This is a genomic window from Lysinibacillus sp. NPDC047702 (genome assembly GCF_050272555.1).
GTDB lineage: Bacteria > Bacillota > Bacilli > Bacillales_A > Planococcaceae > Lysinibacillus.
On sequence record NZ_JBNNMG010000048.1, the window covers coordinates 1 to 43,097 of the forward strand.

Below are 43,097 nucleotides of genomic sequence, written 5' to 3' on the forward strand. Positions count from 1 at the left end.
TTAACCTCACAAAAAATTTAAGGGTTACGCCCCTTAAATTATTTGTGAGGCGAGCAAGCGATAGCGCGCTTAGATTTAAAGCAAAATCTCAATTTTCCCTGTCCATTTTCTTGACATAGTATCATTTGTAATTGCTACAACGTTTGTCAACCAGCCTGTGGTTAGTGATTTTAAAGGTATAATTTATATTTCCACTTATATTATTATTTTAAATTTAGCTGGTTTCGCAACAATAAAATTTTTATTTAAAGTCTATGATTTAGCTATTTTAAAATTAAGTAAGAACTGAGGATTATTATTTTTTGACTCTAGGTGACATCGAAAATATAGATACTGTTTCACCAGGCGGTTACTCAAATGAATTCGGTATTCTGTGCAGCATCCCAAAAGTAAGAGTTAAAAGTCTATCTTTTGGGTATTTTTTTTGCAAGGTATAGGGAGTGTAAGAGAGTATTTAGAAAAGAGTCCGCAAAATAGGAGATTATATGTTTATTAAGTTTAATCAATACGAACTACTAGAATTGTTTGAAAAAGAGCCTGTGTTCGTTGGTGACGAAGAGGCTGGTATATTAATTTACAGTAAAAGTGATGACTTAGGATTTAAGTTAGTGTTGACCATTTCTATTTATGAGAAGCAATGCAATTTAAGCTTAAGTTATCAAAAATTTGATGCTTCAATTTTTGAAATAAAATTAATAGATGTTGATGAAATAGTCGGTGAAGACCAAATACTAACAATTATTGGTCGAAATATAAAAAATAGAGTCGAAGTTATATTTAATACACATTTTAAAATAAAAATATAGAGATTTGACTGAACGGAGGAAAATAACATAAAAATAATATCTATATCCTTATATTGGTAATTGTGTAATTCGAGGAATAGTATAATTAAGATTTTTAAAATTACTACCAGCACTCACATTAACGCTAGCTTTAGCATAGCATCAACATTTCCTCAAAAAAACATAGAAGAAATAACCTCCATTTCAACAAATGTACAGCTTAATGACTTCGAACTGTTCCAAAAAATTCCGGCAGTTGTTGATCTGATGCAGTAGTTTACTTCTCAAATGCAAGTTACACCATTAGCAGCTGCTAAGCAATAGTTAGAAAAGGTAGTTTTAGAATCACTAGTAAGGCATGTTTATCTGTTACTATTTCGTTTGTTAGGCTGCCAAATGGGGTAATTGATTTGATTAACGTAAAATCTCGTATTATTGGTGGCGGTTCTTGGGGCTAGACTCAAAGTTCACATACAACAAAATATGAGATGAAGGTAGGTCACTTGCGATATATGTAAGTGGGACTTTAAGCGATACTATCGTTGTGAATATGTATTTGACTATCCTAAAAATGTTGAAATATAAATAGTCACATTACTGATATAACCTAGTTTTGTTCTTGGATTTTATATAAATAATGTAAATTTCTTTTGCACACTATTTACATTCTCTTCAATTTTAGACTCATTAACACCTAGTTCTGCAAGGATCTTTTTTAGCCCCTGAGGACCTTCACCTTGATAACCAGATGAGAATCCACCCTTTACAATAATTCGTCCACTTACTCCATTAAAGGCTGTTTCATAACCATATATTTCATTTATATACCGATGATCAATAGATTTAATTTTTCCTATTAATTCAATTGTTTTTCTAACAGCAGTTATAGCGTCTTTTGTATGGACATCTTCAATCGTGATATTCATAGTATTATTCCTTTCAGACAAATCTAGTTTAATCTTGTTAAAGGCATATTCATAAGCATTTTTAATCTCTTCGATGTTATACTTTTTATTGAATAATGCAGTGCTTTTTTCTACAGTAACCAACGACTATCTACCTCTTCTTAAGATAAAATTTCCTTTTCATGGATATAAATGTATCACATTATTTTATAATAAAAAATAGACGTTTAGCTTATATTTTTAATCCATATTAAAGACTATATTCTTAACTCATTATAATCCAAAGGATACAGAAGAGTATAAATAAATTAATCGGATGCAATATGGAAACAATTTTTAATAAAAATTCATCAGAGAAGGTATTTACGAAGCACTAAAATGCTTACAAAAATTATTTTATTAGCATAGTCATGTCATTATTTTTTCGTATTTTATTCATACTGGAATCCAAAATTTAAGGAGATGAAAAAACTGCATCACTAATTAAATGATTCAGTTTTCAATGAATGAAAATGAATTGTTAAAGAACCTACGTGATTATTTAGTGAAAAACTATTAACCTAGACATAGAGGTGCATTAAATTGACTGAAATCCCAATAAGGTGTACAGGAATTGCTACAGTTCTATTAAAAAAAATTAATAATGAATATAATGTGTTACTTTTAAAAAGAGCTTCGGAGGCTCTGCGTGATGTATGGTGCTACATTGGTGGTGGAATTGAAAAAGACGAAAGTGCATGGGAAGCCGCCCTAAGAGAAATAAAAGAGGAAACGGGAATTACAAAAGTTAGATTATATACTTCTAATAAATTTGACCAAATCTATTCACCAAAAAAAGATTATATTTATATTGCACCTGTATTTGTTGGCTTTGTAGAAGAGCAACAAGAGGTTACATTAAATGATGAGCATAGCGACTACCAATGGTTATCATTTAATAGGGCGATAGAGACTGTTACTTTACCTGGAAATGATGAAGTGCTTAGGTCTATTGAAAAACATTTTATCATGAGAAAACCACCAAAATATTTACGAATTGAGGATTAGTAGCTGAAACGTAAATCTTTAAGTATAAAGAATATGTTTGATATTTATTAGTAAACTTCTAAAGTTTTGGTAGTGTTAAATTAAACAAAGACCACACCGTATTGGGGGGTCTTGATTATTGTTTATATAACGAAAAGGGAACCAACAATGCTGTGACCTCCTATAAATTTTATTGGATAGGAGGTCATTGCTTTACCTTGATTAAAAAGTATTTAGCTTTAATTTAAAATCTTGTGTATTGATACTGATCGTACCCCCGATAGGTAAAGTCATAATAGGTTGAGTATGACCAAAATCCAAATCGTATATTACAGGAATATGTTTTAATTGTGGGTGCTTATCTAAAATAAAATGAAGTTGTTCTTCTGTCATGTTGGACACTTTTTGAAAACGCCCAATTAATAAACCTTTTATATCTACGCTAGCTTGCAATAAAGAGGTTAAATCTCTTGCGAACAATTCAGGTATTATTAATTCATCATCTTCCACATATAAAATGCAATCCCTTAAATGAGGTATGTACTTTGTTCCTTGAAGTAAATTAAGTGTACATAGATTTCCGCCATATAGCGTTCCTGTAGCACTCCCTTTTGAATAAATTTTCCATTTCGTTTCTTCATAAACACGATTTTCTTGATCTAAAAACCATAAATCATCGCTCCATTTTGCTGATGGCTGCAATAAATATGACTCTTCGTTCATCAAACAATTTTTAAAGAAGGTCGTTTGATAATCTTGTAACCCTGTCATTTGAAAACTTGAAAAATGTGGACCTGAATAAGTGATAAAATTACATTTTGCTGTAATGGCATTTGCAAGTGCAGTAATATCACTAAAACCACATAGTATTTTCGGATTTGCTTTTAGTAATTCATAATCTATATATGGCAGTAATTCATTACTATTAAAACCACCAATTACCGTCAAAATTCCTTTTACATTTTTATCTGAAAAAGCATCATGCAGATCCTCAATGCGTTGTTCAATTGAGGAAGAACTTTGTAGATCACAAATTTCAACGTGCTTTCCAAAGGTCACTTTTAATCCTAATTGTTCAAGACGTTTCTTTGCTAACTGGATACCCTCTTCAGATAATATTTTTATGCTGCGACTAGGTGCAATAACTCGAATTTCATCACCTTGTTTTAATTTCATTGGTATTCTCATCGTTACATTCCTCCAAATTTTTTATGATTTTTCTAATTGTAGCAGGAATATATGCTCTATCAATCGTTTCAGTAGCAAAACGCTGGACCTCATGATTTCCAACGCAAACACTATGAATGGCATGTTCAAATAAACATTGATCATTACTGTCATTTCCAAACGCAATAAATTGATCAATCTTTAATTTATGAAGCCCCTTCACTTTATTTACACCAAACGGGCTAATGTCAATTGCATGTTCATTTTTATAAGTTACAACTGAAACAGGTAATTTTAATACCTCCTGTAACACCTCTTGTGTTGGGTGAAAAAGGATCAACTTGCAAATTTGTTGCAATTCAGCAATATCGAGATTCTTTGCTCTTGTTTTATCGATATTTATGTAAACCGGGTGCTCAGGATCACCTGTAAACGCATAATCCCAATCACTATCTGCTAAATAAGATAATTGATTTGAGTGAATAGTAGTGATTAGGTGTTGTAAAATATCACTTTTAAAATATTCCACTTGAATTTTCCCGCGTTCAAATGTAAACGCTCCATTTCCACCAACCATGGACATTAGTCGGAATTGCTCAGGTAAGACTGGTAGTAGATCACGAATGGGTCTTGCAGAGGCAAAGACAATTTCATGCTTCGCTTTTAATAACTCATCGAAGACTTCACAAATAGTCTCATCAATTGTTTTTCCATCGAAACAAATAGTTCCATCAATATCAAATACAAATTTCATATTATCAGCTCCTGGTTCGAGTATAATGTATAGTAAAAATATTTAGAAGGACAGATGTCCTGGAGGTAACAATGCATTTCGAAACATTTTCCAAAATTTATGGTTATACCTTTCAAGGAGAGATAAAAAAGAATATAGAAATTCGTAGGTATGAATCAAATGACTATATTTTAAAAGTAGGAGAAGCTATCACTGGTCTCTATTTTTTATTAGAGGGGAGATATTATGTTTCTAGCCCTGAAATCACAGGGAAGGAATTATTATTAAGATACTGTCAGAAGCCTGCCATTATGGGGGATGTTGAAATCTTTCAAAACTGCTCGGTACAGTCAAATTGTATAGCTGCAGAGACGTGCCATTTGCTATTTGTTCCATATGCTCTCTATGAACAACATTTAAAACATGACAGTTCATTTACTCAAATGCTATTACAAGAACTGGCATATAAACTTCGAACATGCACGATTTCCTCAAGAGTGAACGCTCTTTCCTCTGTCTCCATACGTTTAGCTGCGTATTTATGTACAATTGAATCGACTTCACTCTTTAAAGAATATATTATGACAAATACTTTGGATGAGGTGGCTTCACTTATAGGTACAACAAAAAGACATTTAAATCGGGTTTTAAGGCAGTGGTCTGATGAAGGAATTATTCAACGGATTGATGAAATGATTCAAATTATCGATTGGAGTAAAATTGAGGAGATTTCAGAAAATGTTCGATTCGAATAAGGAGTAGAATAATTTCTACTCATGTTGTTGAAAAACTAAATGGTCAAGGGACTCTTTGTGAACACTACTAAGTCAAATGAAGGTGATTTCCGTTCCAGGCTACTCGCTTTCCAGTGGGCGAGCGACGAGCCGCTTCCTGCGCTGAGGAACGAAGGCTAAGTGCGTCACGTCCTGTGACAACGCCTTCGTGACCAACATCGTGTTGGCCTCAGTTTCTCGTCTGTCTCGCTATCCCACGGGAGTCGAGTAGCCTTGCACTCCAATCAGCAATAGTGTAAAACTTTAAATATTTTCTTCCCTCAAAAGAAAAGTAAAGTAAAAGCATGTTACTCACCATCATTAAGTGGATAGAATATTGGTACAAATTCTACAGCTGTTAACCTACATTATGCGAAAAACTACTTTGTAACTTTACATAAAGTACTCCTCTGTTTTCGCATAGAAAATTGTTATCAAAGCTCCATTTTTGCACTATATAATGATGGCTAAGACTTCAAATTTATCACTATATATTTGTGTGAATGGCCAGAAGAAAATACTATGAGCAAAGGTTGATTGGAGTGTAGACTGAGTGACTCCTCGGGGATTCAGCGTCACAGATGAGACCCTGGAGCGAGCAACGCGAGTGAAGCGGCTCATCGGACGCCCCCAGGAAGCTTTGCTCTGTGCGAAAGCGAAGCGACAGCAACAAAGCACTCAGTCGGAACGGAGATCAACCCCTCGTTTTGAAAAAAGGCTATACTTTTTAAGTTGTCACCTTGATGTCATTGACATAATAGTATTTCAACAACATGACAAACCAGGAACTCATAGGGAGTCCTGGTTTGTTTTATTTTCCTTGATGAAGCTAAAGATAAATCTTGGATTAATCGTTTAGCATTGCTTTTAAAGTTCGTTTTTGCCAGCCTAGCTTGAAGTATGCATACTGTAACACAAAATGCACGCAGAAGGTAACAGGGTAGGCTAACCAAACACCATTTAGCTCGAATGAAGTATGGTGTGATAAAACAAACGCTAATGGCACCTCAACTGCCCAAATGGCAATGACTAAGAAAATAGTTGGCCATAAGACTACTCCTGTAGCCCTCATCGTAGCTGAAACTGTTTGTGTATGTCCAAAAATTAAGTAGCTCCAAAATGTGATATATAAATAGTCCTTAGCAATTAGCACTGTATTATGTGAATCTATAAATAAAGATAGGATAGGCTCCGCAAATAAATACATGATTAAAATAATGGCTCCACCTAAAATATAGTTAATACGGACACCTAAGAGTCGGATTTTTTTGATCATTTCTGTAGAGTTTGCCCCTAGAGCCTGTGCAACAAATACAGAAGTTGCAATCGCTATACTCATAGCTGGTACTTGTGCATAGCTCGCTACTTGATTGACTACACCATAGGCAGCAGTAGCATCTGAGCCATAGACATTAACGAAGCCAATAACGGCAATTTCCGCAACAGAGATTGCCACCATGCTAATACTTGATGGAATTGCTAGTTTTAATAAGGAAGCTAAAATATCTTTCTTTAATTTGAAGTGCTTTAAAATCGATTTGTCTAAACGCAGCAAATGCTTTGTTTTATGCAGGTACCCTAGTAATAATAGCATCGTTACAAGATTGGATAAAACAGAAGCATAGGCAGCACCGTTTAAGCCAAACTTAGGCAGTCCTAACCAACCAAATACTAACGGAGGAAGAAATGCAATATTTAAAACTACACTGATTACTAAAAATAAAAAGGGTGTTTTTGAATCGCCAACACCACGCATAAAGGTTGTATACACAAAATACCAAAACATAATTGGAAGTGTGAAAAATAATATTTGGGCATAGCTAATACTCTGCTCTAATATATTGGCGGGTGTTTGCATAAAACGTAAAATCCACTCAATGAAAAAGCCTCCGAAAATGGCAACAATAATTGATAATATTGATGTGAAGGCGAGGGTTACCCCGACAACCTCCTTCATTTTCTCATGATTGCCAGCTCCGTAAGTTTGCCCTACTAAAATGGAACTTCCTGAGCCAATGCCAATCGCAAATGCCATTAAAAAGAAGAAAAATGGAAAAAATGCAGAAATGGCTGCAAGTGCATCGACACCTAAATTGCGTCCAACAATAAACATTCCAAATACCTGTCCTAGTGATTGCAAGACATTTGCTAGCATAACAGGAATTAAAAAGTTGAAGAAAGATTTTTGAAGTTTTTTATCATCTTGTAGTAGTTGTTCATTCATTATGTTATCTCCTTAAGTCATGACATTAATAGCCCATATCCTTTAAAATACGTGATAATGTGCGTAAACGTTCTCCAATAAGCTCACCATTATCACCCAATGCTTGTTGAAAGAGCTGAATATCCTCATTAATTTGTTCGTTCTCTGTGCAAATTACCACTGTCATGGCATCACCCTGTAAGCCAACACGTTTTAGTACTGGGTTGTTTTCATCATATAAATTTTCATAGCGGTAAGCATCCTTAAAATAAAGCTGAGCTTCGCATACTAAAATAGCGAGATCAAGTACACGATGAAGAGGAAGTTCCTCTGATTGACGAGACCATTTACCACCTGTATGACGCCATACCTTGGCAGAAATATCAACCTTCCCTCGGTCATTCCATTGAGCTAAGCCAAGTGAAAGACCCTGTGCATCAGTATGATAGGCAGTACGTCCATCAATATTGGCATAGTTTTCTGCAACAATTACAGGTTTATGTTTTAAATGTGTAGGTATTTTCATATATTAAAACTCCTTATTCATTTATATTTAGTAATTTAGTAAATTACTGCGTTAGTAAATATAGCATTGGATAAATGAGAAGTCAATCATTTATAGGTCTAAATTTATCTAATATCAGTTTAAAGTAAAGAGAATGGAAAGAAGTAAAAATTTCGAATTTCTTGGAGCGGTTTCAGTAAAAAGGGGAAGGTATCACAGTAATGAAGATGCAAATAAAAAGACAACTACAAATTGTCAGTAATTGTCCTGTGATGCTATTATAAAGAGTTTAAAAAAGTCTGATACGGTGTACTCAAGGTTGTTTAAAAGATCAAAATCACTAATAGAAATAGTTCATACAAATCCTATACAGCAATGCTGCTCGACAATGTTTATGGCGAGCAGTTTCTTTTGGTAAGCTGTATTTGAAATATCGTTTCCTCATAGGGAGTACTGGTCAATCGTATGTTACCTTGATGTAATGCCACAATTTCTTCGACAATCGACAGCCCAATCCCAAGTCCTTCACCTTGTCTTCCTTGATCGCTACGATAAAATCGTTCAAAGACTCGCTGCTGTTCTTCGAGTGCAATTCCTTGTCCTTTATCTTTTATGGTAACCCATACCTCATTTTGATGTTCTACAAGTGCTACACCAAGATAGTGACCCTCTTTGCCGTAGCGAATGGCATTGTCAATTAAGTTGCGAATAGCCCGCTCAATCAATGCGGCATCCATCTGCATCACAATATCAGCATCCGCAATATCAATATCCACATGGTAATCTTGACCATCTAACAATAATAAATAATCGGCTATAATCTTCCGTAATATTTCAGATAAATTATGTGGTGCCAGTTGCAATGTCAATGCATTAGTGTTTTGTTTGGTGACATCTAGTAATTGGTCGAGTAAGCGGTCCATATAGCGAGATCGCTGCAAAATTATTTTAGCACTGGCTTGGAGCTCTCGTTCATCCTTATATATTCCGCTGCGAATCGTTTCAGCATAACCTAGAATCATCGTCAATGGTGTCCGTAAATCATGAGAGAGATTAGACAATAATTGCTTTCGTCTATTTTCGAATTGTTCAATTTCAACAACCTGACTTTGAATACGTTGGACCATCGAATTATAATGCTGTGTAAGTTGCCCTATTTCATCCTTTGTCTCATCCTCTAGTACAATACTATTACTTTGAAGATTGACTTGGGAGAGAGCATTATTTAGCTTACTAATACGTCGATTCATCCAAGAAAAAAAACAAATGGCTAGTAAATAGGGCACCATAAAAGCTGCGAGTATAGGAAGGAGTAATGTAACAAGTACCTTTGATGTGCGTATAAAGAAATAAATTTGCCCCTGTTTCATTGCCTCGCTAGGCAGGCTCATTAATAGATAGTAGCTTTGCTGGTCTAGCGTGATGCTATAAATAAAACTGATATTTTCATCTTTAGCCCAAAGATTGCTTGGCATATTTAGAAAACGGTCTGCTATTTTCGAGAAATCATAATCCTCTAAATCACCAGAAGTATCATAAATCTTTGTACCATCAGCTTGAATCCATGCAAAGTGAATCGCTGTATGTTCCGTATGAACGGAATCCAAAATTGGTTTTATTTCCTGCTCTCTTCCTGTCCCTTTTTGGCGAATTGTTGCGACAATATCTTCAGCTAGTGTATTTAATTTGTTTAAATTATAGCCCTTATCCAAAATACTTCCTACTGCCAAGCTCATTGCAATAAAAATAATAATGCTGCCAAAGATACTGATAATCATAAGAAGCCAAAGTTTTGTCCGATTTTTCAAAATTCATCACCTGAAAACTGATAACCAATACCACGAATGCTACGAATCGAATGGTGACCAGTCATTTGTTCAAGTATTTTACGAAGACGACTGATAAAAACGCTTAAATTGTTATCATCATAATGTTCATGCTGCCAAATATGTTGATAGATTTCCCTTTTCGTTAGTACACGATCAACATTTCGCATTAATAAGTGCAATAGCTGACATTCTACAGTTGTTAACCTTTGTTTTTGTCCATCATAATGTAGCATCGACTTGTCCATTTCAAGCACTAACTTGTTTAAACGTATACGATCAGAGTGATGTTTGATGGAATGTCGTCTTAATTGGGCCTGAACGCGTGCAACAAGCTCAATCGGACTAAATGGCTTTGTCACATAATCGTCTGCGCCTAATCCAAGTACCGTAATTTTTTCCTCAACCTCTCTTCTAGCACTTAGCACAATAACAAGCGGCTGTAAATGGTTTTCTTTTAAATAGTGTAGTACCTCAAATCCATCACCATTGGCCATCATCAAATCCAGAATAATCATGTCAAAAGGCTTTTGCTGCAATTGTCCAATGGCTTCTTGTCCTGATGCAGCCTCCATCACATTTAGATGTGCATTTTCTAAATGTAGTCGGATTAATTGGCGAATACTGCTCTCATCATCAACAATTAGAATTTGATTCATCGTTGATCATTCCCCCTCTCAAATCGTATTAAAACTACTTACTATTATAGAAGAAAAAAATCGAGTCTAATAGGAACTTTATAATCCATTAAGATTTCATTAAGAAAACCCCTTTTATAGATTGTTAGAATTAAAGGAAAGGAGGAGTAATGGAATGAAGAATAAGTTATTTATGGCAGGTATGGTCACAACGATTGCTACGATGGGGGCAGTGTCAGTAGTTGAGGCAGATTCCTTAAAGTTTTCAGATGTGAAGGAAGGGAATAGTCATTATGGGGCGATTATGGAGCTTTCACAGCGTGGGATTATTCACGGTTATCCTGATGGAACATTTAAGCCAAATGAGGTAGTCACACAAAGCCAAGCAGCAAAAATGGTGGCAGGGGTAATTGGTTTAAAGGGTAGTGAACAAGAAATAGTAGCTACTTTAAAGCAAAAGGGGATTTTGGAGAAGTCGTTCAAGATGAATACACCTGTGACGCGCTATCAAATGGCAACGATGATTACGAAGGCTTTACAGTTACCTACTTCTGATACAATCACAAACACATTTACTGATGTAGCGACAGAATATCAACAAGCAGTAGAAACATTATTTGTAAACCATATTACAACTGGTACAACAGCAACTACATTTAGTGGAGAAAAATTTGTGACGAGGGGGCAGTTGGCATCATTTATTGTTCGGGCAGAGCAACGGAATATGGTTGAAATTATGGAGGCAAAATTAACGATTGAAGCCATTCAACAAGGGAAATTAACTGCAGCAGGACGAGAATGGACAGTGGCGAAGAACGTACAAACATTGCTAAACGAGCAAAATACGCAAGCCTTAGCAGGGGCACGTATACAGGTAGTGATAATAGATAATCAAATTGTTGATGTTTTAGCTATTGCATTAAATGCATCAGGTGCTAAGGGAAAAAATGTTGTATTTGATGGTGCGAACAGTACGTTTGCAGGGAATTTATTTGTTAATGCAGATTTTGTGGAACTGAAAAATATAACAGTTACTCAAAATATCGTCGTTACACCAAAAGCATCAACAAACTTGGCAATGAGCAAGCTAAGGGCTGAAAATTTCACCATTATATATGATCAACAGTCACCTGTGACGGCTTCCTTAACAAAGGTTAAACTTGCCAATACAGTAGATACAGTGTTCGAAATATCCAGTGTAGGCTCTTCTGCAACGAACTTGTATGTGTTGCCAAATAACCCACAAGATGATGTAACAACTAAATTAGCACAACTAGCAGGCTTAGATATGTGGGCGTACGATAATCAGTTTACCCCTGCAGCTTCAATAACAAGACAGGAGCTTGCAACCATATTCGCATGGGCACCTAAAGATGATGCAGGTTTATCATTCTTTGTAGATGCGCCTGTAGGTGGTTGGACTGCTGGTTTTGTTGAAGTAGCAAAAAAGGAAGAATTAGTAATAGTAGGTGGTGAGTTACCAACACCTCCAACTCAAATAACGAAAGAGCAATTAGCTGAAATTGTGGTTATAGTAGCCCCACGTCAAAATGAAAGTTTTACGGGTTTTAAGAAGAATCAAAAGCAAATTTCTTTTACAGGCGATTTTTTGGCAGGACAATTAGTGTTTGTTAACCCAAGAGAACATGGCATATTATCGCGTTCCGATGTACGTTTAAGTGGAAATATGAATGATATCATGAATCGATTGATCGCACCAACAAGAGAGATAGTAGAGTATGGTAACAGCAGTTCGCAAGCACCGACACATATAGAGGCACTGAATACAAGTATTCGTCTAGCAAAAGAGAAATTGCAATGGATTGAGCAACTTAAACAAAATGGAGTACTTATACTTTCAGCAGATGGTCAAGATGTTCCAAATATTCCAAAAGAAAAGCAATGGCTTCCGGAAATGATTGTAGTAGCGTTACAGGCACAAGTGATGGAAGCTGAGCAGCTAGCCAATAGTCAATCGCTGATAGTTGAACCAATGATCACTAAACTTAATGGTTTAACAGGAAACATCAAACCGCGAAATGGCTTGAAGGAAATCGTAGGAGCACAACAAAAATTAGCAAATCAGCAACTTGTTATAGCAAATGAAGGGCAAATATTCGCTAAAATAGCTGAAATTCTAGAAGAAACGCAAGTAGAATTACAGCAAGAGCAAATTCGACTTGAGGGCAATCAAGTAACGGTCACATTACATGAGGCGATTGAATGTTTAAACCCAAGCACAATGACAATGGTTCAGTTTATTCCAGCAATTACAGCACAGCTAACAATTGTCCGAGACATAACGATTACAGACATGCAATGGACGAATGATGGTCTACTACTGACAACTACTGCAGATAGTGCCCAGCTCACTATTGGTACAGAACTAACATTGATATTACAAGGTGGGCAAACCCTTAGTGGTACTGTAGCGACAGCCGATGATGGAAGTGGCATCATAATTCGTTTTGAAAATATTCCTCCAAACGTTGTTATTACAGCAATTGAAGCAGAGGGCTATCGCTTTACTATTTTACCTACGACATAAGCAAAGAGGATACTGAATAACCTTTAAATTTTTTATCCAAATTTAGAAATATCAATTTGTCTATTTCTAACATAAAATCCCACAGAAAAGCGAATCGATTTGCTTATCTGTGGGATTTTGTGCTGATAGATAAAAGAATAGGAAGCCAATGTATTTTTTGAATGAATGATAATTCCACACAAAATTTTTAAATTGGGGTATACCATACTCTAAAAACTAGGACTATGCTTACGCCAAAAGATGCCATAAGCCAAGGTATGTTCATAAAGTTAGTTAATGATAGTAAGATGAAGATACATAACATACCGCCAACACAACTAATGAAAGAATTTATAAAAGTAAATTTTGAGGAAGTATAATGGCCTCCTCTCATTTTAGAGATATATGTCCATAAATGGAGGCTTTTACATGCTTTTTTAAACAAACTAAAATATCTTCCCATCTTTTTCACCCTCGTAAAATTGTATCTTGATTCAGCTCCCCGCGGATGTCACTGATTTTGAAGAGGAGCTTTTTGAGTGAGCTCGAAAGAATTCGGACGCAATGGGTGTAATTGAAATATCATTTTAATTTTACAGATGATGAAGAAGTACATACAAATTCACGATGTATAATCTAACCTTTTATGCCTAAATGAGGTAGTATAAAGTAAAAGTATTGTAAAATGGGTGTATAATCAAATTAATGAAGGAGAAGTACAATGAAACGAAAAAAACTTATAGGTTTAGTAATATCACTAGTAGTAGTAGTTTTCTTAATAGGTGTTGCCTTAAAGGATGAAATCTTCAAAGAAGAACTAAAACCCTCAATGGTCGAATTAGCGAATGGCTCAAAACAAATTGCGTATGATACAAAACTAATGAATTTTGATAAAACGACAACAACATTTGAAAAATACAAAGGTAAAGTTTTAATTGTTAATTTTTGGGCATCCTGGTGCGGTCCTTGTCAAGATGAAGTACCAGACTTAAAAGCGTTTTATAGCCAAAAATCCGATAATGTGGAGCTATTAGCCGTTAATGCAACTGCTAATGATAGTTATAACAATGCACTGAAATTTTTAGAGAATTACAAACTGAATTTTCCTATCTTTCTTGATGGAGATGGCGCACTTCAAAAATCATTTGAAGTCATGAATTACCCGACAACTTTTATCTTTAATGCAGAAGGCGTTTTAAAATATACAATTAAAGGTCAAATCAATCAACAGAAACTGAATAAATTTATTTCAGAAATTTAACTTATAGCTCAGATCGCTAGAAACATACATATAGTTTACACAAACATAAAAATACAAGGTATTACATAAATGTGGAACCTGGAATTTTTTTTGTTTTTTGATAATTATTTATTGAAAAAATTATAAAAACGAAACTTTATTTACATATTCTCGTAGAATAAGGAAGCGTATTCGAAGGGGGGAGTTTATATAAAATGTAAAAGTGTAATTATTATGGTGATAACACTTGTAGTAGAGGTATTTATTACATATTATATTGCCTCATTTTTCTCTGTTCGATTAATTGAGGTTATGTTTTTTACAGGACTCTTATTTACTGGTGGAATTTACTACTTTTCAAGCAGTGGGGGAGCCATGTCTCGGTTCTTTAACGCTCAGGTAAGCGGGCAAACGGGTTTTATTCAGCAAAGTGAGCGGTTTACTGTGAAAGTAGGTCCAGTGTTCTGGGCTTCATTTATATTCCTTTTAGTGGGTTTAGTCCTTTTTATCTTATTAATTACTGGGGTTATACCACCTCAGGAAATGTAAAAAACTACTTCACAATAAAAGAAGCATGGAGGATGAAATGATTAACAAGAAATATTTAAATGGAGTCATTTGGCTTTTGCTGATTCTTTTATTAGGAACGTCCTTGTTGATAAATGTAACTCATTATTTTAATACAAAAGAAATTGATATGGCTAGCACACGATGCTATGAAAAGGGTGGCAGCGTCATATTGAAAATTTATAATAATTTAACAAGTGAATATTATTTTACTTGTAAAGACAAATAGACGGATCACGGAAATCATATGAATAACTAAATGATGAGCTTATATCTTGTTTAGAATTTGTTTAGAACGATTTGATATACTAATTATGTAATCATAAACAAACACACAACACACAAAAAGGCCTGGCTTCGCATTTGAAGCTAGGTTTTTTTGTGTGTTGCAGTGGATTTCTCTTTCTAAGCTCTTGGTGATATTTGTAAATACGGAGGAGCATCAAATGAGGCAAAAGGAAATGATAAAGAATGTAAAAAATCTTGTTTACTGTTATTTTAATTTGCATTGGCACCATACTATTATTAAATAGTGTTGAGATGGGTACAGACGATGTAAATGAATATATAAATACAGTTATGAGTGGATCAATGGATACAGAGAGATTCCTTGTTATAACAATTAGATACATTTTTTCCTATCTCATTGTGGAAGGAATTTTATTATTGATTGGTTTACCATTTTTTGTATATTTCTTTATGAATTATTTGTAAATGAAATTGACTTGAATAAATTGTAAAAGGTGCTAGTCGATAGATCATAATGACTAAAGACAGCACCTCTCCATTCGTTGTTAATGAAAATATTTCTCTACACGCTGAAGAATTTCGTCTGCAGAAAGACCATTTGCATCAATGACTGGTCCTGCAAGTATTGGATCACTAATTCCCATAACATCCTTGTCTTGGCCTGTGATTACGCAAGCATCACATCTTTTAGCGTCCTCTTCATTCCGCAGTTGAATAACTTCATATCCTTTTGCCTTTAAAGCTTGCTCCACGTTTGATAATGATTGTTCAACACCAATAATTCTAGACATTATTCTTCCACCTCCTATATGTAATGTGCCATATAGGATTGCTAATTATTCACTGATTTCAATGAAAAATCTTAAAACTTCATGAATAAAGGCTCTAGTTTTATCCATGTAGACAAAACTAAAGCCTTTTTTTATTTAACAGTTGGAAATGTTGATGTGATTAATAAAGGAAGCTAGCGCCAACGATAATTAGAAGAATGAATAGCACTACAATTAGAACGAATGTAGAGCCATAACCAGAGCCAGTATTGCCCCCACAGCAGGCATTGTTCCAACTACCTACATTTCCTGAATATCCCATAATAAATTCCTCCTTTCTATCATCTATAATATGCCCTGTTGTAGAAAGGAGGCGTGTTATTTATCCAATTAAAAATTCTGAAAGCAGGTATTTTAAGGTATCATTAATAAATTTTTATCCGATGAAGAAGGGGTATACACTACTTTTATGATGAAATGCAACATTTGCTTAGTGAAGTGCCTTATAAAATTAATAAACAACTACCTACATGATTAAATATTTAATAATTGTTTTTTCGTCGCTTCAAATTCATCCTTTGTTAATATACCTGCATCCATTAGTTTTTTCAGCTTTAGAATTTCATCAGCGACACTTTGTGAGGTGATAGAGGGAGACGTACTCTCATGTCGTTTCATTTCAATTAACTTAATTAATTCTTTGGCCTTTTTCAGCTCTCTTTTAAAGAAGGTTATAGAGTTTTCATCTTTGATAGCTGCCGTTGTACCGCCTTTTGTTTCATTCGATCCAGAATAGGCAAATTGGATATATCCCGTAGATAAACCAGGTTCTTTAAATTGAATAGCAGTGATAGATTTAATGGGAATGGATTTTTCCCCCTTAGAGCCGCCTTTATTGATAAAATTTGAGAACCCCTTAGGCTGAATTTTTACTGTATAATCATCTACTTTTACAATAAACTTACCATTTGATTTAAATTCAAAAGCTTGAGTCATTTTTCCCCTCCCTAAAGAAAAAGCATCATTAAGATCAATTTTAAAACCCTTTCATTATTTATGAATATGCTTAAATTTTGCGGAAATTTCTGAGTAAATGGATTTTTATTACGATCAATAACTTGATGTAATTGTCACACAGTGTATAGCTTTAAGTTTGTTTCATTTTTTCAATTAACCTTATTCCACTAAACTCATCTATTCCATTAAGTCTATTCTTTTACATATTCGATGATGCTGCATTGGCTACTGGAATGCTGCATCGTTAGTCAAATAAGAAATCTTTAAAACTGTAACAAAAGGGGATAGTCGAACCTATTGCCAGCGTTTTTCTGGAATTACATATTTTTAATCTCTTGTTTATAATCAATTTTAATGATATTATATGAATATATTACATGAATATTCGTGTGATATATTCACAAAAGGAGGTGTTCATCTATGGCAAGGGGGAAAAAGGTTTTTTCAGAAGAAGATAAAATTCAAATTAAAAGTAAATTGAAAGATGAGTGTATGGCATTTTGGATTTCTGTGGGTTATAAAGAAACGAGTATCGGTGCATTATGTAAAAAAACAGAAATATCTACGGGTACTTTTTATAATTTTTATTCAAGTAAGGAAGAGCTTTTTTTTGAAGTTTTGAATGACGTTCAAGATGCTATTTATGGGAATTTTATGGAGCAAATAAAACAATGTCCTGAAAAATTTGGTTTTGAAACAGCGATAATCCAGCTTTACGATGAATATGAAAGTAAACCATTTCTTTATGATGTAAAAACGGCAGATTTCACATCATTTTACAGTAAACTATCAGAGGAAATGAAGGAAAAACTAATGTTTGATAGTTCTGATCTTTTTCGTGCGGCTATTAAACATGCGAATCTTACATTAAAGGTATCTGAAAAGTTAGCTTTTTCGACCTTCACCGTACTTCTTTCTAGTATTGCAAGTAAAGAAGGAATTTCAAAAAACTGCGATCATTTAGCCGCATTTCAATTTATGACTAAGCAGTTGGTAGAAAGTATCTTTGAGTAGATACGCTATTTCAAATATAAAATAAGAGGATATGAACGATGACTTTATTTAGGAGTATTATAGACTTTCTTAAAGAAACAGCATCTTTCTTTATCGTGATAAATATCATTGCAGCAATCGTGCTACTAATCTCAGGGGTAATTTTAATATCCCAAAAGAATAGAGAACAGAAGACGAAAAAGGTTGTCGGATTGATTTGTTTATCAATTTCAATGTTAGTTTTTTTGGGTGCTCTATCTAATGCTTTTTTTTCTTACATCGTATTTTAAAATTTGGAGGAAAGAGGGGTAAAATGATGTTAGACAAAATGTATACTATTATGGATGTTGCTTGTAAATGGGGGAATAAAAATCTGGGAATCTCTATTCAATTCCCTAAACCAACCAAAAAATCCATGGTGTCCAGTGCCTTTTCAAGTGGTATTATTGGTTGCGTCATTCTGATATATGGACTTGTTTTCTACAACACATGGATTCTGTTAGTCGGTGGACTTGGAATAATTAGCAGTGTTTTTATATATCGACAAAGTGTAAAAACGGTTAATTAAGAAACCTTATCTTTTAGTTTTTAGACTATAGAAATATAGTCTCATAGTGTTGAAAATCAAAATGGTCAAGGATACCTTTGTGAATATTTAGTCAAAATGAAGATGATTTCCGTTCCAGGCTACTCGCTTTCCAGTGGGCGAGCGACGAGCCGCTTCCTGCGCTGACGCTCCGTGTAGGGTCTCGTCTGTCTCGCTATCCCACGGGAGTCGAGTAGCCTTGCACTCCAATCAACAATAGTGTAGAACTTTAAATATTTTCTTCCCTTAAAAGTAAAGTAAAAGCATGTTACTCACCATCATTAAATGAATGGAATAGTGGTACAATTCTAATCTATAGCTGTCAACCACATTTTATGCATAAAACTACTTTGTGACTTTACATAAAGCCACTCACTTATTGCTGACACTGGTTTCGTAGAGAAAAATGTTACCAAAGCTCCAGTTTTTCGCAATATAGTGATGGCTAAGACTTCAATTTATCACTATACATTAGTGTGAAATGCCAATAGAAAATACGATGAGCAACGGTTGATTGGAGTGTAGACTGAGTGACTCCTCGGGGATTCAGCGTCACAGATGAGACCCTGGAGCGAGCAATGCGAGTGAAGCGGCTCATCGGACGCCCCCAGGAAAGCACTCAGTCGGAACGGAGATCAACCTCTCGTTTTGAAAAAGTGTTAAAAACTTTTTAATTGTCACCTTAATTTCATTAACATAATAGTTTATCAACACTATGAGACTATAGAAATATAGTCTATTTTTATATAGCTATAAATATTTCGATTTAAAAGTATCTCTGAGCATGATAGGATAATAGTGCAAAGGAGGTGCAATTGGCCTAAGGAAATTGTGCTATAAATAGAAAGTGCAAGGACTTTTTGACATTTATGTAAATGAATAAAAAGAAAATTATTCTTATTGTTAGTTTATTTGTACTATTTTTAACAGGCTCACGTATTTTATGGTTGGATTTATTAAATAACACAAACCAACCCTATGCAGTAAAAGGACAAATCGACTTGCGAGAATGGAATTTTAACGACAATCATTCCATTACATTAGATGGGGAATGGGAGTTCTTTCCTTATACGTGGTTAATTAACGAAAAACAGTCAATTGATGCGGCACGAAATAATTTATCATACATATATGTTCCAAAGGGGTGGGATTCTTCTTTACAGGAGGGGGAAGTAACACCATATGGTTACGGTTCTTATCGCTTAAAAGTTCTGATTAATCCATCTGATAATAGTACCTACAGTATTAGAGTACCAAGTGTTCGGAGCTCTTCTGAATTATATGTGAATGGTAGACAACTGTCGAAATTAGGTGTAATTGGGGAAAATGCTGATACGACCATAGCCAAAAACATACCATATTCAGCTTCTTTTGAAGTAAATGGTCATAGTGAAATAGAAATTATTATGCAAGTTGCAAATTATAAGGATTCTCGTAATGGAGGGATTATTCGCTCCATTAAATTGGGCAAAGAAGAAGTAATTGATCGAGAGACCCAATTGTCTGTAACGATGCAGCAAATGGTGGCTTTAGTTTTCTTAATACATGCTATTTATTCTATTATTTTATACTTTGTAGGAAACAGAGATAAAAGATTACTTTACTTTTCACTCTTAACATTTAGCACTATGTTGTACTATCTATTAGGCAGTGATGATAAATTAGTGTCCTATTGGTTTCCCATTAATTATGACTGGGGATTTAAATTAGTTCATCTTTCAATGGTTGGCATTGGCTTTTCGTTGCTTCAATGTATTAAACAATGGCTGCCGCATTATTTAAAAAAGCCTATATATTAGTTCAATATTCTGTGCGGAATAGCCTCATTGCTGGCAATAATGTTGAGTACTAGCTATTTGATTACAATTCAGCTTTTTTATATTTTGCTTTTTGCGATTCCAATGATTATCACAATCCTTACAATGATACGTAAATCTATTAAAGAGATTAGAAGTAGCATCTTTTTACTGCTTGCAATTCTTGCATTTGTTAATAATATAGCTTGGGATTTCTCGATGCTTATCACTGGCATTAAAGTTATCTTTTATCCATTTGACCTTATTATCACGATGGCTTGTTTGGCCATACTATGGTTTAAAGATTATGCTAGAGTGTATGCAGATACTAAGGCACTCGCTGTAAAGCTTCAAGAAACCGATCGATTGAAGGATGAGTTTCTTGCTAATACGTCTCATGAACTACGAAATCCTCTACATGGAATTTTAAACATGTCGAAGGCTGTTTTAGAAAGAGAAGAAACGGTTCTAAGTGATAAAAGTGTCAAAGATTTAGAGACCGTTCTTTCCGTTGGACGGCGAATGTCTCTTATGTTAAATGATCTACTAGATGTAATGAGTTTAAAAGAAAATACAACAAAGCTACAGCTACGGTCATTTTCCATTCATACAATTGTTTCTGGCATATTAGATATGCTCTATTTTATGAGGGAAGGAAAGCAAGTAGAGTTAATAAATCAAATCCCAGAAGATTTTCCAAAAGTAATGGCTGATGAAAATAGAGTCATTCAAATTGTTTTTAATCTACTGCATAATGCAGTGAAATATACAAATGAAGGTCATGTTACAATAGCGGGTCATGTGAAAAATAATATGGTGGAAATTGTGATTTCAGATACTGGTATAGGCATCGATAATGAAACAATTCAGCGTATATTTGAGCCTTATGAGCAAGGAACTCTTAGTAAGGCCATCATTGAAGGTGGATTTGGACTAGGACTTAGTATAAGTAAACGTTTAGTTGAGCTACATGGAGGCACATTACAAGCTCGGTCTGTATTAGGGAAAGGTTCGAAATTTACGTTTACTTTACCTATCTCCATCTTATCTGAACAACATGATACAGAAGATAGGAATTCACCATTGCGAACGAATGAGAGCTTAGATGTTATGACGTCTTCCAATCATTTTGATCGTTCTTCAACAATCCAATCCATCATGCAAACAAATCGACCAAAGGTGCTGGTTGTGGATGATGATCCAATTAATTTAAGAGTAATCGAAACAATTTTGACTATAGAAAAATATGATTTAATAACAGTCACAAGTGGCAGTAAAGCGTTGGAGGCATTGGCATCTCAGAAATTTGATTTAATTATTTCAGATGTAATGATGCCTAATATGTCTGGCTATGAATTAGTACGGACTATTCGTAAACAGCTATCAATTACAGATCTACCAGTGTTACTTCTTACAGCTAGAGGTCAAGCACAAGATATTGAGAATGGCTTTTTATCTGGTGCAAATGATTATGTAATGAAACCAGTCGATCCTTTAGAATTAAGATCAAGGGTAAAAGCACTCACAGATGTTAAACAATCTGTTCAAGAGCGCCTTCGAATGGAAGCGGCTTGGCTGCAAGCACAAATACATCCACATTTTTTATTTAATACTTTAAATGCAATCATGACCTTACATGAAATTGATACGGAGCGTACGAATAAGCTACTTGAGGCACTTAGTGATTTTTTACGGGAATCCTTTAAATTTCAAAATATAGATGAACTTGTCCCATTAGAGGATGAGTTAAAGCTTGTTCAATCCTATCTCTATATTCAGCAGGAACGATTTGGAAGTCGAATTAGTGCAACTTGGGAGCTAGAGGTTTCATCTGATGTAATGATTCCATCTTTAACCATCCAGCCATTAATTGAAAATGCCATAGAACATGGCATTCTGAAACATGTAAATGGAGGAAATATTCATATTCAAATTTTGGATTATGATACTTATATTGAGATAACAGTATCTGATAATGGTATTGGAATGAATGAAGAAACAAAAAATCAATTGCTAGTCAAAAGGCTGAAAAAATCGACGGGTGTAGGTCTTCTGAATACGAATTTACGATTAAAGCAGCATTACGGAGAAGGGCTTCAAATCAACAGTCAGCCAAATCAGGGAACATCCATATCGTTTAAAGTTCTTAAAAAGCAAGTTGATGGATAACAGAGCTGGAATGGTGGATAGAATTATAAAAGTGATGGATAGAACCAGAAAAACGATGGATACAGCCATGAAAGTAGTGGATATTACCTGTCTGTTAATTTGATTCAATTATTTTCATTCAGAGCATTTCTTTCAAGGGTCTCTTTTGTTTCAGCATTGACAGTTTTTTCTTTCGCCTCAGCTTGTTCACTAGCTGGGGCCTCATCATGAGAAGAACATGCTGATAGAAGAAGTGCTGCCATTGCTCCTATACACAGTAATTTCTTCATTAATATTACCTCCGTTTGTTCAGTGGTTACGTTTTAGAGTGCACCAATATTACTTAGAATATAATAGAGTGCACCAATATTACTTAGAATATAACGGAGTTTCAATAATATTTGTTTTAAAGCAGGTAATAGCTATAGCCTAAGATAATGAACTTACAAATGAATATATGGCTAGAATTCAAAGAAATGTGTTTCGTGTTTATAGGAAAGTATAAAATACCAGGCTTTAGCACCTGGTATTTTTTATTATTTACTTATAACAATCGATAATTTGTAGTTGGCATGTTTATTTAAATTGACTAAAAATTGGTCTAAAACTTCGTTTGATGGAAATCTGCATTCTAGAAGATAGCAGCCATCCCCACTAATTTTATAATTATTAACAATATACTGTTGTTGTGTTTCTAGAAATGCCAGAAAGGGTTCATGGTACGGACTTTTAGTGTAAATATTCATAAATGCATGGACAGGGCATCCTAATTTTACTTGATTCACATGGATTGTATATCCTTCAATAACACCACTATCTTCTAATTTTGCAACCCTTGAAGATGCAGCTTGTCCAGTTAAATGGACCTTCTCTCCTAATTCTTTCATTGTCATACGGCTATTCTTAGAAAGCTCATCGACGATACGCAAATCTGTACTATCTAACATGAAATAACTCCTTTCATTATTCAAGTCAAATCATGAAAAGACTTGATTTTATCTATGTAATTGTTATTTGGACATAGTATAAACTAATTGTAATTTAAAGAAAAGGAGTTAAGAATATGAACATTCAACAAATTCGCAATGCTACGGTTATCATCGAATATGCGGAGAAAAAATTTTTAATCGATCCACTTTTGGCAAACGAGGGGACTTTTCCACCATACCCAAATTCCCTAAGACAGGACCAAAATAACCCATTAGTTTCTCTACCAGCATCCATAGACCAGCTTATAAATGTGGATGCAGTGATTGTTACACATTTACATGTTGATCATTTCGATGAGGTTGCAAAAGAAGTATTACCAAAGGCTATCAAAATGTTTGTCCAAAATGAAGAAGACGCTAAAGAGATTAAAAGTGCTGGATTTACCAATGTAGAGATTTTACAGGAAGATACAGTTTTTGAAGGTGTTCAGTTAATGAAAACTGCAGGTCAGCACGGGCGAGGAAAAGTTTTAGAAATGACTGGTCAAGTATGCGGTGTTATTTTTCACCATTCAAGTGAAAAGAAATTATACGTTGCAGGAGATACTGTGTGGTATAACGGAGTTCAAAAAGTGCTAGAAAAAAATCTACCAGATATTATTATTGTGAATGGAGGAGACAATCAATTTTTACAGGGAGGTTCTCTTATAATGGGGAAGGATGATATTTACGAAGTTTATCGTGCTGCGCCAAATGCTAAGATTGTTGTAAGTCATATGGAAGCTATAAATCATTGGACATTGTCTAGAGAAGAATTACGAAGCTTTTTAAATGAAAAGGAAATCAATGATCGTGTGCTTGTTCCTGAAGATGGTGAGCATTATATGTTCTAAAGAAATTAAATGCTAACCCTTTTCAATCATATATTCTATTTTTTCATAAATAATTATATTCATAAATTTCTATATATAATACTGATGCAAAATCCTGTAAGATTGAAACAGGGGGCGTCAAAATGAAACATGCAATTTATACAAGTGATAAAGGTAGATTAGTCATTTTAAAGCATTACGAGCAATATTTAAAGTCTTTTGATTTTGCAATAGAACGTATCATGGTGGAAACAACCTTTGGAAAAACCCATGTATTAATGGCAGGACCAGAAAACGGTAAGCCCTTGTTTATTTTTCAAGGTGGTAATTGCATAAATCCTATGACTTTATCTTGGTTTAAACCATTCGTAAAAAAATATAGAATATATGCGCCTGATACAATTGGACACCCTGGTTATAGTACACAAACTAGAATTTCTGCAAAAGATCAAAGCTTTGCACAATGGATAGCCCAATTAATGGATTATTTCCATATTCAGAAATGTGCTGTTTTAGGTCCATCCTATGGAGCTGGTATTATTTTAAGGTTAGCTGCCTATATGCCAGAGAGGATTGACTGTGCTGTTCTTGTTTCACCAGCAGGATTTAAGTTAGGCTCCAAAATCGCAATGCTGCAAAAGATTTTTATGCCATTGCTGCAATTTAAAAAAACGTTGTCCATCAAGTATCTTAAACAAATAACAGATTGTATGTCTACTGGTAATATGATAGAGAGTGATCAGCAGATTATTGGAGATATTTTTCGCTTTGTAAAATTAGAGCAGGGGATGCCTAAATTAACAACTAGAGACGAATTAGCACATTTCTCTGCACCCACTTTAATCATTGCTGGTCAACAAGACATATTTTTCCCTGAAAATAAGGTGAAAAAAACTGCTGAACAAATCATTCCGAATTTAACAGCTTTCCATTCATTTAATATGGGGCACTTTCCATCCGACAATCAATTACAAACAATTAACCATACTATACAGAATTTTTTAAATAAATATTATTAAAGGGTACTTCATAGAGTATCCTTTTTTGGCTGTTCCATAATTGTATTTAGGATTTAAAGTACTCCTACCATAAAATACCGAAAGTAGAGGAATGTTCTTGAATGTTTAGAACAAGTATGTATTTTGAGCAATCTTCTAGGGGGGATCATATTGCAAAAGCTCTTTAATGAGATGATAAAGCAAGACATAGAACCATTTCTTTCTAAATATGGATTTTCGAAGAAGGGTTTGAATTTCTATAAGACAACAGGTAGCCTCATTTATATGTTTAATTTTCAAAAATCATCAGGCAATTCAGCGGATAATGTCATGTTTTATGTGAACTGTGGAATTTATGCCGCAAAGTTGGCACAGATTCAATCGAGAGAGATTTTGACTGCACCCAAAGAGGCAGAATGTCACTTCAGAGCAAGAATGGGGGAAATTGCCGAGTCTTTTCCAGATCGATTTTCAATCACTCCTGCTACAGATATGGAAGATATAAGAAAAACGCTGCAAAATGGATTAGAAAAGGTTGTTCAGTTCTATAAAACTATGACTAATGCCAGATCCCTTGTTGATTATTACATATCAGGTCCATTTTTACATCTTAGCGAAGAAAGCTTACATTTACTGTTACAATCCAATGATGTAGGGGGAGCTAAACATTTTTTTAAGGCTTTACAGGAAAAGTACGGAACAGAAAAACGATGGTCCATTTTCGAAATCAAATATAGTGCAATCTTTAATAAATATGGCGTGGAATTTGATAACCTTTAAGAAATGTAAAGGAAACTATACTGTGGCGAAAAAACTTGATATTATTTGCTTCTCCATTTTTATAATGTGAAGTTAGCAGGAGGAATTACGATGTTGCTAAAAGATACTGATCAATTGGAAGATTTAAAGGATTTTCTTATCAACTGGTACGGGAGGTATGATAGCTCCTACGGCATACCAGTAGACGAGATTCCAGTATATCTGCCAAAGGCTTTGCATGAATTATATGCCTTTGCGGGACACTGGAAAGATGGCTTGGACAATCATTGCGAAAACGCTCCGGAAATATTTCAACAGCAAGATTGTCTTTATTCGGTAGAGAGACTAAAGAAGGATCCAAATAACCACAAGCTTACATTTCTTGAGGAAAATCAAGCTAATTGGACATGCCAAGTGGCAGTAGGTAACGATGATTCTGCTGTCTATTGCAACGAGCATATACTTTGGGATGACAATGCAGAGGGATATCTTCTAGTAAATGACTCTCTGTATCATTTTCTGAAAAGTTTTTGTTTACAGGAGGTCGTTTTTGGCTGTAAACATCTTTATTTGATTGAAGGAAGAATAGCTAATCTACAGATATTATTTGATAAGCCGATAGTAAATGTATGGCTAAATGGGTACTATATTGGTTGTAAAGAAGAGGGACCTACGCATTCATTTTACCAATGTGAGGACATACTAATCATGGAGCGTTATGGTGACATATGGTTGGGATCAAACTGTGAATTGCTTGATGATTTAAATAATCTAATATCATCAATCAAACTGAGAAAGATTAAACCTAATTAAGAATCGACCATAAAAGTTGTAATTCCTTAGGTTATATGTATAATCCGTGTACAATTTCCTGCCAGAACAGCACAAGCCGTAAGTCACAACAAACCACGCGTAGTGATTGTTGCAAACTTAAGGCTTTGCCTGTTTCACAATATAAAAGATAAAATATAGAGAGACCTATTGAATAATCTCATTAGATGTATTTCCATATCAATCAAACTAAAACAATATCTCTATCACTAAGTTAAACTAAGCAAGTAAGAGTGGATAAACGATTGTCTGCTTTTGTATCAATGCCGTTCAGCCAATCATCCATTAAAGCTAGATGTTTAGCTAACACAGCATCTGAGTATAAACTCCACAATTCTTTTGTAAATCTTAATTGTGTTTCTTGTATTTCAAATTCAACCTGCTTTACATTATGCTTACCGTTGTGCTCCTCCATTGTGACAGAGCTAGAGTAAATATAAATATCAATATTTTCCTCACAGTTAATCGTACTTTGAGTAAACAGTTTTTCTGTTTGTTTTTCAGAGCTAGAGGAAGAGGCGGATTTTGCTAATGCTTTTAAGCTTTCTACGATTTTTCCTTTGTCAGCCGCCGAAATGCCATTATATAAATTGGCAATTTGGTCAATTGCTTCATTCCAATCGGAAGTCGTACGTTTAAAGGATTTTACGCTGCTATTTAATAAATGGATAAGAGGATTTTGTAATATTTTTGAAACATATTTTTCATAGGCAGGTACATTATTTTTATCGTTTGGTAATGCTGGATTGAAATTAGAAACAATTCTAGAAATGTCAAGGATAGTTGTTAATCCAGTTGTTGGAGCTACTTTAGCAGCTTCTTTTACAGCAGTACTATAGCGTCCAAAGCTTTGAAGTGCCTGCTGAACCTGATTGTCAGCAATTCTAGCCTCTGACAGCTGATTCCCAACAAAGATACCTTGACTGACAACTGTTTGATCTGATGTTGCAAGTTTAATAGCAACAGGCTCTAAATTTTGATGTAGAGAAATATCATTTAGTGCTAACCAGCTTTCCATTTTTAAGTCAAGATTTGTCATAGAAAAAACCACCTCTAGTTAAGTTTGTATTGGTTTGTAAGCCAATAGTAGAAATATATTTCAAGTTTATAGCAATTAAAACCATAAATTTCAAAAATTTTGTGAACAAGTTATGGTGCTGAAAGGTAAGAATATTATTTTTTCAGCCATTTCTACATGTTGGATAATTAATAAAGAAGGAGGATTATCCATTTTGCAAATTAAAAGAATATATAAAGAAGACTATCCTAATGGTAAGAAAATTATTTATCAATATCATTCAGATAAATTCTACGATGTTTCCTATCAGGTGCAAGAAAACGGTTGGACAATGGATTTTACATTAAAGCATTTTGATAGCCCATTCCATAAATATTTGGAAGGAGAAATTTTTGCAGATTATATAGAAGAAATTGAATGCTATATTGCAGAAATATACGGGAAAGAGGTGGGAATTGTAAGCTGTAGTCATGAGAAGTGGAATAATGTTCTAAGAATCAATGATATTCATGTAAATCCACAATATCAACATAAAGGAATTGGTAGTCAATTCATGGCATTGGTAAAAACAAGAGCTGAAGAACTAGGTGCCAGGGCAATCGTGTTGGAAACGCAAACCTCCAATTATCCTGCTATCCAATTTTATAGACGCCATGGATTTCAGCTTACTGGCTGTGATCTATTAAGCTACTCCAATACAGATATGGAAAATAAAGAAGTCAGAATTGAAATGGGTCTGGTACTAGAGGCTTGAAAAACGGTTGAAAATGGGGCAAATTGTATTGAATCCTTAAGAAGAAACGTTTCCTGATGGATTAACTAGGCATTCATACGATTATAAAATAGAAAGAGATCAAAGGAAAGGAACAAGACCTTTAGCAATATGAACAATCAGTAAGGGATGCGGATGGCCCCTACTGACTGAGAAGTTTGGCAGTTTTGATTACAGACATTTTTTTATGTCCATTATTGTTTGTAAATGCATGCCTTCATGAAAAATTGTTCGAATTAGTACTTGTTCAATTGTATTTATGCCCATATCGATAGCTGGAAACTCTATCTCTAATTTATCTCCATACTTTGCATTTATTTTACCTGGTTGAGATTTTAAAAGCTCTTTTAAATCTTCAAACGATGGTGTCTCCTCTGTAAAATTGGCAGGTGAGGTGCCAAAGCCAAACCAGGCATGAAAAGGTATAAGATCCTTGCTTTTTTCGTTTGTTATTGCCTCAAGTCATAAATATTGATCCAGATAAAGATGACCCATATTCCAACGAATATTATTATGAAATCTTTCTGGTATGACTTCTGCATGTTCCTTTGTGACAAATTCTAGGACTTGTAAAACTTCATTTCGATAACGCTCTATCTGTTGAAATAGAACTTGATGATGATGATTCATATGTTTTCTCCTTTTCTTTATTATAATTTGCTAAAAAGATTAAAATCCCTTCAATATAAATGATAAAATCTATAAAAAATGAGAGAGAACACCATAAAAGTGTGTTCTCCCTCATATAAATTCTCTATCTGCTTTGAGTCTGAAGTGCCAATTTAACACCTAAACCTATATAAACGAAACCTACTGCCTTTTCAATCCAACGTGAACCGTTATTGGTGGTTTTGGTAAAGATTTTATCACCTATGAAGCTTGTAACAATAGCTAATAAAATAGTATACAAGGCGCTCATTACAACAAACGTAATCCCTAAAATTAGAAGCTGCACAGTTACAGACTGTCCATTGTGCTGCACAAATTGAGGTAAAAAGGCTAAGAAAAATAGTGCCGTTTTAGGGTTTAATATTTCTGCTAAAAAACCTTGGCGGAACGAAGTACTTGCTGGACTTTGTTCAACTGTTGGCTGTTCTATTTTTTGCGGTTTTGTTAGGAGCATTTGAATACCTAAATAAACAAGATAAGCTACACCAATATATTTCACTACTTCAAAAGCAGTAGCAGATTTCATTAAAATAGCTGAAAGACCTAAAACAGCGGCTAATGTATGAACTAAATCGCCCAATCCAATACCTAATGCTGTGAAAACACCATTCTTTTTACCACTTTTCAGCGTTTGTGTAATGGTAATTATCACAGCTGGACCAGGAATTAAAAATAACAGAAGTACTATTGCAATAAACGATATCATGCTTGACCATCCTATTCTAATAAAGTGAATCTTTATGAGGGCTTTCTTAATTCCTCAATGATTATGCGTAATTAACTAAATATCCATCCATAAGATTGGGTAAATGAGTGCAAAAATTATTATATTCTATCTAATCTATTATTGTCGATAATGAAATACTAAAAAAATAGTTATAGAAAATTCTAAAAATATAAAATCAGAACTCAGCGATAAATATTAAAGATAAACATTCTTATATTTGTTTACAAAACACTTGAAATAAATAAGGAGGCTTGTTATGCCTATTATTACAATTAAACTAGCAAAAGGAAGAACGAGAACAAAAACAACAGTTTGTTGAAATGGTGACGCAAGAGGCAGTGAAAACGATCAATTATGCCTCGGCATAATTGCGTCCGGAATCGGCTTTGTGCTTACACAAAGAACTCCTTTTCGATTCCGTGACATCCTCCGGAGGCTTTAACTTCTTTCAGCGGGTGTTTGGACACCCTCTGAAAAGTAGCTTAAAATCGCATTCATCTCACTACCTATAGAGGTGGGAGACTTCTGCTGAAAGAAGTTAAATGTTAAAGAAGAATGGGTAACAGTTATATTTGAGGAATATGAACGTGACAATTGGGCTACTAGTGGACAGCTACATTCCATTAAATTAGGAGATGGTTTTGGTCAATAATCAGGTACATAAATTAAGTTTATCTAAAATCACATTTTTTTCGGAATGTGATTTTTTATCTTTAAAATTTTAAAATAGTACCAACTGATAATAATTAGTGATAGAATTAGGTGATAATTCAGTTGGAGGTGTTAATATGCTGGACATTCAGCAAATACAAGCAGCTATTAGACATCGTTATCCCTTTCTTTTAGTGGATCGCGTTTTGGATTTAGAAGAGGGTAAGAAAGCCGTAGCGATTAAAAATGTTACGATAAATGAAGAATTTTTTAATGGGCATTTTCCTAATTATCCAGTAATGCCAGGAGTACTAATTATAGAAGCATTAGCACAAGTGAGTGCTATTATTATGCTTACAAAGGAAGGAAATGAAGGGAGACTTGGATTACTTGCTGGTATTGATCAATGTCGGTTCAAAAAACAAGTAAAACCGGGTGACCAGCTTCGTCTTGAAGTAGAAATTACACGCTTAAAAGGGCCAATTGGTAAAGGTCGTGGAGTGGCTACTGTTGATGGAGAATTAGTTTGTGAAACAGAGCTTATATTTGCTTTTGGCAGCTAACGAAAAAAAACAAAATCCATTTGAAACCACTTCGTCTGATGATGAGTGGTTTTTTATTGTGTAAATTCTTTAGAATTTCTTAAATCTCTGGCTTTACATGGCAGGTTGATTACTTGAATGGTATTATGATTGTTACATTTGAAGCAATGTTCACAACTCTAAGGGGGAGATGAAAATAACTATTAATATTCTCGTCATAGATGACGAAAGGGAAATTGCAGATTTAATAGAGCTTTATTTAAAAAATGAAGGCTTTAATGTCTTTACATTTTATAATGCCGAGGAGGCACTAACTTGTATTCAGACAATAAAATTAGATCTCGCTATTCTTGATGTGATGATGCCTGACATAGATGGCTTTGAAATCTGCAGAAGGATTAGAGAACATTATCATTTTCCCGTGATTATGTTAACAGCTAAGGATGAGGAAATTGATAAAATAACAGGACTAACGCTAGGTGCTGATGATTATATCACAAAGCCATTTCGACCATTGGAGCTAATTGCACGAGTGAAAGCTCAAATTCGAAGATTTACAAGGTACAATCAGCAAGAAACTTCGCAGAATGATATGATTATTGATTTTTCTGGACTTATTTTAGATCAAAACACAAGGAAATGTATGCTGCATGAAAAACAATTGTCGCTTACACCTACAGAATTTTCAATCCTTTGGTTTTTATGTATTAATAGGGGACGTGTCGTTTCTTCTGAGGAACTATTCCAAAAAATCTGGGGAGAAAAATATTATAGCAGTAATAATACGGTAATGGTCCATATCAGACATTTACGAGAAAAAATGAAGGACCCTGCAGAAAACCCAAAATTTATCAAAACGGTTTGGGGAGTGGGGTATACCATTGAAAAATGATTTTGGAAAACTAAAAAGGAAAATAATGCTTCAAATACTTCTTATCCTAGTTCTTGCATTAATCAGCGGGTATTGGATTAGCTCTCTATTTATTGATGGCGTTTTACAGGCTCCATTCGCCGATGCGTTTATTCACTTTTGTGAAAATGTACTTCAGCTAGATTATTATGCTGCTCAGAAAGCCTATTCGATTCTATTTCAGCAAAATAAGCAGCTTTGGTTAGCAATTGGATTAATACTTTTATTATTAATAATCTTTTACTTTGCACTTTCACGCTTTACAAAGTATTTTCATCATATTGCTTTAGGTATCAACAGCCTTTCAGAGGAGTCTGATAAAGATATTCAACTGCCAGCTGAGCTTGAATTTATGGAAAAGAAATTAAATGCGGTGAAAAATACATTAGAAAAGCGTGCAAAGGACGCACAAGAGGCTGAGCAAAGAAAAAACGATCTCGTGGTTTATTTGGCACACGATATTAAAACGCCCTTGACATCCATTATGGGATACCTAAGCCTGCTGGATGAGGCGAAGGATATGCCTTTAGAGCAAAAAGAAAAATATGTAAAGGTTACATTAGATAAATCCTACAGGCTAGAACAATTGATTAATGAGTTTTTTGAAATTACGAGATTTAATTTACAATCCATTATATTAGATAAAGAATCCATTAATTTACATTATATGTTGATGCAATTGGCAGATGAATTTTATCCGTTATTGGCACCAAAAGGACAGCAAGCAATTGTAAATGTTGAGGAAAACTTAAAGATTTTTGCTGATGGTAATAAAATAGCTAGGGTATTTAATAATATTTTAAAAAATGCAATAGCATATAGCGATGAAAACAGTATTATTGATATTCATGCTGAAAAACAAAATGATCAGATTCATATTTCATTTACAAACAAGGGAAAGGCCATTCCACCTCAAAAATTAACCATGATTTTTGAAAAGTTTTATCGTTTAGATTCATCTAGATCTACACAAACGGGTGGAGCGGGGCTAGGACTTGCTATTGCCAATGAAATTGTACAAGCACATGGAGGAACAATATCTGCTAGTAGCACCGATGAAAAAACAGTGTTTACCGTTAGCCTACCATCAATTTCTTAAGAAACCTTAAGAATTCTATAATAGATTATTAAAAAAGAGCTCCTTCTTTTATGTTTCAATAAAACTATAATCAGTGAGGCATTTCCTCAACCTCACTAGATTGAGGAACATACACAAAAGTCTTCACTTCCTGAAAGTACTTGTGTGAGCGAAATCCTGTTGATCTCCCAGCTATTTTTGACCATCTTGCAATGGGATTCTAATTGGGAAACAGGCATAGAAAGAAGGAGTTGTTTTTGTTGAAAAGAAAGGGTTTTTATAGCGTATTTTTTATAGTAATACTATTGTTTATTTATTTCATTGTTGTCAAAGATAATCCACTACAGCCAAACCTTGATCCATTTCAATCTCCTCAGCTAGAGATGCCACAGAAAAGTGATCATATGTTCAATTTAGATTTACATAGCTCCAATGCCATATTAGTGAGCTTACAAGACCATACTATTTTATTGGACAAAAATAGTGAGGAAACCATTTATCCAGCTTCTTTAACAAAGCTGATGACTGTCCTAGTCGCACTTGAAAATATACCAAATTTAAAGGAAAAAATTCTTCTTAAGAACCGTATTTTTACAAGCTTATATGAAGAAAATGCTTCTATGGCAGGTTTTCTTCCTAATGAGGAGGTAACTGCACAGGATTTGCTTTATGGTGCGATGCTGCCCTCAGGAGCAGAAGCGTCTATTGGTTTAGCTGAATTTATTGCTGGATCAGAGAATGGATTTGTTCAGTTAATGAATGAGAAGGCTCAACAGCTTGGTATGAAGAATAGTCATTTTATGAATGCCACTGGATTGCATCATCCAGACCACTATACAACGGTGAGAGATCTTTCAATTCTCTTACAGTCTGCTCTCGTAAATCCAACATTTAGGGAAATTTATACAGCTGAAAGATATTCGATAAAACCAACGAATCTTCATCCAGAGGGAATTACATTAACAAGCAGGCTATTCAATTATTTAAACAACAATGAAGTAACGAAAGGTGAGATTATTGGGGGGAAAACAGGTTATACAGAGCAAGCTGGTCTCTGCCTCGCAAGTCTAGCATCCATCAATGGGGAAGAATATCTGCTCGTAACGGTTGGTGCAGAAGGTGATCCACGTTCAGAGCAGTTCAATATTACAGACGCATTAGCTGTATACCAGAAACTATATTAAACATGATGAAACCAGGCGCTTATAAATAGTCCTGGTTTTTAATTGTATTTATACAAAATATAAGGAGTATTTTGTCGAAAATAGCATACAATGCACAATTTTTCATATAATTTAAATGTCTGAAATATTTCAGAGAACTTTCATCTGACTATAAACAAGTTTTCAATTCATAATTATTATATCAGGTAGAACACGATGAGAGGATGAGGGATTTTGAAGCATCCCAGTACAAATATATTAGAAAATAAAGAGGAATTATTTATACCTGAGAAAGCTTTAAATAAAGATTTTTGTGATCAATTAGTGACTAAAATTCATAAAAATATACTGAACGAGAATATTTCGAATGATGTCTATATGTCATATTTTGTGATTTTTGACCAGAAATATGAGCTAAAAGAAATTCGATATTTATTAGATCTGTTAAAAGTACAGGCAGATGAAATTATTCGCTCTAAGCCCATCTATATTACATTAAGTGGTGTGATGTTATCATTGTTCGCCATTATTGCCTGTGCTATTAATATGAAGGTAATGATTGGTATTTCTTTATTTCAAATAGTCGCACTAACAATTTTAAGCTTTAATGTAGCCGTTTTATTTATTTCATATAAAATTGAAAAAGAATATAAAAAAATTTATGCAGTCATAAAATTAATCGAATATTACTTAAGCTTTTATAAAAAATAAATTTCACATCCAATGTCACCTATCTAAGAACTACCTCCAAGTAATAGGCTAAAAGGAAATAGTTCCTCACTTACTTAAAAAAATTATAAACAAAGCTGCGTGATTTATACGGAACAAATTGATAAAAATAAAGCATTTATTTTAAAAATCCTCAAATAATAAGGTACGAAATATTTTATTTGAGGAAGTGAAAATTTGAAAAATTTTTTCCAGATGGTATTACTGGTTTGCCTTTTAATGATTTCCTTCGATGTCCATGCCAGTACCTATGAAAATAAAGGAAGAAAGTATTATGAAGAAGCAGGTCAAATTGTTTGGGAAATTAAAACGGATGAAAAAATTGTGGCCCTTACCTTTGATGATGGACCACATCGAAAGTACACCACTCAGATTTTAGATTTATTAGAGAAATATAAGGCAAAAGCCACTTTTTTTATAGTTGGTCAAAATGCAGAAAAAAATCCTGAGGTTATTTCAAGAATGTATAAGGAAGGCCATGAGCTGGCCAATCATACTTTTACACATCCGTTAAGGACCAATGTTCCAAACTTGCTAAAGGAGATAAAGCAAACAGATGAAACCATAAAAAAAATTACAGGATATGCTCCCACTTTATTTAGACCTGTAGAAGGGCAATATTCTGATGCCATGATTGAAGCAATTTCCAAAGAAGGTTATAAAGTTGTAATGTGGTCTTGGCATTTAGATACATTAGACTGGAAAAGTCCAGGTACGAATCGAATTATCAATACTGTTTTAAAAGGAGTAAAGGAAGGAAATATTGTACTGTTCCATGATGGAGGCGGTAACCGTAAGCAAACAGTTGAGGCAATGGACAGTATTTTGGCAGAGCTGGAAAAACAGGGCTATCGATTTGTCACAGTTTCCGAATTACTTGATGTGCAGCAGAAAAAATAATGAATAATGGGATCTTTATTTTAAAGATCTTTTAATTTGCTTTAATTCAGAAATTAAATAATCAATTTGCTTTTGCATATTTTCAGCTTGCATTGCCTGATCATTATTGTTTTGGGAATTATCATTGTTGCTTTTTTGTAACGCCTGTAATGCAAGCCCAGCGGCAATTGTTTGAATACCATCACCTAATGTCGAAATGGATGTTCCAATATAGGCCAGCTTTGCAGCATAAATTTCCAAAGAGTCCGTTGGTTGATTTGAATTATTTTCATTTCTTTGCATTGTTATGCCTCCTTTAAGCAAATTGTTAGATCGTCACTACTTTCATCATATGCGTGTCATATGAAAAAAGGGAATCGATTCAAAGTAAAATCTGATCTCACCTCCAATGGTTTCATATTGGGGGTGTTTTTTTTTGTGGAATTTCACTCCTTCAAGTGTTTAATAAAGGTATAATTACCATTAATAAGATAAGGGGGATTAGGCAAGTGACTAAACTTGAATTCATTGATTTAAATTATGAGCTATTAGAAGGCATGGGGAGCTATTGCCTTAGAAGCAAAAAGAATTCGAAGGGCTATAGACAAAAGAACAATTGGCTACATAACAGCTTTGAGGAAGGCTTGAAATATGTCCAGATTTTAAAAAATAATAAGCAAGTTGGCTTTATTGAATATACAGCAGCGGAATATTCTTCAAGGGTTGTCTTTGCAAATGATTATTTAGTTATTCATTGCTTGTGGGTCAGTGAAACTGGACAAGGATATGGAACAGAGCTTATTCAAAAATGTCTGACAGATGCAAAAAGGCTAGCCAAAAAAGGTGTAGTGGTTGTGACAAATTCGACGACATCGTGGATGCCTAGTAAAGAAGTTTTTTTGAAAAATAACTTTCAATGCATTGATAAAGCTCCATACGGTTTTGAATTACTTTCCTATCCATTTAGTCAAGAATTGGAGCAACCTTATTTCCCAAATGATTGGGACGAGAGAATTAAAAAATTTAATCAGTTAACGATTTTGCGTTCCTTTCAATGTCCATATGTTGAAGTTGCCACAGAAAATATAGTTGCAGGGGCAACGCTATTAGATTTACCTGTGGAAGTAATTGATTTTAGCAATAGAGAGCAGTTAATGACATTATCGCCAACGCCTTACGGTATTTTTTCTGTCATCTATAAGGGGCAGCTACTTACTTTTCACAGGTTAACAATTCATTCTGTAGTTAAGAGATTAAAAGAGCTTAGCTGTAATGATTAAGATAACGTATCTGGTAGATTTAAATGTAATGCTGTAGTTATTAATACTTATAAAAACACAATACAAGTAACTAAAGGTGCATAAAATAGCTTTGAATCGTCTTTTATTAAGCTTCTATTTCTATGATTATCTGTAGTTATGATAGATGATGATACTATTAGGATTCTGTAACGACGCCGCATAATAAAATGAAGGGAGGGAAAACATTTGGTAACAATACGACGGAAATTAGTACCAATTTCTCTAGCGGTGAACATGACAAATGGTAAAAATAATTTGAAAAAATATATTGTTGTTCATGAAACGGATAATACCAACATTGGAGCGGATGCTGATGCACATGCACGCCTACAAATAAACGGCAATAGCAGGCAAGCTAGCTGGCATTGGCAAGTTGATGATCAAGAGGCTGTACAATCATATGAACATTTTTGGGAATGTTGGGGTGCAGGAACGTATATTGGCAATAATCAAGGAATCCAAGTAGAAATATGTGTAAATAGTGATGGTGATTATACAAAAGCTGTGCAAAATGCTGCTGCTCTTATCGCAAAAATTATAAAAGATGAAAATATAGCTATTGAAAATATTGTTCAGCATCATTATTTTAGCGGGAAAAATTGTCCTCGAAATATGCGCGCTGGAAAAGTGCCTTGGTCTCAACTTATAGAGATGATTAAAAAAGAAGCTGGTAATACACAAAATCCACCTGTTGAAACATTAAAATATCGCATTTTAACAGGAACCTATAATACGTTTCAGGCGGCAGAAAGCGCAGCAAAGGTTATGAAAATCACCTTTGGCTGGCTTGTCTACATTGAGCAAGATAGTACAAAGTATCGTATCAAAACGGGAACTTTTACAGGAATGAATGCAGCAAAAAATGCAGAAAATAAAATAAAAATGGCAAAATTGGCGCAAGTTACGTATATAAAAGATACCTAAGTAAATAATTGAATTCTAATATTCTATGTGTATATAGTTGACTGCTTCTAAGAATCGAGTAAAATAGAAAAGCAGTACCATTATATACCTTAACTTAGCAGAGGAGAGAGGTGTCTAACTAAAGCCTCTAAGACATCTTTCTCTATATGGTTTTATACATAATTGTAAGCAGCTGAAGATATAGGGGAATAGTTGATGGACAAGAACTGTCGAGAATTTTGACTGTCTTTTTCTTTTCGTCTTCTCTATAACCTGTTAAGATGGTAATAGTGTGTGACAACAAGTTAGTGTATATGAGAGTGGTGACAATCAAGATGGATGAACAGAAAAAAGATAGTATAGAACAGCAGCAAGAACAAACTCAGGACGAGGTAAAACCGGCAGGACGATTTATACAATTAAAACCGTTTAGATTTATCATGCTGATGTTCTTTACAATCCTTATTACTGCAGGCTTAACGATTTTTGCGTTAACATTCGGCGAGAAGAAAGTAGTGGAAGTAAAAGTACCGATTGAACGTGCGGAATTTACAAAGTTATATGAAGCCTTTGATTTACTTAAAAAAAATTATTATAAAGATATTGATGATGAAAAAGTAGTCAATGGTGCTATTAATGGCATGTTTGATGCGTTAGATGATCCATATTCTGATTTTATGGTGAAAGAAGAAGCAGACCAATTTAATTCTGGATTATCTTCTAGCTTCCAAGGAATTGGTGCGGAAATTCAAGAACGTAACGGCTTTATTACAGTTGTGTCACCTATCAAAAATTCTCCAGCTGAAAAGGCAGGACTATTACCAAAAGATATAATTTTAACGGTAGATGGGAAAAGCATTCAAGGATTTAGTGCTTCTGAGGCTGTAGCCCTTATTCGTGGTGAAAAGGGGACACCTGTAAAATTAACTGTAAAACGTGGCGACAAAACGGAGCCTATAACAATGACAATTATTCGTGATGATATTCCAGTTGAAACCGTATATGGTGAGATGCTTGATGGTAATATTGCACATATCCAAATAACTTCATTTAGTCAAAACACGGCTAAAGAGCTTGAAAATATACTTACTGAGTATAAAGGAAAAGGTATGAAGGGAATTGTCTTAGATTTACGTCAAAACCCTGGCGGTTACCTAGAGGCTGCAATAGAAATTTCTAATTTATTTGTGCCAGAGGGTAAACCAATTGTTCAAGTACAACAAAAAGATGAGGAGCCAAAAATCACAAATGCTATTGCAGGAGAGAAATACAATCTACCTGTAACCGTACTTGTTGACAATGGTAGTGCATCAGCATCTGAAATTTTAGCAGGCGCCTTAAAGGAATCTGTTGGTGCTAAAGTTGTTGGTGAGACATCGTTTGGTAAAGGAACTGTGCAAAATATTACACCACTAAAAGATGGCTCAAATCTTAAATTTACAACAGGAAAATGGCTAACACCAAACGGTAACTGGATTAACGAAAAAGGTATTGAGCCAGATGTAAAAGTACCATATCCATCCTATGCATCGTTACCATATCTCGATCCAGCTCTTGAAATGAAAGAGGGCTTACAGTCTGACTCTGTAAAAGCGGCAGAAGAGATGTTAGAGGTACTTGGATACGAGCCTGGTAAAGTAGATGGTAGTTTCGATCAGTATACAGAACGTGCAGTGAAAAAACTGCAAGATACAAGTGGACTGGAAGAAACGGGCATTTTAACTGGAAATACGACGTATGCTTTAATGGATGCATTGCGTGCAAAAATAAAAGCAGATGATCCTCAATTGTTAAAAGCAAAAGAACTGCTTACTGGAACACCAGCAAAAAATGAGGATACTACAAACTAAAGAAGTAGCTGTCGCAGCAATCGTTATTAACGATCTGTGCGACGGCTTTTTTGATGGGAGGTAAAGATTGTGAAGGACGTTTATTTATTTAGTGGTTTTTTAGGTAGTGGAAAAACTTCTATGCTAACAGATGTAATACGACAATTGAAGGAAAAAAACTTAAAGCCAGCAGTTATAATGAATGAGCTTGGGAAGCTGCCATTTGATTCAAAGGCTGTTGAGAAGGATATTCCGTTGAAAGAGATGCTAGAGGGCTGTATTTGCTGTTCTGGTGCAGAAAAAACAGAGGCACAAATTCAATCACTATTAATGGATAGTGAGTTTGATGTACTAATTATTGAAACAACAGGTGCTGCACATCCTGTAGAAGCATTAGATGCCGTTTATTCACCGTTATTTGCTGAAAAATTGTATGTGAAGGGTATTGTTACTGTAGCTGATTCAAAGCTTTGGTTGAATCGTGAGACGTTAACACCACAAGTACGCTCTTTATTTATGGAGCAAATCCGTCATGCCCATCTTTTATTGGCCAACAAAACGGATTTATTAACAGAGGCTGAGCAGGCTCGTGTAGTTTATGAGCTACAGGGCTATAATCCACATGCTTTTATTTTACAAACAACAAATGGGCGTGTTCCGTTACGACTCTTAGAAGATTTAAAGGCAACTGCACAAGTGGACAAAAATGATATCGTAAAATCACCGATTGCTGCCATGCATCTGGGATCACGATTAGTTGAATTTAAGGATATAGATTTTACACAAGAACAATTTGAGGCTTGGGTACGTTCATTACCCGATACGGTCTATCGTATGAAAGGGTATGTACCAATTAAAGGTGTAAGGAATCCTATGTTATTTCAATATGCATATGGGATGGTCCAATGGCTACCTGAATACGTAAAAATGCCGGCCAAACTAGTTATCATTGGTGAAAATGTAGGGGATATAAACGTCATTGGTATTCATTAAACAAGTATCAATGACGTCCCAGCGTAATTGTAGCTGCCGCTATGCTTTCGCTGCAGAAAACATTTGTAGCTGTCGCATCGCTTTCGCACAGATAAACAATGCGTCCAGATTTTCAAAATCCGTGACATCCGTCAGGGACTTTGAGCTAACGTGATGTTGGTCACTCAGTGTGTGTTGCTGTCGCATCGCTTTCACACAGTAACGTTCTGCTGAATCAAGATAAAAAATCATATCTGCCGCTTCCTGCTGAAATAGACATGTTGTATTTGTCTTTCTTTAAGCAAGAATGGCAGATTTTTTGCGTCAGATAACGATAGATCTTACTTTCTTCATTCATTTTCTATCGATTGAAGTTAATATTTTCGATAAAATTAGTAGGATTTCGAATAGCAATCCATTATTAAAATATTGAAAATATTAGCTAGCTTTTGAGAGGTGTCAACCCTATTTAAAACGTAAGTATTTCATAGATTGGTGGAAGCTGCTAAAAATTATGACAAAAAAACCCCTGTTTTATGCGAATTCTTTACTTCGGTGGTGATCTTAGCAGATGTTGGTAAGAAATTAAATAAAATCATCATTTACGATAAGTGGCAGAGAAGGAGGAATTGCAAAATGAAAAAAACACTAACTGCAATTTGTGCAACATTTCTATTAGCAGCTCCAATTCAAATGGCTTCTGCTGCTTCAAATACTACAGAGGGGAACTCAGTTAAGCAGACTACAAACTGTAATCAAGTTTATTATTATAAATGGTCTAATCATAAGTGGAATGTAAAATTACCACAAACATCTGCACCATCAAAAGAAACACAAACAAATAATAATACACAAACTAACACAAACAATTCGCAGGCAAATCAAAATAATACACAAACACCACCAAAAGATAATACAACAACTGCACCAGCTCAACCTACACCACCAACAACTGCTTCAGATGTCAGTGCTTATGAGCAAGAGGTTGTTAAATTAACAAATGCTGAGCGTACGAAGGCTGGATTAGCTCCACTACAAACGGATGATAAATTAATGGCAGCTGCACGTGAAAAATCACAAGATATGCAAAGTAAAAACTATTTTTCACATACAAGCCCAACATTTGGTTCACCATTTGATCGTATGAAAGCTTTAGGTATTAGCTATAAGAGTGCAGGGGAAAATATTGCACAAGGTCAACGTTCACCTCAAGAAGTCGTACAAGCTTGGATGGATTCACCAGGTCACCGTGCAAATATCTTAAACGGTAGCTTTACACATATTGGTGTTGGCTATGTGAAAACAGGTAACTACTGGACACAACAATTTATTCAAAAATAATAGTATAAATTGAATAGCTTCATAGTATAAAAGGATGTCCACTTAGCCATTAAAGGCTTAGTGGACATCTTTTTTTATATTCATATTAGAAGCGCGAAACTATTTTAGTGCCCTCGACACAAATCCCAAAGAGTCGCCGAGTCTCCACCCCAATCAACCACTTCATATAGCATGTGCCTACTAGCATATCACTCTTATTTACAGTAATTAAAGCAAGGCGTGGGAATTAGCTCAACGCTGAATTGGAGCGGAAATTGAAATTCCACTACATTTGACCACTTTTAATCACCACTTTTAATAACGTTTGGCTTAAATATATACAACAAAGATATACATATAATTAGACATCCGCAATACAACATTATACTGGAGATAGTCAAATCCATAACAAGGGCAATAGAAACAAAAGCATAGGAGAGTGGGACAAGTCCATTCGAAAATGCGTTAACCCAAACCCCTCCAACAGTCATAAAGAGAACGCGAAAAATCATCGTTATCATCAAAATCATTCCAAGTGCCGATTCCATTTTCAAAACAGTGATAATATACCATTGTTCAGCAAATAAATAACTAGATAAAGCCACAAAAGAGGTTGTACTTGATAGCCAGAGAAATATAAAAGAGCGATTTTTCAATAGAGATGAAGATTTTTCTTCCTCCGGGGGTGACCAAAGTACCATAGCTGTCAACTTAAGAAATGTGTACTTCTTCTAAAAAGTGGTATAGATATATACAAAACTTTTTTTGGAAGGGGTGCTTTTGATGTCGAC

Annotated in this window: 45 protein-coding genes; 26 read left to right on the forward strand and 19 right to left on the reverse strand. The window is 34.5% G+C overall.

The genetic code is table 11. From position 1 onward, the window contains the following. The first annotated feature begins 485 nt into the window (after positions 1 to 485). Positions 486 to 806: a hypothetical protein gene (locus ACQKIM_RS19535; RefSeq protein WP_427547118.1), complete on the forward strand. Its 321-nt coding sequence runs from the start codon at positions 486 to 488 to the stop codon at positions 804 to 806. Positions 807 to 1,411: 605 nt separating this feature from the next. Here the strand turns inward: ACQKIM_RS19535 and ACQKIM_RS19540 are convergent. Then, positions 1,412 to 1,834 carry a hypothetical protein gene (locus ACQKIM_RS19540; RefSeq protein ID WP_427547121.1) on the reverse strand — a complete coding sequence of 141 codons (423 nt, stop codon included), beginning with the start codon at positions 1,832 to 1,834 and terminating at the stop codon, positions 1,412 to 1,414. Positions 1,835 to 2,272: 438 nt separating this feature from the next. Here ACQKIM_RS19540 and ACQKIM_RS19545 point away from each other — a divergent pair, with 438 nt between their 5' ends. Continuing rightward, entirely contained in the window at positions 2,273 to 2,737 is a 465-nt protein-coding gene (locus tag ACQKIM_RS19545) for an NUDIX hydrolase (protein ID WP_427547124.1), read from the forward strand. A 201-nt stretch (positions 2,738 to 2,938) separates the two neighbouring features. Here ACQKIM_RS19545 and ACQKIM_RS19550 read toward each other — a convergent pair whose 3' ends face one another. Further along, positions 2,939 to 3,904, reverse strand: coding sequence for a S66 family peptidase (locus tag ACQKIM_RS19550; RefSeq protein ID WP_427547127.1), 966 nt, complete (start codon positions 3,902 to 3,904; stop codon positions 2,939 to 2,941). Then, positions 3,873 to 4,637 (reverse strand): HAD-IIB family hydrolase, encoded by a 765-nt coding sequence (locus tag ACQKIM_RS19555; RefSeq protein ID WP_427547130.1) that lies wholly within the window; start codon positions 4,635 to 4,637, stop codon positions 3,873 to 3,875. The genes ACQKIM_RS19550 and ACQKIM_RS19555 overlap by 32 nt, the downstream gene beginning before the upstream one ends. Positions 4,638 to 4,708: 71 nt before the next feature. On the opposite strand from ACQKIM_RS19555, the gene ACQKIM_RS19560 reads away from it, so the two are divergent. Then, positions 4,709 to 5,371, forward strand: coding sequence for a Crp/Fnr family transcriptional regulator (locus ACQKIM_RS19560; RefSeq protein WP_427547133.1), 663 nt, complete (start codon positions 4,709 to 4,711; stop codon positions 5,369 to 5,371). A gap of 471 nt (positions 5,372 to 5,842) precedes the next feature. On the opposite strand, the gene ACQKIM_RS19565 is transcribed toward ACQKIM_RS19560, so the two are convergent. The 5 genes from ACQKIM_RS19565 to ACQKIM_RS19585 form a co-directional block, all read right to left on the reverse strand. Beyond that, a complete protein-coding gene (locus tag ACQKIM_RS19565; RefSeq protein WP_427547135.1) occupies positions 5,843 to 6,010 on the reverse strand; it encodes a hypothetical protein in 168 nt (55 codons plus the stop codon). Between the two features lie 226 nt (positions 6,011 to 6,236). Further along, positions 6,237 to 7,613, reverse strand: coding sequence for an MATE family efflux transporter (locus ACQKIM_RS19570; RefSeq protein WP_427547138.1), 1,377 nt, complete (start codon positions 7,611 to 7,613; stop codon positions 6,237 to 6,239). A gap of 25 nt (positions 7,614 to 7,638) precedes the next feature. Further along, entirely contained in the window at positions 7,639 to 8,118 is a 480-nt protein-coding gene (locus tag ACQKIM_RS19575; protein ID WP_427547140.1) for a DUF6530 family protein, read from the reverse strand. Between the two features lie 371 nt (positions 8,119 to 8,489). Further along, complete coding sequence (locus ACQKIM_RS19580; protein WP_427547143.1) at positions 8,490 to 9,905, reverse strand: ATP-binding protein; 1,416 nt, start codon at positions 9,903 to 9,905, stop codon at positions 8,490 to 8,492. After that, a complete protein-coding gene (locus ACQKIM_RS19585; protein ID WP_427547146.1) occupies positions 9,902 to 10,582 on the reverse strand; it encodes a response regulator transcription factor in 681 nt (226 codons plus the stop codon). The genes ACQKIM_RS19580 and ACQKIM_RS19585 overlap by 4 nt, the downstream gene beginning before the upstream one ends. Before the next feature lie 154 nt (positions 10,583 to 10,736). Between ACQKIM_RS19585 and ACQKIM_RS19590 the strand changes: the two genes are divergently transcribed. Next, positions 10,737 to 13,109 carry an S-layer homology domain-containing protein gene (locus ACQKIM_RS19590; RefSeq protein ID WP_427547149.1) on the forward strand — a complete coding sequence of 791 codons (2,373 nt, stop codon included), beginning with the start codon at positions 10,737 to 10,739 and terminating at the stop codon, positions 13,107 to 13,109. A gap of 187 nt (positions 13,110 to 13,296) precedes the next feature. Here ACQKIM_RS19590 and ACQKIM_RS19595 read toward each other — a convergent pair whose 3' ends face one another. Then, on the reverse strand, positions 13,297 to 13,551 hold the full coding sequence (locus ACQKIM_RS19595) for an HPP family protein (RefSeq protein WP_427547152.1): 255 nt from the start codon (positions 13,549 to 13,551) through the stop codon (positions 13,297 to 13,299). A 258-nt stretch (positions 13,552 to 13,809) separates the two neighbouring features. On the opposite strand from ACQKIM_RS19595, the gene ACQKIM_RS19600 reads away from it, so the two are divergent. Next, complete coding sequence (locus ACQKIM_RS19600) at positions 13,810 to 14,349, forward strand: TlpA family protein disulfide reductase (RefSeq protein WP_427547155.1); 540 nt, start codon at positions 13,810 to 13,812, stop codon at positions 14,347 to 14,349. Positions 14,350 to 14,562: 213 nt separating this feature from the next. Then, a complete protein-coding gene (locus tag ACQKIM_RS19605) occupies positions 14,563 to 14,877 on the forward strand; it encodes a hypothetical protein (RefSeq protein WP_427547158.1) in 315 nt (104 codons plus the stop codon). An 812-nt stretch (positions 14,878 to 15,689) separates the two neighbouring features. On the opposite strand, the gene ACQKIM_RS19610 is transcribed toward ACQKIM_RS19605, so the two are convergent. The 3 genes from ACQKIM_RS19610 to ACQKIM_RS19620 form a co-directional block, all read right to left on the reverse strand. Further along, a complete protein-coding gene (locus tag ACQKIM_RS19610) occupies positions 15,690 to 15,935 on the reverse strand; it encodes a YkuS family protein (protein ID WP_427547160.1) in 246 nt (81 codons plus the stop codon). 160 nt (positions 15,936 to 16,095) lie between these two features. Further along, the gene (locus ACQKIM_RS19615) at positions 16,096 to 16,236 is read right to left on the reverse strand and encodes a YjcZ family sporulation protein (RefSeq protein ID WP_286926694.1); all 141 of its coding nucleotides are present in this window, start codon (positions 16,234 to 16,236) and stop codon (positions 16,096 to 16,098) included. 212 nt (positions 16,237 to 16,448) lie between these two features. After that, the gene (locus ACQKIM_RS19620; protein WP_427547164.1) at positions 16,449 to 16,910 is read right to left on the reverse strand and encodes a DUF4429 domain-containing protein; all 462 of its coding nucleotides are present in this window, start codon (positions 16,908 to 16,910) and stop codon (positions 16,449 to 16,451) included. Positions 16,911 to 17,351: 441 nt separating this feature from the next. Here ACQKIM_RS19620 and ACQKIM_RS19625 point away from each other — a divergent pair, with 441 nt between their 5' ends. Beyond that, entirely contained in the window at positions 17,352 to 17,945 is a 594-nt protein-coding gene (locus ACQKIM_RS19625) for a TetR/AcrR family transcriptional regulator (protein WP_427547167.1), read from the forward strand. Between the two features lie 292 nt (positions 17,946 to 18,237). Next, a complete protein-coding gene (locus tag ACQKIM_RS19630; RefSeq protein ID WP_427547170.1) occupies positions 18,238 to 18,492 on the forward strand; it encodes a hypothetical protein in 255 nt (84 codons plus the stop codon). 463 nt (positions 18,493 to 18,955) lie between these two features. Here ACQKIM_RS19630 and ACQKIM_RS19635 read toward each other — a convergent pair whose 3' ends face one another. Further along, entirely contained in the window at positions 18,956 to 19,108 is a 153-nt protein-coding gene (locus ACQKIM_RS19635) for a hypothetical protein (RefSeq protein WP_427547173.1), read from the reverse strand. A 277-nt stretch (positions 19,109 to 19,385) separates the two neighbouring features. On the opposite strand from ACQKIM_RS19635, the gene ACQKIM_RS19640 reads away from it, so the two are divergent. Together ACQKIM_RS19640 and ACQKIM_RS19645 are read left to right on the forward strand one after the other, a co-directional pair. Continuing rightward, positions 19,386 to 20,309, forward strand: a complete 924-nt coding sequence (locus ACQKIM_RS19640; protein WP_427547176.1) for a hypothetical protein — start codon at positions 19,386 to 19,388, stop codon at positions 20,307 to 20,309. 57 nt (positions 20,310 to 20,366) lie between these two features. Then, entirely contained in the window at positions 20,367 to 22,475 is a 2,109-nt protein-coding gene (locus ACQKIM_RS19645) for an ATP-binding response regulator (protein WP_427547177.1), read from the forward strand. A gap of 104 nt (positions 22,476 to 22,579) precedes the next feature. Here ACQKIM_RS19645 and ACQKIM_RS19650 read toward each other — a convergent pair whose 3' ends face one another. Both ACQKIM_RS19650 and ACQKIM_RS19655 read right to left on the reverse strand, forming a co-directional pair. Beyond that, complete coding sequence (locus ACQKIM_RS19650) at positions 22,580 to 22,744, reverse strand: hypothetical protein (RefSeq protein WP_427547180.1); 165 nt, start codon at positions 22,742 to 22,744, stop codon at positions 22,580 to 22,582. 246 nt (positions 22,745 to 22,990) lie between these two features. Next, positions 22,991 to 23,401: an Lrp/AsnC family transcriptional regulator gene (locus tag ACQKIM_RS19655; RefSeq protein WP_427547183.1), complete on the reverse strand. Its 411-nt coding sequence runs from the start codon at positions 23,399 to 23,401 to the stop codon at positions 22,991 to 22,993. 116 nt (positions 23,402 to 23,517) lie between these two features. Here ACQKIM_RS19655 and ACQKIM_RS19660 point away from each other — a divergent pair, with 116 nt between their 5' ends. The 4 genes from ACQKIM_RS19660 (at position 23,518) to ACQKIM_RS19675 (ending at position 26,825) form a co-directional block, all read left to right on the forward strand. After that, on the forward strand, positions 23,518 to 24,276 hold the full coding sequence (locus tag ACQKIM_RS19660; protein ID WP_427547186.1) for an MBL fold metallo-hydrolase: 759 nt from the start codon (positions 23,518 to 23,520) through the stop codon (positions 24,274 to 24,276). 122 nt (positions 24,277 to 24,398) lie between these two features. Next, the gene (locus ACQKIM_RS19665; protein ID WP_427547189.1) at positions 24,399 to 25,274 is read left to right on the forward strand and encodes an alpha/beta fold hydrolase; all 876 of its coding nucleotides are present in this window, start codon (positions 24,399 to 24,401) and stop codon (positions 25,272 to 25,274) included. A 150-nt stretch (positions 25,275 to 25,424) separates the two neighbouring features. Continuing rightward, on the forward strand, positions 25,425 to 26,033 hold the full coding sequence (locus tag ACQKIM_RS19670; RefSeq protein ID WP_427547191.1) for a DUF4304 domain-containing protein: 609 nt from the start codon (positions 25,425 to 25,427) through the stop codon (positions 26,031 to 26,033). Between the two features lie 90 nt (positions 26,034 to 26,123). Next, on the forward strand, positions 26,124 to 26,825 hold the full coding sequence (locus tag ACQKIM_RS19675) for a hypothetical protein (protein WP_427547194.1): 702 nt from the start codon (positions 26,124 to 26,126) through the stop codon (positions 26,823 to 26,825). A gap of 232 nt (positions 26,826 to 27,057) precedes the next feature. On the opposite strand, the gene ACQKIM_RS19680 is transcribed toward ACQKIM_RS19675, so the two are convergent. Further along, positions 27,058 to 27,882, reverse strand: coding sequence for a hypothetical protein (locus tag ACQKIM_RS19680; RefSeq protein ID WP_427547196.1), 825 nt, complete (start codon positions 27,880 to 27,882; stop codon positions 27,058 to 27,060). 193 nt (positions 27,883 to 28,075) lie between these two features. Here ACQKIM_RS19680 and ACQKIM_RS19685 point away from each other — a divergent pair, with 193 nt between their 5' ends. Continuing rightward, positions 28,076 to 28,615 (forward strand): GNAT family N-acetyltransferase, encoded by a 540-nt coding sequence (locus ACQKIM_RS19685; protein ID WP_427547199.1) that lies wholly within the window; start codon positions 28,076 to 28,078, stop codon positions 28,613 to 28,615. Between the two features lie 480 nt (positions 28,616 to 29,095). Here ACQKIM_RS19685 and ACQKIM_RS19690 read toward each other — a convergent pair whose 3' ends face one another. Beyond that, the gene (locus ACQKIM_RS19690; RefSeq protein WP_427547202.1) at positions 29,096 to 29,263 is read right to left on the reverse strand and encodes a hypothetical protein; all 168 of its coding nucleotides are present in this window, start codon (positions 29,261 to 29,263) and stop codon (positions 29,096 to 29,098) included. Between the two features lie 124 nt (positions 29,264 to 29,387). Further along, positions 29,388 to 30,008: a LysE family translocator gene (locus ACQKIM_RS19695; protein ID WP_286926704.1), complete on the reverse strand. Its 621-nt coding sequence runs from the start codon at positions 30,006 to 30,008 to the stop codon at positions 29,388 to 29,390. Between the two features lie 809 nt (positions 30,009 to 30,817). Between ACQKIM_RS19695 and fabZ the strand changes: the two genes are divergently transcribed. The 6 genes from fabZ to ACQKIM_RS19725 all read left to right on the forward strand — a co-directional run bounded on the left by fabZ (position 30,818) and on the right by ACQKIM_RS19725 (position 36,002). Beyond that, the gene (fabZ, locus tag ACQKIM_RS19700; protein ID WP_427547205.1) at positions 30,818 to 31,243 is read left to right on the forward strand and encodes a 3-hydroxyacyl-ACP dehydratase FabZ; all 426 of its coding nucleotides are present in this window, start codon (positions 30,818 to 30,820) and stop codon (positions 31,241 to 31,243) included. Between the two features lie 175 nt (positions 31,244 to 31,418). Next, positions 31,419 to 32,114, forward strand: a complete 696-nt coding sequence (gene vanR, locus ACQKIM_RS19705; protein WP_427547233.1) for a VanR-ABDEGLN family response regulator transcription factor — start codon at positions 31,419 to 31,421, stop codon at positions 32,112 to 32,114. Between the two features lie 25 nt (positions 32,115 to 32,139). After that, positions 32,140 to 33,231, forward strand: a complete 1,092-nt coding sequence (gene vanS / locus ACQKIM_RS19710) for a vancomycin resistance histidine kinase VanS (RefSeq protein ID WP_427547236.1) — start codon at positions 32,140 to 32,142, stop codon at positions 33,229 to 33,231. Between the two features lie 239 nt (positions 33,232 to 33,470). After that, positions 33,471 to 34,394, forward strand: a complete 924-nt coding sequence (locus ACQKIM_RS19715) for a D-alanyl-D-alanine carboxypeptidase family protein (protein ID WP_427547208.1) — start codon at positions 33,471 to 33,473, stop codon at positions 34,392 to 34,394. A 213-nt stretch (positions 34,395 to 34,607) separates the two neighbouring features. Continuing rightward, complete coding sequence (locus ACQKIM_RS19720) at positions 34,608 to 35,084, forward strand: hydroxymyristoyl-ACP dehydratase (RefSeq protein ID WP_427547211.1); 477 nt, start codon at positions 34,608 to 34,610, stop codon at positions 35,082 to 35,084. Between the two features lie 195 nt (positions 35,085 to 35,279). Beyond that, positions 35,280 to 36,002 (forward strand): polysaccharide deacetylase family protein, encoded by a 723-nt coding sequence (locus ACQKIM_RS19725; RefSeq protein ID WP_427547213.1) that lies wholly within the window; start codon positions 35,280 to 35,282, stop codon positions 36,000 to 36,002. A gap of 15 nt (positions 36,003 to 36,017) precedes the next feature. Here ACQKIM_RS19725 and ACQKIM_RS19730 read toward each other — a convergent pair whose 3' ends face one another. Next, the gene (locus ACQKIM_RS19730) at positions 36,018 to 36,284 is read right to left on the reverse strand and encodes a translation initiation factor 2 (RefSeq protein WP_427547216.1); all 267 of its coding nucleotides are present in this window, start codon (positions 36,282 to 36,284) and stop codon (positions 36,018 to 36,020) included. A gap of 206 nt (positions 36,285 to 36,490) precedes the next feature. Here ACQKIM_RS19730 and ACQKIM_RS19735 point away from each other — a divergent pair, with 206 nt between their 5' ends. From ACQKIM_RS19735 to ACQKIM_RS19755, 5 genes are all read left to right on the forward strand, one after another. Continuing rightward, on the forward strand, positions 36,491 to 37,261 hold the full coding sequence (locus ACQKIM_RS19735) for a GNAT family N-acetyltransferase (RefSeq protein WP_427547219.1): 771 nt from the start codon (positions 36,491 to 36,493) through the stop codon (positions 37,259 to 37,261). A gap of 207 nt (positions 37,262 to 37,468) precedes the next feature. Beyond that, positions 37,469 to 38,206, forward strand: coding sequence for a peptidoglycan recognition protein family protein (locus ACQKIM_RS19740; RefSeq protein WP_427547222.1), 738 nt, complete (start codon positions 37,469 to 37,471; stop codon positions 38,204 to 38,206). Between the two features lie 314 nt (positions 38,207 to 38,520). Further along, positions 38,521 to 40,035 carry a S41 family peptidase gene (locus ACQKIM_RS19745; RefSeq protein WP_427547225.1) on the forward strand — a complete coding sequence of 505 codons (1,515 nt, stop codon included), beginning with the start codon at positions 38,521 to 38,523 and terminating at the stop codon, positions 40,033 to 40,035. Positions 40,036 to 40,104: 69 nt separating this feature from the next. Further along, positions 40,105 to 41,007: a CobW family GTP-binding protein gene (locus tag ACQKIM_RS19750; RefSeq protein WP_427547228.1), complete on the forward strand. Its 903-nt coding sequence runs from the start codon at positions 40,105 to 40,107 to the stop codon at positions 41,005 to 41,007. Between the two features lie 615 nt (positions 41,008 to 41,622). After that, complete coding sequence (locus ACQKIM_RS19755; protein ID WP_427547230.1) at positions 41,623 to 42,327, forward strand: CAP domain-containing protein; 705 nt, start codon at positions 41,623 to 41,625, stop codon at positions 42,325 to 42,327. The last annotated feature ends 770 nt before the right edge of the window (positions 42,328 to 43,097 follow it).

Coding starts and splice junctions, on each gene's coding strand:
- ACQKIM_RS19595 (WP_427547152.1), bottom strand. CDS start 13,551: ATGGGAAGATATTTTAGTTTGTTTAAAAAAGCATGTAAAAGCCTCCAT.
- ACQKIM_RS19655 (WP_427547183.1), bottom strand. CDS start 23,401: ATGTTAGATAGTACAGATTTGCGTATCGTCGATGAGCTTTCTAAGAAT.
- ACQKIM_RS19730 (WP_427547216.1), bottom strand. CDS start 36,284: ATGCAAAGAAATGAAAATAATTCAAATCAACCAACGGACTCTTTGGAA.
- ACQKIM_RS19665 (WP_427547189.1), top strand. CDS start 24,399: ATGAAACATGCAATTTATACAAGTGATAAAGGTAGATTAGTCATTTTA.
- ACQKIM_RS19650 (WP_427547180.1), bottom strand. CDS start 22,744: ATGAAGAAATTACTGTGTATAGGAGCAATGGCAGCACTTCTTCTATCA.
- ACQKIM_RS19605 (WP_427547158.1), top strand. CDS start 14,563: ATGGTGATAACACTTGTAGTAGAGGTATTTATTACATATTATATTGCC.
- ACQKIM_RS19680 (WP_427547196.1), bottom strand. CDS start 27,882: ATGACAAATCTTGACTTAAAAATGGAAAGCTGGTTAGCACTAAATGAT.
- ACQKIM_RS19570 (WP_427547138.1), bottom strand. CDS start 7,613: ATGAATGAACAACTACTACAAGATGATAAAAAACTTCAAAAATCTTTC.
- ACQKIM_RS19600 (WP_427547155.1), top strand. CDS start 13,810: ATGAAACGAAAAAAACTTATAGGTTTAGTAATATCACTAGTAGTAGTA.
- ACQKIM_RS19560 (WP_427547133.1), top strand. CDS start 4,709: ATGCATTTCGAAACATTTTCCAAAATTTATGGTTATACCTTTCAAGGA.
- ACQKIM_RS19745 (WP_427547225.1), top strand. CDS start 38,521: ATGGATGAACAGAAAAAAGATAGTATAGAACAGCAGCAAGAACAAACT.
- ACQKIM_RS19755 (WP_427547230.1), top strand. CDS start 41,623: ATGAAAAAAACACTAACTGCAATTTGTGCAACATTTCTATTAGCAGCT.
- ACQKIM_RS19565 (WP_427547135.1), bottom strand. CDS start 6,010: ATGAGCCGCTTCACTCGCGTTGCTCGCTCCAGGGTCTCATCTGTGACG.
- ACQKIM_RS19635 (WP_427547173.1), bottom strand. CDS start 19,108: ATGAGCCGCTTCACTCGCATTGCTCGCTCCAGGGTCTCATCTGTGACG.
- ACQKIM_RS19630 (WP_427547170.1), top strand. CDS start 18,238: ATGATGTTAGACAAAATGTATACTATTATGGATGTTGCTTGTAAATGG.
- ACQKIM_RS19615 (WP_286926694.1), bottom strand. CDS start 16,236: ATGGGATATTCAGGAAATGTAGGTAGTTGGAACAATGCCTGCTGTGGG.
- ACQKIM_RS19550 (WP_427547127.1), bottom strand. CDS start 3,904: ATGAGAATACCAATGAAATTAAAACAAGGTGATGAAATTCGAGTTATT.
- vanS (WP_427547236.1), top strand. CDS start 32,140: ATGCTTCAAATACTTCTTATCCTAGTTCTTGCATTAATCAGCGGGTAT.
- fabZ (WP_427547205.1), top strand. CDS start 30,818: ATGCTGGACATTCAGCAAATACAAGCAGCTATTAGACATCGTTATCCC.
- ACQKIM_RS19675 (WP_427547194.1), top strand. CDS start 26,124: ATGTTGCTAAAAGATACTGATCAATTGGAAGATTTAAAGGATTTTCTT.
- ACQKIM_RS19690 (WP_427547202.1), bottom strand. CDS start 29,263: ATGAATCATCATCATCAAGTTCTATTTCAACAGATAGAGCGTTATCGA.
- ACQKIM_RS19625 (WP_427547167.1), top strand. CDS start 17,352: ATGGCAAGGGGGAAAAAGGTTTTTTCAGAAGAAGATAAAATTCAAATT.
- ACQKIM_RS19695 (WP_286926704.1), bottom strand. CDS start 30,008: ATGATATCGTTTATTGCAATAGTACTTCTGTTATTTTTAATTCCTGGT.
- ACQKIM_RS19640 (WP_427547176.1), top strand. CDS start 19,386: ATGAATAAAAAGAAAATTATTCTTATTGTTAGTTTATTTGTACTATTT.
- ACQKIM_RS19620 (WP_427547164.1), bottom strand. CDS start 16,910: ATGACTCAAGCTTTTGAATTTAAATCAAATGGTAAGTTTATTGTAAAA.
- ACQKIM_RS19555 (WP_427547130.1), bottom strand. CDS start 4,637: ATGAAATTTGTATTTGATATTGATGGAACTATTTGTTTCGATGGAAAA.
- ACQKIM_RS19535 (WP_427547118.1), top strand. CDS start 486: ATGTTTATTAAGTTTAATCAATACGAACTACTAGAATTGTTTGAAAAA.
- ACQKIM_RS19590 (WP_427547149.1), top strand. CDS start 10,737: ATGAAGAATAAGTTATTTATGGCAGGTATGGTCACAACGATTGCTACG.
- ACQKIM_RS19575 (WP_427547140.1), bottom strand. CDS start 8,118: ATGAAAATACCTACACATTTAAAACATAAACCTGTAATTGTTGCAGAA.
- ACQKIM_RS19585 (WP_427547146.1), bottom strand. CDS start 10,582: ATGAATCAAATTCTAATTGTTGATGATGAGAGCAGTATTCGCCAATTA.
- ACQKIM_RS19610 (WP_427547160.1), bottom strand. CDS start 15,935: ATGTCTAGAATTATTGGTGTTGAACAATCATTATCAAACGTGGAGCAA.
- ACQKIM_RS19660 (WP_427547186.1), top strand. CDS start 23,518: ATGAACATTCAACAAATTCGCAATGCTACGGTTATCATCGAATATGCG.